The organism is Mesorhizobium sp. M5C.F.Cr.IN.023.01.1.1, assembly GCF_003997585.1.
Classification (GTDB): Bacteria; Pseudomonadota; Alphaproteobacteria; order Rhizobiales; family Rhizobiaceae; genus Mesorhizobium; species Mesorhizobium wenxiniae.
Map to the genome: position 1 here is coordinate 1 of NZ_RZSU01000036.1, position 55,192 is coordinate 55,192.

The following is a 55,192-nucleotide window of genomic DNA, read 5'->3' on the forward strand; positions in this document are numbered from 1 at the left end:
AAGGGCGCCCCCGCCAGTGGCCGAAATTGGGGAAGGAAACGATAGCGTGCTTGCCGATCCTGAGCAACTCGTCGAGCACCAGCTTCGGGTTGCGGGTCGCCTGCAAGGTCTGCGACAGGACGACGAAATCGAAACCCTTGTCAGGATAGAATTTGAGGTCCTTGTCGGCGTCGCCCTGGATGACGGACAGGCCGCGCGCCACGCATTCGTTGACGCCGCGCTGCGACAGTTCCATCCCGCGGCCGTCGACCTGCTTCGTCGCCTGCAGCAATTCGAGCAGCAGGCCATCGCCGGAACCGACGTCCAGCACCCGCGACTGCGGCGGGATGAGATCGGCGACGACTTCGAGGTCGACGCGCTGGGCGTGGTTGACACTCATGATGTCGCCTTTTGCCTGGCGCATGATCCTGATCCGAAAAGTCCGCAACTTTTCGGGGTCTTGCGCTGATGCCCGGCGCATGATGCCGGTCCGGAAAGCCTGCAATCTTCAGGGGTCATGCGCTGAGCCCCCTGGCGCGGGCCGCCGAGGCGATGAAGCCGTTGATGGCCGCGAACAGCTCCGGCTCGTCGAGCAGGAAGGCGTCGTGGCCGCGATCTGTCTCGATCTCGACGAAGGACACCGAGGCGCCGGCCGCGTTCAGCGCGTGAACGACCGAGCGGCTCTCCTCGGTCGGGAACAGCCAGTCGCTGGTGAAGGAGACCAGGCAGAAACGGGTCCTGGTGCCGGCAAAGGCGTCGGCCAGTCGACCGCCATGGTCGGCGGCGAGGTCGAAATAATCCATCGCCCGGGTCATGTAGAGATAGGAGTTGGCGTCGAAGCGGTCGACGAAGGTCATGCCCTGATGGCGCAGATAGCTCTCAATCTGGAAGTCGGCGTCGAAGCCGAAGGTGAGCGCTTCACGGTCCTGCAGGTTGCGGCCGAATTTCCGGTGCAGGGCCGCTTCCGACAGGTAGGTGATGTGAGCGGCCATACGCGCCACCGCCAGCCCCTTTTCCGGGCGCTTGCCCTGCTCGAAATATTTGCCGCCATTCCAGTCCGGATCGGCCATCACCGCTTGCCGGCCGACTTCATGGAAGGCGATGTTCTGCGAGGAATGGCGCGCGCCGGTGGCGATCGGCAGCGCCGAGAAAACGCGCTCCGGATAGCTCGACGCCCATTGCAGCACCTGCATGCCGCCCATCGAGCCGCCGAGCACTGAGAACAGTTTTTCGATGCCGAAATGGTCGACCAGCATCAACTGCGCCCGCACCATGTCGCGGATGGTGATGATCGGCAGGTCGAGCCCGTAGGGCTTCCCGGTGGCTGGATTGGTCGAGGCGGGGCCGGTCGAGCCGAGACAGCCGCCGATGACGTTTGAGCAGATTACGAAGAAGCGGCTGGTGTCGATGATCTTGCCGGGGCCGATCAGCACTTCCCACCAGCCCGGCTTGCCGGTCACCGGATTGGTGCTGGCGACATGCTGGTCGCCGGTCAGCGCATGGCAGACGAGGATGGCGTTGGAGCGGGCGTCGTTGAGCGTGCCGTAAGTCTTGTAGGCGATCTGGAACGGTGACAGCAGTGTGCCGGCGTCGAGCTTGAGCGGCTTGTCGGCACCGAAACGCAACACCGGGCTCGACGGCTCGTCGGCCTCGTTGTTGGTTCGTTTAGTGCGCAGCGCGACCATCGCATCCTCTTACATTAACCCATCGCGTTTTCCGAAAACCGATTCCGGTTTTCGGGTCGATGCGATATCCGGCCGGCTACGGATAGCAAAAAAACCGGCATTGCCCTCGCAAAGCCGGTTACAGAATGCAAACGGCCCTTTAGCGAGTTGTTTAACGTGGCTGCAAGCCGACCGGCCAAATCACCACGGGATTTCGCCTTTCTTCTAGGACCGGCGCGCCTCGGCGTCAACGGCCAGTCGCTCACCCATGATCGCCGCCTCTCGACATTCCAGGCCGCGGCTTGTATTTCCGCTGCGGCTTCCCGGGCGGAAGCGTTCTCGACGGATTTTTGCAATATGAACCAGGCATCGGATCAGGCACGTCCAACGCCCCGCGCGGGGATCATGGACATCGAAGCCTATGTGCCGGGCAAAAGCACGGCGCCGGCCGGCGTTGCCAAGGTCCACAAATTGTCGTCGAACGAGAACCCGCTCGGCCCCTCGCCGAAGGCGATAGAAGCCGCGCGTGACGTCGCCGCCAAACTCGACATATATCCCGACGGCACTGCCAGGCGCCTGCGGGAGGCAATCGCCGAGGTGCATGGCCTCAACCCGGCGAACATCGTCTGTTCGAATGGTTCCGACGAGATTCTGGGCCTGCTTGCGCAGACCTATCTCGCGCCCGGCGATGAAGCTGTCATCACCGAACACGCCTTCATGGTCTACAAGATCTACATCCAGTCGGCAGGTGCCGTCCCGGTGTCGATCAAGGAAACCAATGAGGGCGCCGACGTCGATGCGATCCTCGCTGCGGTGACGCCGCGGACCAGAATCATCTTCCTCGCCAATCCGAACAACCCGACCGGTACCTATCTGCCATTCCAAGAGGTGCGCCGCCTGCATGCCGGCCTGCCTGGGAACGTGCTTCTGGTGCTGGATGCAGCCTATGCCGAATATGTCCGCCGCAACGACTATGAAGCCGGCGTCGAACTGGTGGCTGGCGCAGAAAACGTGGTCATGACCCGCACCTTCTCCAAGCTCGGCCTCGGCGGCGCGCGGATCGGCTGGATGTACGCACCGATGCATATCATCGACGCGATCAACCGCGTGCGAGGTCCCTTCAACGTCAACGCGACGGCGATCGAGGCCGGCATTGCCGCGATCCGCGACCGCGCCCATGTCGAGCGCAGCGTGGCGCATAACGAGACCTGGCTGCGATGGGTGAGCGAGGAGTTGACCAACCTCGGACTGCGGGTGACGCCGAGCGTCGGCAATTTCGTGCTCATCCACTTTCCCGAGGACCAAAAGCATTCGGCGGCGGCTGCGGACGATTACCTCTCAGCGCGCGGCTACATATTGCGGCGCGTTTCCGGCTACGGCTTCCCGAATGCACTGCGCATGAGCATCGGCACCGAAGAGGCCAATCGCGGCGTTGTCGCCGCCCTCGCGACATTTCTGAAAAGCTGAACCCCGAAAAGCTGAAACAATGACATCACCGATGTTCGAAAAGATCGCGCTGGTCGGCATCGGCCTTATCGGCTCGTCGCTGGCCCGCGTCATCCGTCGCGAAGGCCTTGCCCGCCACATTGCCATCTCGACACGCAGCGAAACGACGCTGGCGCGGGCGAGGGAACTTGGCCTCGGCTCCTCCTACACGATGGACGCGAAAGAGGCGGTCCGCAATGCCGACTTGGTCATCGTTTCGGTGCCGGTCGGCTCTTCGGGCGAGGTCGCCGCCGAAATCGCACCGGCGCTGAAGCAGGGCGCCATCCTCACCGACGTCGGCTCGACCAAGGCGTCGGTCATTGCGCAGATGCAGCCGCATGTGCCTGCCGGCGTGCATTTCATTCCCGGCCATCCGTTGGCCGGCACTGAAAAATCGGGTCCGGACGCTGGCTTTGCCGAACTGTTCGAAAACCGCTGGTGCATCTTCACGCCGTTGCCCGGCACAGATCCGGCAGCATTGGAAAATCTCTCGGAATTCTGGCGCCGCTGCGGTTCCAACATCGATACAATGGACCCCCAGCATCATGACATGACATTGGCCATCGTCTCGCATCTGCCGCACATCATCGCCTACAACATCGTCGGCACCGCCGACGACCTGGAGTCGGTGACCAAGTCCGAGGTCATCAAATATTCGGCCTCCGGCTTTCGCGACTTCACTCGCCTTGCCGCGTCCGACCCGACGATGTGGCGGGATGTCTGCCTGCACAACAAGGATGCCATCCTCGAAATGCTGGCGCGGTTCTCGGAAGATCTGGCCTCGCTGCAGCGGGCGATCCGCTGGGGCGACGGCGAAAAGCTGTTCGACCTGTTCACCCGCACCCGCGCCGTCCGCCGCTCGATCATCGAGGCCGGCCAGGACATCGATGTGCCGGACTTTGGCCGGCAGGCGGTCGAGCACCCATCCAAGGCATAGAGCATCGGACCCAAAAGTGGGTACCGGTTTTGGGAAATCCGATGCTCAAACAAAAGGCAGAGCGGCAGTACGATTCGATTTGAAAGCCCGCCGCTGTCTCAGGCCGGCCAGTGGGCGGCCATCATCGCCAGTGTCTCGGCCCTGTCCGGCGCGCCCAGCCTGCCGCCGAACCGCAGGCATTTGAGCGCGGCGGCGGCGCTGGCAAACCGCAATGTCTGTTCGATCGGCATCGCCTCCGCCAGCCCGACGGCAAAGGCGCCGTGAAACACGTCGCCAGCGGCAAGCGTGTCCACTGCCTTGATCCTTGGCGCCGCGACATGGCGCACGGACGCGACCGAGCGGTCGAACCACCAGCTTCCCGCCGACCCGCCCGTCACCGCTACGAATGCATCGGTGCGTCCGGCCAACGCTTCACAGGCCCCTTGCGGGCCCTGCTCCTCGCCGCAGAGGATGAATGCCGCTGGCTCCGACGCGACGATGTGCGAGGCGAGCGGAAACAGGCGTTCCAGCACGTCCCGTGGCGCGGTGTCGGCGTCCAGTATGGCTGGACGGCCGATTGCGCGCGCCGCCGCCATGGCCAGAGCTGCTGCGCCCGGCCAGCGCACATCGACCAGGACGGCGTCGAATGGGGTGAGGTCCTGGGTGGGGAGGGCCTCGGGGTCGGCCTGGGCGAGCTTGTCATAAAAAGGAACGATGATGCGCTCGCCATGCGTATCGACCAAGATGGCCGACAGTGCCGAACGCGCGCCGGCGACGCGCCGGACAAAGCTGCAATCGACGCCTTCGGCCTCGATCCCGGCGACCAGCTGATCGCCGACGGGGTCGTCTCCCGCGCTCGCCCACAGCGATACGTCCACGCCGAGGCGGCGTGCGGCGCAGGCCGCGCTCGAAGCCATGCCCGAGGCGATCTGGACGCCGTCGGCCGCGATGAACTTGCCCTGACGTGTCGGAAGCGTGTCGACGCGTAGGATCGTATCGAGCGTCAGCGCGCCAACACTCAGGAGCTTCACCGGGCGGTTCATCTATCTTCCTGTTTGACCATGATCTTTTCCGAACTGGAGGTTCGCAATCTTGGTCTAATCGATCGGCTTGATCCTGCCCAGCGGGATAAAACCGAGCGAGGCCTTGCCCTTGACGACCTTGAGCGGCATCGACGGTTCGTTGCCTAGCAGCGCCAGCCCGGCAAAGCCTGTTTTGATCTGGCTCTTCTGCTCGGGAATGGCCTTGCCGAGGATTGCCGCCACCGCCTTCGGATCGCTAAGCTTGATCATCAAATCGGCGTCGATCAGCCCGTCGGCATCGACCGAAACCGGTCCGGAAACGGTGACGCGCGCGCTCCCCGACGACAGATCGAGCTTGCCGATATCGACCGCCTGGCCGCGCAGGCTCTCTGTTTGTGTCTTGATCAGCACCACGCCGTTCTTCAGCGTCACGTCGCCGCTGCCGTCGAGCGGTGGCAGCACGCGGCCATCGATTGCCCCTGGATCGATTTCTAGATCGGTGAAACTCCCGGCATAGTCGATGTCCTGGCCGTTCGGACGCAATTGTCCGGCCGCGGTCCCGGCACTGAACAGCTTGACCGGGTCTGTGCCATCCGCCGGATCGGTCTGGCCGGACAGGCCCTCTGCCTCCAGCGAAATGCTCCGGGGCAGCGGCCAGGACAATTTCAAGTTCGCTCGCAGATTATCCCAGTCGATCCATAGCGGGGTCATCCCCGGGACGGAGGTCCTGAGCGGTCCCCGCAGGTCGACGCCAGGCGACAGGATCTGGGTGATGTGCGTAGCCGCGTGGAGGCTGCCGAGCGAGGCGGCGACGTTCCTGGTGTCGTCCTGGTAAGCCAGACTGTCGCAGGAAACGGCGAAGCTCGAGGGATAGCCGCTGACCGTGAGATTGGCGCAGTCCGCCTCGATGCCATTGCGGTTGAGCTCGGCCACCGCTTTGCCGGCTTCGCTCTTGACCTTGTCTGCCAGGAAGAACCAGCCGGCGCTGTAGAGGCCGAACAGCACGACGATGAAAGCGCCGAGCCAGAGCAGCCGGCGGAGAAAATTCGGCGGGCGTTTGTCATTTGACGTCATGCTGCGGCTCTCGTTGGCGCGTGTTGCAGAGGGGACTGTCGTTTCCGGCAACATCAGGTAGACGGAGGAGGATCGAAAAAACACCGATTCCAGTGCGGTGCCGCAACAGGCTTGGCGATATGGGCGATTTTTGGGTTTTTGGCTACGGTTCGCTGATCTGGCGGCCGGGATTTGCGCATGTCGAGACGCGGCGCGCCCGCCTTCACGGCTACCGCCGGTCGCTGTGCGTCTACTCCTTCGTGCATCGCGGCACGCGCGAACGGCCCGGCCTGGTGCTCGGCCTCGACCGTGGCGGCTCCTGCATCGGGCTGGCTTTCCGCGTCCCCGGCGATCTGCGCAACGAAGTCATCACCTATCTGCGCGAGCGCGAGCTGGTCACCAATGTCTATCTCGAGCGCATGCTTAGCATTCGCCTCGACAGTGACGCTATGAACGGGGGCGAGATTGTCCCGGCTGTCGCCTATGTCGTCGACCGTACCCACGAGCAATATGCCGGTGCGCTCGATGCGGCCGATGCGGCGACCGTCGTTCGCGGCGCCGTCGGCCAGTCGGGAAAGAACGAGGACTACGTGCTCAGCACGCTGGAGCACCTCGAAGCGCTTGGGATCCGCGACCACTGGCTGGAAGAAGTGGCGAAACGGATCGGGTCGTGATCTTCTTTCGTTGTTTGACCATGATCTTTCCGAAAACCGGTTCCACTTTTTGCTTCCCTGACCTTCGGTTCGGGATCATGGTCCGGGCTACATCCTGAAAATCTGCTTCCCGAGATCGGCGCGATCCAGGCTGTTTGTCACGGCGAGCTCGAACTCCGCCAGCGGATGGATGCCGCCGACAGGGACATGGAAATCGGGTTGGCCGAAGATGTCGACAATCTCGCGCAACACCGGCCGGTCGGCTTCGACAGGCGGCGAAAAGAAGTAGCGGTAGATATTTGCCCTGATCTCGATGCCGCTCAGCAGCACGTCGAAATTGTGCAGTTCGAAACGCTCGCTGCTCATGCCGCCATTGATGACCATCTGCCCGCCCATCGCGAGGGTGCGGATCAATTCGCCACTGGCGGGTCCGCCGACATTATCGATGATCCCGTTCAACCCGGCGCCGCCGGTCATGTCCATGACCGCTTCCCTAATACCGACCTTCAAATCCGACAGATCGAGAATGGCGGTGGCACCAAACCCCTTCAGGTCCAGCCTGTCGTGAGAGCGTCGCACGAGCGCGATCACGTTGATGCCGCGCCGTTGGGCGAACTGCATCACCATCGTCGAAACCGATGAATAGCCGGCCGTGACGGCCAGCCACTGTCCAGGCTGCACACGGGAATCCGCCAGCAGGTCCCAGGCGGTGATGGGGTTCACCATCTGCCCGGCGCGTTCGACCGGATAGTTGGCGGGCAGCGGGATCAGCCATTCGGCCGGAACGGCCGCATATTCGGCCCAGCTGTTGTAGTAGCTGAATGCGACAAGCGTGCCCGGTTTCAAAGCGACGTTGGCGCCCACGGCCTCGACAATGCCGGCGCCATGGTTTCCGGCGATCTGCCGGGGCAAATGCGGCTTCTTCGGTTCGGGATAGAGGTTCTGGATGAACAGGAAGTCGCCAGGGTTGACCGAGGCGGAGATCATCCTGACCAGCACCTCGCCGTCGCCAATTCGCGGCATGGGCACGTCGTGCAGATAGAGCACGTCCCGCGGCGAGCCGATTGCGTCGAACACGATTGCTTTCATGTCGGCCATCCAATAACGGGCGATCTGGTCGTGCAATCTGGACGCGGCCAGATCGCAGGAACCGATGTTTGCATCGGCGTCGCGGAATCTAAGCTCGCTGGCAAAAATCGGAATTGGCAGATTTGACAATCTATGTGCTAAACTTGCCATAGCTGTTCAAAAGGAGGCATCTTGGACAATCGTTCCGTCCACGCCGTGATCTGGCTGCCGTCGACCTTTTATTCGGCCGTCGCCGCGACACTTGTCGAAATGTTCGAACTGGTGAACACCATTCGCGGCGCGCCGGCGATTTCCTTCGAATTCGTGGCGCGGCGGGCCGACGCCACGACGACGCCTGGGATTTCCTTCGATACCAGACGCGAACCCTCGCAGCGCATGGACCTGCTGGTCCTGCTGGCCATGCCCGGTATGAAAATCCCGGAGCTTGTTGCCGCGCTGGAGGAAGAAAGCCGCCACGCCGCGCCGCTTATCGCAAGCGCGCAGCGCGACGGTGCCATCATCGCCGCGCATTGCGGGGCCGGTTACTTCCTGGCAGACGCCGGTCTTCTCGACAGAAAGCGCGCGACGATCTCCTGGTGGCTGAAAACCGATGCCCAGCGCCGCTTTCCGAAGGTGCGTTGGGACGCATCACGTGTGCTGATCGGGGACGGACGAATCTACACCTGCGGCGGCGGTTTTTCAGGCCTGGAGCTCGGCAAGGCGCTTCTGCGGGATCTTGGCTTCGCCAGGGAGGAGCGCCTGGTTCGCAAATTGCTGGTGCTGCCGCCGTCGCGGCAGATCCAGACACCCTACGAGTTCCCGCTCACCGATCTGCTGCCTTCGCAAGAACCGTTCCGCGACCGGCTCGAAGCTTTATCCAGAAAACAGCTCGGAGCGCTCGACCTTGCCTTCCTCGGCGCGCAACTAGGTCTGTCACCGCGAACGCTGGCGCGCCGGTTTTCCGATGAATTGCACACCACTCCCGGCCGATGGATCCAGGACCGGCGCCTTGAGGCCGCGAAAACACTTCTTGAAAGCACCAAACTCGGTATTTCGGAAATATGCCACCAGGTCGGCTACCGGGATACGGCCTCATTCAGCCGGCTTTTCAACCGCGTGGTCGGGCTGCCGCCTGGTGAATACCGGCGCCAGAGCCAGTAGCTCACCGGCCGGAACGTGGATCGCGCCCCCGGATCGCGCCCTTGTGAAGCACTGGTCCGTCGGAAAGGATGGCGAGGCCTTTGACCTCGGCGCGGTAAGACCTAGGTTAAGCCAGGGCCTTTCGCCCGCTCCTTTCCATTCCCCCACGGAGATCAATCGTGCAGAAACGTCGTCTCGGTCAAACCGACCTGTCCATCGCGCCGCTGGTCCTGGGCGGCAACGTCTTCGGCTGGACCGCCGACGAGAAAACCTCCTTCGACCTGCTCGACCGCTTCGTCGATGCCGGTCTCAACGCCATCGACACCGCCGATTCCTATTCGCGCTGGGTTCCCGGCAACAAAGGCGGCGAATCCGAAACCATCATCGGCAAATGGATGAAGAGCCGCGGCAACCGCGACAAGGTTGTGGTGATCACCAAGGTCGGGTCGGATATGGGACAGGGCAGGAAAGACCTCTCCGCCGCCTATGTTGAAAAGGCCATCGATGCGTCGCTGAAGCGGCTGCAGACCGATGTCGTCGATCTCTATCTGTCGCACTGGCCGGATCCGACGACGCCCTACGAGGAAACGCTCGGCGCCTATGAAAAGCTGCTCGCCAAGGGCAAGATCCGCTATGTCGGCGCCTCCAATCTCGATGCCGGCCAGTTGCGCGCCGCGCTCGATGTGGCAAGCCTGCGGGGCCTGCCGCGCTACGCGGTGCTGCAGCCGGAGTACAATCTCTACGACCGTGCCTCCTTCGATGGGCCGCTCCGCGATCTGTGCACGGCCGACAATATCGGCGTCATCACCTATTTCAGCCTCGCCAAAGGGTTTTTGAGCGGCAAGTACCGCAGCGAAGCCGATCTCGGCAAAAGCGCGCGTGGCGACGGCGTGAAGGGCTACCTCAACCCGCGCGGCATACGCATCCTGGCGGCACTCGACGCCGTGTCGGCGCGTCATTCAGCCAAGCAGGCGGAAGTAGCGCTCGCCTGGATCATCGCACGGCCCGGCGTCACCGCGCCGATCGCCAGCGCCACGACACCGGACCAGGTCGACAGCCTAATCCGCGCCGCATCATTGAAGCTCAGTCCAGACGATATCGCCGAGCTCGACAGCGCGAGTGCATAGAGGCCAGCGCGAAGCGGCGGCTTGCTCAAACAGCAGCCAACGATCGTGCGCGGCCTGCCCGGAAGGCTCCCGCACGATCGTTCAAGACGCCTTGGTCTGCCTTGCCATACCATTGCCCCGCATCGCGTCGGGATACTGGTATACAGATGGCCGAGCAGGTCTTTTCCCATCCGGAACTATGGCGGCAATTGCTGGCGCTTATCCTGGCATCGGCGGTCGTGATGGGCAGTCCGGGGCCGGCGACGATAAGCGTCACCGCCATTGGCGCCGCCTTCGGCCTGCGCGGTTCGCTTCGCTACGCCTCGGGCATCATTCTTGGTACGGTTGCCGTGCTTTTGGTCGTGACGACCGGCATCACGGCCATGCTTTCCTCTGTGCCCAAGCTCACACCGCTCCTGGCGGTCGCGTCGGCGACCTACATCCTCTACCTCGCCTTCAAAATAGCAACGGCTCCGCCTTTGGCTGCGCGTACCGGCGGGGCGGCACTTCCCACATTCCTGGGTGGGTTTGTTCTGGCCGTCGCCAACCCCAAAGCCTATGTGGCGATCGCCGCCGTCTTCGCCGGCACGTCGTCCACCGATGAGCTCGATGCAGGACTCAAGCTTGCGGTCCTCGCCTCGATGATCGTCGCCATCCATGCCCTTTGGCTTCTCTCCGGGGCCGCGTTTGCGCGCTTTCTGCGCAAACCGCTGGCTTCGCGGATCATCAATCTGACGTTCGCGGCGATACTGGTTTTGACCACGGCGCTGGCTGTGATTCCCTAGGCCTACCGGTCAGACGGGCGGCTCAGGCCCGGGTATCGGAGGCCAATTCCCTCAGCCGCTTCACCGCCGTCGGCGGCAAGGGCGGCGGGTTCGGCGCACGGGACGCCTCGACAAGCAGCTGGTCGCAGGCGGCTTCCGTCTCGCCGATCAGCCGTTCCATGAATTCCTGCTTGTCCAACCCGGGTGGGATCGGCGGCAGGAAGCGGGCCTTGATCGTGCCGGGATAACGCAGGAATTTCCGGCGCGGCCAGTAGAGGCCGGCGACATGAGCGACCGGCACCACCGGAATGCCAAGCTGCGCATAGATCTCGACGATGCCGTATTTATAGGCCGGCTCGTCGCCCGGCGCTCGGCGCGTACCCTCGGGATAGATGATCAGCTGGCGGGGATTGCGCGCCAGCTCCTGTTTGGTCGCGGCGACGACTGCCTTCAATGCTTTCGATCGGCTGCCGCGGTCGACCGGGATCATCCGCATTTTCAAGATGTACCAGCCGAAGAACGGGATCCAGGTCAGTTCCCGCTTCAGGATGTAGATCGGATCCTGCAGGAGGGGGAAAAAGGCAATCGCATCCCAGAAGGATTGATGCTTGGGCGCCAGGATGAAGGAGCCTTCGGGCAGGTTTTCCTGGCCGGTGATCTCGCTTTTGGTGCCGGCGATCTTGTCATAGAGCCACATGCTTGTGCGCGACCAGAATTTCGGCACGAACCAGGCGCGGTGGCGCGGTGACAGGAAATAGTACGGGGTCCAGAGGATCATCTGGACGATCAGATTGACATAGAAGACGAAGTTGAACGCCAGCGAGCGGATAAGGAGCATGGGAGAAGTGCCCGGTGAGGAGGTGTGCGTTGGTTACACCAAGCGCGGGCAAAAAGGAAACGATGCGAAATCGATCCGACTTTGACCCGGTATCCGTTCGTCAGGCCTGCCACGTCGCTTGCATCAGCCGCTTCTTCAGGCGAGGGGCGGCGAAATCGACGAACGCACGCAGTTTCACTGGCAGCAGACCCTGGCCGGCATGCACGAGACTGACCGGCCATGGCTGCGGCTCGAATGCCTCCAGCACGGTGCAGAGTGTGCCCGCCCGCACCGCAGCTGTGATCTGGTAGGAAAGCACCCTCGTCATCCCGGCGCCGGCAACCGCGGCATCGACCGCCGCTTCCGCGGTGTTGACCCGAAGCCGTGAGCGGATCGGAACAGCGAGCTCGGTCTTGCCGGTGGCAAAAGTCCATGCGGCGGGAGCGGTGAGCCCTTCGAACGTGATGCAGCTGTGTGCCGCGAGGTCTCTCGGGGTCTCTGGCATGCCGTGCTCGGCCAGATAGGCCGGGCTCGCGCAAACAACGCGCCGGATCGAGCCGATACGGGTGGCCACCAGGCTCGAGTCGGGAAGCTCGCCTATGCGGACGGCGAGATCGATGTGCTCCTCGCTCAACTGGGTTATCCGGTCCGCGAGCATCAGGCGGATAGCCACGTCGGGGTAGGCGGCGAGGAAGCCGGTGACGACCGGCAGCACATGCAGGCGGCCAAAGACGATCGGTGCGGTGATGATCAGTTCGCCCGTAGGGGCGATGTATTCGCCGGCGGCGGTCCGCTCGGCCTCGCCGACCTCGTCGAGAATGCGACGGCAGGCAGCGAGGTAGGCGTGACCCGCGTCGGTCAGCGTCAGCTGCCGCGTCGAGCGGTTCAGGAGACGCGTCTTCAGATGCCGCTCCAGGTCGGAGACCTTGCGGCTGACCGTTGCAAGTGGGATGCCGAAACGGCGACCGGCGGCCGAAAGGCTGCCGGCCTCCACCGCGGCGACGAAAAGCGACATGGCCTCGAGGCGATCCATGGTTCTCCCGAAAAATGGAAGGATGAAGTGCAAATATGACAGCTACATCCGAAACATGGAAGGGGTATATGTTTGGTGGCGAAGCTGATCGACGAGAAGGAAGTGCCCATGCCCCGTATCTCTACACCTGCGTCCATAGAGGCCGCGCCAGCTGCGTCGCAGCCGATGTTGCATGCCGTCGAGAAGCAACTCGGCGTCGTCCCAAATCTCTTCAGGCTCGTTTCCAATAGCCCGGCTGCGCTGGAAGGCTATCTCAGTCTGTCCGGAGCGCTTGCCAAGGGCCGCCTTCCCGCGCCGACGCGCGAGCGCATCGCTCTGGCGGTCGCCGAGATCAATGGCTGCAGCTACTGCCTTTCCGCCCACACCTATCTCGGCAAGAACCTCGCCAAGCTTGACTATGCCGAGATGGTCGCCAATCGCGGCGGCGGGTCCAACGACCCCAAGGCCGCCGCAGCGGTGCGTTTCGCCGCTAAGATTGCTCGCGACCGTGGACATATCGGTGACGAGGATCTCAGCGCCGTCAGGCTCGCAGGCTACGACGATGCGCAGATTATCGAGATCGTCCAGCATGTCGCTCTCAATGTCTGGACCAATTATATCAATGAGGTTGCCAGGACGGAGATCGACTTTCCGGTCGTTTCTGCCCGCAGGGCAGCTGAATTCAGCAACCGTGAGCCCATCGCAAGGAGTTCCCATGGCTGAAAGCCGCCCGCCGCTCCCGCCATTCACCGCCGAGACCGCCGCACAGAAGGCACGCATGGCGGAGGATGCCTGGAACTCCCGTGATCCGGCACGGGTCGCGCTTGCGTACACAATCGACAGTCGCTGGCGCAACCGGGCCGAGTTCCTGCAAGGGCGCGACGCCATCCAGACCTTCCTCACACGCAAATGGGGTCGCGAACGCGACTACCGGCTCATCAAGGAGGTATGGGCCTTCCGCGACAATCGTATCGCCGTGCGTTTCGCTTATGAATGGCACGACGACAGCGGCTCGTGGTTTCGCAGCTACGGCAACGAGAACTGGGAGTTCGATGAACATGGATTGATGCGCTTGCGCATCGCCAGCATCAACGACCTGCCGATCCGCGAGGCCGAGCGCAAATATCATTGGCCGCTCGGCCGCCGGCCGGACGACCATCCCTCTCTGACGGAACTCGGCCTTTGAAGGAGGCTTTCGATGAACGCTCACGTCTTCACCAGCGATGTCGCCTTTACGCCAACCGTCAAGGCGATCCAGGCCCGCAAAGGCTCACGCATGGCCTATGCCCGCGTCGAGGAGCGCGGCGGCTGGCAAGCTGATATAACACCCGATCTCGCCGCCTTCATCGAGGCGCAGACCAGCGTCTTCCTGTCGACCGCCAATGGTGACGGCCAGCCCTACATCCAGCATCGCGGCGGGCCGGCCGGCTTTCTCAAGGTGCTCGACGAGCGGACGATCGGCTTCGCCGATTTCTCCGGCAACAGGCAATTCATCACCCAGGGCAATCTGGACGACAACCCCCGCGCTTTCCTGTTCCTGATCGACTATGCGCACCGGCAGCGCATCAAGATCTGGGGCAGTGCGCGTGTCGTCGAGGACGACGCCGAACTGATGGCGAAGCTGATGCCGGAAGGCTACAAGGCGCGCCCCGAGCAAATCATCCTGTTCACGGTTTCGGCCTGGGATTCCAATTGCCCGCAGCATATTCCGCAACGGTTCGAAGCTGCCGACGTGGCGGCGGCGCTGGCCGAGCGGGACAAGCGCATCGAACGTCTCGAACAGGAGATCGCGCGCCTGCGCAGCGCCTCATGCGTCACGGTCAAGGAATGATACAGGTTCCAGATCGGCTCAGTTCGGCGCAGCAGCGTCTGCCAGCGCGATGCCGGTCGGCGTTGGCTTCACCGGCACGATGCCGCGCGCCAGCGCCAGCAGATATTTGTTATATTCGGTGAACAGCACGCGCAGCGCCCTGGGCTTGGTCAGCCAGCCGCCATTGCCGAGGTTGCTGTTGACAACCGGATAGGGCTCGAGCTTGGCCTTGTGCAGCAGTCGGCCCATTTCCAGCAGGCTGCGCGGCATGTGATAGTTGTTGGTGACAAGGATCACGGTGCCATAGGCGTGGTCTTCCACCCACTTGGCACTTTCCTCGGCATTGCCGATCGTGTCGAGCGCGGCGCGGTCGATGTCGACGCAGCAGGAAAACAATTTCTTGTCGCCGCGGGTCGCGACCTGAAGCTGGCGGCGGCTGGCGGAAGGATGCACGCCGCTGATCAGCAGCCGCTCGCCCTTGCCGGACGCAAGCAGACCCATAGCGGCATCGAGACGTGAATGGCCGCCGGTCAGCACGATGATGGCATCGGCTTTTGCCGGATTGATAGGAGTCGCGAGACGGCTGACAGTGTTGGCGAACCAACCGAAGCCGCCGGCAAACAGCGTCGCCAGCACGAGCAGAAAGAAAGCGGAGATGCGCAATGCGCCCGCCAATCGGCCGGGCTTGACGCGCTCGCTGGATGGCGCAATCACCAAGGGTAACTGTCCAGCCGTTCCGGTCGACTCGCGCGCGTCCATCGTCTCTATCGTTAACCCCGAAATGCGGCGTTTAGTAGGTCAAAAGGCACACATTACGTTACGCTAATTCTCTATTCGTGATCACCCCGCGTCCGGCTGGCGGACATCGATGTCGCTGAGATAGGTGACGACGGTGACATGGGAGGTTGCCGCCGTCAGCGCACCGATGACCAGCACCATGAGGACGACGCCGAGATAGCCCGCCGAACCGATAGCGAAATTGCCGAACAAGGCGGTCGCCTGATCGGCCTCCGGCGTTGCCATGTTGCGCGACGACCACCATGAGAAGACGATGAAGACGAGCACCGCCGCCGCACCCCCGGCGGCTGCGCCTTTCATGCCGGTGACCAGGAAGTGGTGGCGGAATTCGCGCGCGATGAAGCGCGCTTCGGCGCCGACGAAATGCAGCACCTCGATGATGTGGCCGTTGCCGGCCATGGCGCCGCGCGTTGCAAACACCACGGTCAGCACGGTTGCCGACAGCATCAGCGCCAGCACGGCAATGCCGATTGTCACCGTGGTGCGGGCCATGGCCACCAGCCGGTCGACCCAGGTGCGATGGTCGTCAAGTGCTGCACTGGGCAGCTTCGGCGCGATCGCGGCACGCATTGCGGCGAAATCGGGCGGGTTGTTCTCGTCTATGGTGACGATGATCAGACGCGGGACCGGCAGCTCGTCGATGTTGAGACCCGAACCCAGCCACGGCTCCAGTAGCCGCGCCGTGGCATCGCGGTCGACGATCCTGGCGCTCTTCACGCCAGGAAATTCGCCGGCGATCTGCGAGGCCTGGGCAAGTGCTGCCTCCATGTCGAGGCCGTCTATCGGCTTGATCTGGATGGTTGCCTCGCGTGAGATCTGGTTCTCCCAGACCGAGGCGGTGTCGCGCACCAGCGTCACCGCGCCGAAGGTCAGGCAGGAGAGGAACGTCATGATGGCGATGACCAGGACCAGCGCCCGGCCGGCGATGTTCTGCGCCGGCACGATCGGCGCCATCTTGCGTTGAACGCGCTGCGTCGTCGCAGCCTTACCGGCGTGCTGGTCTTCGACATGGTGAACGGAAAGGTCAGTCATAGATATCCAGCCTTCCGCCGGCCAGGATCATGCGCCGTGCGTCGACCTGTTCCATCAGGCCGAGGTCGTGCGTTGCAATCACCACCGCAGTGCCCAGCCGGTTGAGTTCGATGAACAGCCGCAACAGGCGTCGCGCCAGCGGCGGATCGACATTGCCGGTCGGCTCGTCGGCAAGCAGGATCTCGGGCTGCTCGATCAGCGCCCTGGCAATTGCGGCGCGCTGCTTCTCGCCACCCGACAGCACCGGCGGCAGCACATGCATGCGCTCGCCAAGGCCGACCCATTTCAGTAACTCGGTGACGTCGGTGCGGTAGCTCGCCTCCTCGCGCCCGCGCACGCGCAGCGGCAAGGCCACATTCTCATAGGTCGTCATGTGGTCGAGCAGGCGAAAGTCCTGGAACACCACGCCGATGCGCCGCCGCAGATGCGGCAGCTCGGTGCGCGAGATGCGCGAGCGGTCCTTGCCGAAGATGGTGATCAGCCCGCGCGTCGGCTTGAGCGACATGAACAAAAGCCGCAGCAGCGTCGTCTTGCCGGCGCCCGAAGGGCCGCTCAGGAACTGGAAGGAGCGCTCCGGGATGTGCAAGGAAATGTCGCGGAGGATTTCCGGACCCATGCCATAGCGGAGGCCGACATTTTCGAAGCGGATCACGTTCGACGACCTGAAACTTGCGGCGGCGACGAGCCAGCCTTCTCTGAGAAGAGACCATCGGCCGGCATGGTTAACCGGCGGTTAATTCGGAGGTTTTTTAGGCGCGTCACAAGGGTTCCGGTGGGGAAGCGTTAACCATTTCCGTTTACGCAAAAGAAACGAAGACGAACAAGTGCCGTAGTGCTGGGGCCGTGATGGCTGACGATCGAACCGCGCGCCCGGTTTCCGGCGAATTCATGACCGATTCGGCCGCAAATCCTGCGCCGGAACGCATCTTGCGTGATCCAGCCGACGACGTCGTCGATGCCGAGTACGAGGTGCTGCCGCGCCTCACCGGCGGCATGGACCCTTCACTACCGCTTTCGCGGGTGATCGCCACGCCCTCAATCGAAGGCATGGACATGCTGCGCAAGCCCAAAGCCGCGATGGAACGGCTGCGGGCGTCGCGCGGCGGGCCGATCTTCTGGATCGCCGGCCTCAGCGCGGCGTTTGCAGCCTTCTGGATCTCGGGCGGGCACGCGCTGCTGCGTCAGGCGCCGCTTCTTCTTGCGGCACAGGAAACGGGCGCCGCCCTCACCATTTCAGGCGTCACGTCGCGTATCGATGCGTCCGGGCCGGAACCTGTCCTGTTCGTCGGTGGCGAGGCCGCGAACGACGGCGCCAGCCCGTCGCCATTGCCGCCGCTGGAAATCCGGATCACCGGCAATGACAGGCGCACAACCCGCTATAGGCTGGGGACATTCAATCGTTCGCTGGCGCCCGGCGAAAGATTTGGCTTTTCCAGCCGGCTCGACGTGCCTAGAAACGGAGTCAAGACCGTCTCGGTCACGTTCGCCAATTAGGGGCGATCATTTCTGGAAAGGCAGCCAATGCCAATCGTGCGCGGCAAGGATATCGAGGTCCTGTTTTCGGCGTCGGCGATTGCCCGCCGCAATCTGGAGCTCGCCAAGGAGATCGCCGGGCACGATTATCAGGACCTTCTGGTGATTTCGGTGCTGAAAGGATCGTTCATCTTCGCCGCCGATCTTATCCGCGCCATGCACGATGTCGGCCTGTCGCCCGAGGTCGAGTTCATCTTCATTTCCAGCTACGGCGCCGGTACCACCAGCGGCGAGGTTAGGGTGCTGCGTGACATCGACAATGAAGTCGCCGGCCGCGACGTGCTGTTGATCGACGACATTCTCGAATCCGGCAAGACGCTGTCCTTCACCCGCGACCTGATGCTGTCGCGCGGCGCCAAAAGCTGCGCCATCGCCGTGCTGCTCGACAAGCGCATGCGCCGCCAGACTGCGCTCAACGCCGACTATGTCGGCTTCGACTGCCCCGACTATTTCGTCGTCGGCTACGGCATGGATGTCGCCCACGCTTTTCGCGAACTGCCGTTTGTCGGCATCGTCAAGGGCGACGCATAGATTTATCTTCGATGCCGTTTGCGGTTCAGGAAAAGTCAACTTTTCCCCGCCAACATTCCGCTATGGCAAAGCTCCTGATCGTCGAGGACGATGAGTCCGTCCGCACCCTCGCCGCCCGCGCGCTCGAACGCGCCGGGCATATGATCGACATCGCCGCCGACGGCGCGCAAGGGCTTGCCCTGATCCGCGCAGCACGTGGCGGCTATGATCTTGTCGTCTCCGATATCCGGATGCCGGAAATGGACGGCATCCAAATGGCCAAAGCGGCGGCGTCGCTTTTTCCGGCGATGAAGATCTTGCTGATGACCGGCTATGCCGACCAGCGCGAGCGCGCCGAGGAATTGAACGGTGTCATTGTGGACGTCGTGCAAAAGCCGTTCACGCTGGCCGAAATCCGCGCCCGTGTCGAACAGGCGCTCGCCTGTTTTGTCTAGAGCGGCTCATCGTTTCACGGAAACGCCGAACCGCTCTATCTCTTTATTTTTGCGCAATTCCGGACGGAAAACCGTTCACACTTTTCCTGGAATTGCTCTAGAGGCCAAAGCCTGATTGCAGTCAGGCCGGATCGCAGGTTGCCGCGATTGCCGGCGTGCTGCCCCGGCGCCGACTGGAATGGAGCGCGAACAGACCGGCGCCGATGATCAGGGCGGCGCCGATGACGGTGGTCGATCGCGGCACTTCGGCAAAGAACAGGAAACCCCACAGCGGCGACCAGATGATGCCGGTGTATTCGAAAGTGGCGACGCTGTTGGCGGGCGCCAGCCGATAGGCCTGCGACAACAGGATCATCCCGGCCGAAGCGACGAAGCCGCAGGCGGCCATCGTCAGAAAATCGATCCGCGTCGGCCAGAGCCATGGCCTGACCAGGAATTCAAGGCTCGGATGCGTGGCGTGAGCTATTCCTGCCAGCCAGAACAGCACGGCGACCGCTGCAGCGCCCAGGAGGTAGACGCCGTTTTGATAGAACGCCATGACCGTGGATGATTCGGTGTCGCCGATCTTGCGGGCCATCAACTGCGAAAACCCGTACAGCACCGCCGACGCCAGCGACAGCAGTGCCGCCCAGTCGAACAGCCCGGCACCGGGCCGCAGCATTACCAGCACGCCCAGCATCCCGACCATCACGGTGACCAGCGTCTGCCACGCCACCCGTTCGCCGAGATAAGGGCCGGCAAGCGCCATGATGAACAGCGGTGCCATGAAATAGAGCGCCACCGCGTCGGCAAGCGGAAGGGCGGCGATCGCCAGATAGTAGACCGTGTAGGAGGTGAACAGGATGAAGGCGCGCGTCGTCAGCATGCGAAATCGCTTTGAAAAGATCGCCCTGAGCCCGACATCGGCATGAACCAGCACGAGAAGAATGGGCAGGGCGACGATCGAGCGGATCGCCATCACCTCGGTCACCGGATAGGTGTCCGATACGGCCTTGATCAGCGGATCCTGGAGCGAGAACACCAGAACGCCGAGGCAAAGACTTGCCATCCCGAAAACGATCCGGTTCTGCATGTCGTTCGACGGCTCCTTGCGTGCGGCCCGAGAGCCGGGCCTGATAATTTTTGGTTTATGCACGTCGTTGTCCCAAAACCGCTGCGCACTTCTGGGCGACATGCATTAAAAAGAACCCGCCACCGTTTCGGGCAGCGGGTACGAGTGAGGACTTTTGATTGGTCCGCAGCCGATTTCGCAGCCGCATATCCAATGGGTGAAGCGACTATCATCCGCCGTTTGACATGTTGCAAACGAATTGGAATGATACCAGCAATCAGAATTTCTTATGGCGGACAAATGAAGCCCACGCTCGACAGCGATCTGCTGCGCACCTTCGTAGCGGTTGCCGATACCGGCAATTTCACCAAGGCAGCGGAGCAGGCCGGCCGTACCCAATCGGCGGTTTCGATGCAGATGAAGAAGCTCGAAGATGTGGTCGGCGACAGCCTGTTCGAGCGCGGCTCGCGCGGTGTGGCGCTGACGCGCCGCGGCGGCGAACTCATCGTCAACGCCCGCCGGATCGTGTCGCTGCTGGACGAGACGGCGGCATCGATGGTCGCGGCGCCGCTTGGCGGGCCGGTTCGCATCGGCATTCCGGAGGAATATGGCCACGCGATCCTGTCGCGCGCGCTCGGCGCCTTTGCCAAGCGCCATCCTCAGGTCGACATCACCGTCCGCTACGCGCATTCCGGTGCGCAGATCGCGGCGCTCGCCGCCGGCGAGCTCGACCTGGCGGTGGTGTTCGAATGGCAGGATCTCTCCGGCGGCGAGGTGCTGATGCATGACCCAACCGTATGGGTGACGTCGGAGCTGCATCACATGCATGAGGAGCGGCCGGTGCCGATCGCGCTCTACAATCGTGCCGGCTGGTGCAAGGATTTCGCCATCAAGTCGCTGGAGCAGCGCGGTCTCGCCTATCGTGTCGCTTATACTAGCGACACCAATGGCGGCCTGCGGCTCGCCGTCACCTCCGGGCTGGCGATCGCGCCGATCTCGCGCAGCAACATCCCGGCCGGCTGCCGCGAACTTACGGCCGCCGATGGGTTCGGCGACATCGATTCCTCGAACGTGGTGCTGCGCCGCAATCCGAACGCTTCCGGCGAGGCCATCGACGGCATGGAAGAGGCGATCCGCGAGGCGTTCACCAACCGCTAGAGCGGAGCGGCTTTACTTCAGCTCCAGCAGCCGCTCCAGATAGCTGCGCTCGATATCGGGGCTGAGCGCGTTGCCGAGCCGCTTGCGGATCGCTTCTAGGATCTGGCGGGCGCGCTGCACGTCAATTTCGTCCGGCACCTTCACCGAATCGCCGAAGTCAGGGCCCTCGGTGGCGCGTGGCCGGCCAAGCGGATCGCGGTCGGCATTCTGCTGGCGGCCGCCCCGCTCGCCGTCGCCCTCGTCGCCCTGCATGGCCTGCAATTGCTTCATCATGTCCTTGGCGCCCCTGCGCAACGCTTCCAGCGCGCGGCCCTGGTGACCGACGGCCTGATCGCCATCGCTGTCGCCAAGCGCCTGTTTGGCATTGCCCATGGATTTGCCGGCCTCGCCAAATCCTTCATTGGGCTCGAGACCCATGCCTTCGAGGCCTTTCCTCAGCTGGTCGAGGTCGCCTTGCAGCTTGCCTTGGCCTTCCTGCAACCGCTTCAGCGCGTCGGCGAATTCCTGCGGCGTCATCGGCCGGCCGAGCGGATCGCGGTCTTCACCTGGGCCGGGCTGCTCGCCCTGTTGGCCCATTTGGCCCTGCTCACCGTTCTCGCCGAGCTGCTGGTCGCGATTCTGCCCGCGCTGTTGCTGGCCGCGCTGCATCTGGTCCATGCGGAACGTCTCGTTCATCATCTCCTGCTGGCGCCGCATGATCTCGCCGAGCTTGTCCATCTGCTGGCGCATTTCGCTGTTCTGCTGGCCGCCCTGTTGCTGACGTCCGGCCTGGAGATTGTTCATCATATCCTGCAGTTGCGAAAGCAATTGCTGCGCGCTGTCGCGATCGCCTGATTTCGCCAGGTTCTCGATCTGGTCCATCATGCGTTCGATGTCGCTCTGGCGCAGTTCCTGGCCGTTCTGCTGCATCTGCGGCGCGTTCGGATTCTGCTGCGCACGCTGGGCGAATTCCTGCAGGAACTGGTTCATCGCCTCGCGCAGTTCCTTCATCGCCTTGTCGATTTCCTCGTCGCTGGCGCCGTTCTTGATCGCGTCCTGCAGCGCCTGCTGCGCCTGGCGCAGCCGCCGCTCGGCCTCCGAAAGATTGCCTTCCTCGATGCCGAGCGCGATCTCCCACAGATAGGCGACCTCGTCGCGCAGCTTGTCGTCGCTGTCAGCCATCTTCAACCGGGTGCGGGCGCTCATGATGGCGAGGTAGTGCGCCATGTTGTCGAACGTATCTTCGGGCCTGAGCGTGATCGCGTCCATCAGGTCGAGCACGCGGCTCTTGGAGTTGGCGTCGAGCGCCAGCACGCGGCGCTGCTCGATCACGGCCCTCGCCAGCGGGTTGGAGAAAGGCCGCTCCGGCATCACCAGCGTCTTAGTCTCGCTGGTTGCCGTATGTCCGGCGTCGTCGGTGGCGACAAGCGTGAGCTTGATGTTGCCGCCGGCCCAGACATGCTCGGTCAGGTCCTTCGTGGTCTTGGCGGCGTTCCCCTTGGCGCCGCGGCGCGGCAGCGTCAGCGGCATTTCGGGCGGGCCATAGAGCGGATGCGCATTCGGCGCCGGTGGATCGGCCAATGCGAAATCCGCCTTGGCGGAGGCCGCGCCATAGTCGTCGTCGATCTGGTAGTTGAGTTCGAAGGAGCCGTTGACGGCGCGTTTCGGCTCGCCGACGAAGCGGATCTGTGGCGGCTTGTCCGGGATCACCGCGAAGGCCCAGTTGCCGAGTTCGTCATTGCCCGATTGCAGTGTCAGCGTGCCGTTGGTCGTCAGCTTTCCTGTGAACTGGCGCACCGTGGAGGGCGTTGCCGTCGAGGGCGTTGCCGCCGCCGGTTTGGCCGCGTCGGCCTTCTGCCCGGTCGGTTCGATGGTGCGGGCGTTGCCGTCGGCGTCGGCGTAGCTCAGCGTTTCCTCGCCCGAACCGCCGGTGACGCGCAGGGACACATCGCTGCCTTCCGGAACGGTGAAGGTGGACGCAGCCTGATTGCCATTGTCGGCGAGGGCTGGGTTGGCGAGGGCGGGGGAAGTGAGGAAGACCGGCGGCCTGCCGGTGTAGGCCGGCGGCGTCACCCAGGCGTCGATGCGCGGCGGCACAGCGTCGCGCGCCGCGTGGGCACTGAACCCGTCTGCGATGCGGCCGCCCGACGGTCCAAAGGAGAAGGCAAAGGCGGTGACCAACAAAAGCGCCGCCACGGCGCGCAGCCCCCACGGGTCGCGCTCCGGCACCCGGGTGCGGGGCAGGTCGCCGCCGAGGTTGCCGAGTTTTTCGGCCATGCGTTTCTGGTGCTCACGCCACAGCGCTTGCGAAAAAATGCTCTCCCTGCCGCTCGGCCGGTCGGTCTGCACCAGCACCGGGCTGTGCAGCAATTGGTTGGCAGCCTCGATGCGCCGGTCGATCTCGGCGCTGGTCGGCACCCGGAAGAAACGCAGGGGATAGAGCGCGGAAAGGGCTGCGATGCCGAACACTGCCATGAGGCTCATGCGCGCCGTGTCGGGCAGCAGAAGGAAGAGGCCGAGCCACGAGACGCTGAGGAACAGGCTGGCGACAATGACCAGCGGAAGCAGCAACGGCCAGCCACGCTCGACCGTCATCGAGACCCGTGTCGCCAGCCGGCTCAGAGCAAGGCGCCCGGCCAGGCTGCGATCGCTGGTGAAGGTGGGTCGTTGCGTCATCGGCCCTTCCTGATTCAGGCGGGATAACCCGAACCTCACAAATCTATCGCACCGGCCCGAAAACCGGATTCGATTTTCGGAAAGTACGATGCGAAGACTCAAAGTCGTAAATGCACGTCACTCGAAGCATAACAACAAACACGGCGAAGGCGAGGCGGTTCCCGAAAACGTGAACAGGACTGCCCCCGTTATCGTCCGAATTTAGCCGGATTGGCGTTTGCACCGCAGACCAGTACCGCGACACGCTCGCCCGCAGCCGGCGCGTAGCGGCCGGACAGGATCGCCGCGAAGGCCGCAGCGCCGCCCGGCTCGGAGATGATTCGCACCCGGTCCCAAAGCGCCGCCTGCGCGGCGATAATCTCGTCGTCGCTGACCAGTATGGAACGCTCGACGAAGGCCTCGGCGATTGGAAACATCATTTCGCCGACGCGCTTCGGCGCCAGCGAATCGGCGGCGATGCCCTCAGTCGGCGCATCGACGGGTCGGCCGGCCTCGAAGGCGCGATGAAGCGTCGGCGCTCCCTCGGGCTCGACGGCGATGATCCTGATGCGGCCGGCGAACCAAGCGGCGATGCCGCCGATCAGGCCGCCGCCACCGACGGCGACCAGCAGCGTGTCGAGCTCAGGCAGGTCGGCCTCGATCTCGAGGCCAAGCGTGCCTTGCCCGACAAGCGTTTCCTCCTGGTTGAAGGCGTGGATCTGCAGGGCACCGGACTTTTCGGCAAAGTCTTCGCTGGCGACCAGCGCCTCGGCATAGCGCGCGCCACCGACGACCAGCTCGGCGCCGTAGCCGCGGATGCGTTCCAGCTTGGCCGGCGGGCTCACTTCGGGAACGAAGATGGTCGCCTTATGACCGAGCCGCATGGCGGCATACGCGACCGCAGCCCCGTGATTGCCGCCCGATGCCGCGACGACGCCAGCCTTGGGAACCGGCCGCTCGAGAAGATTGGTGAAGGCGCCGCGCGCCTTGAACGAGCCGGAATGCTGCAGGCATTCGAGCTTCAGGTCGACGGCAAGAGGCGGACAGCCGAAATCGGCCATGTCGACGCGCAGCACCGGCGTGTGGCGCACGAATGGCCTGATACGCGGTTCCGTTGCGGCGATGCGTTCGCGTGTGATGCTATTGCCGTTAAGCATGGCTTGCTCCCAAGGATTGACATCACTTAGTAACTTAGCAAAATGGCTAAATGCAAGAGGTCGATGTCTTCAAGGCGATTGCCAACGAGCGCAGGCTGCAAATCCTCGACTGGCTGAAGGACCCGCGCGCGCATTTTCCACGCCAAGCGGATGGCGACCTGGTCGAGGACGGCGTCTGCGCGCTGCTGATCGCCGAAAAGCTGGGGATCACCCAGGCGACGCTCAGCGAGCATATGCGGGTGCTCACCCAGGCCGGCCTTCTCAGCAGCAAGCGTATCAAGCAGTGGACGTTCTATCGCCGCGACGAAGGCAGGATCGCCGAGACAAGGGCGCTCATTCAGCACCGGCTGTAGCGGTGCAGGCGATCTTTGTTATTGACCATGATCGTTTCCGAAAACCGGTTGCCACTTTTCGCTGACGCGGACGTTCGGTTCGGGATCATGGTCTATCTCAGCCAATCGGGCAGCGAATCCAGTCCGATCAGCTCGTCATAGGTCTGGCGCGGGCGCACTACATGGAAACGGTCGCCGTCGACCAGCACTTCGGGCACCAGCGGCCTGGTGTTGTAGGTGCCGGCCTGCACCGCGCCATAGGCGCCGGCGGTGGCGATTGCGATCAGGTCGCCGGCCTTCAGCCGGGGCAGGTCACGGTCGAGGCCGAGATAATCGCCGGTCTCGCAGACTGGGCCGACCACGTCGACCGTCATGCGCGGCGCTGCTGCCAGCTGCTGCACCACCGGCTTGATGTCATGGAAGGCGTCGTAAAGTGTCGGCCGGATCAGATCGTTCATCGCGGCGTCGACGACCAGGAAATTCTTGGCGTCGCCCTCCTTCACGAAGATCACTTGCGAGACGAGGATGCCGGCATTGCCGACGATCAGCCGGCCCGGCTCGAACATCACCTTCAATCCAAGCTTGGTGACGTGCTTCCTGACGATCTGGGCATAAGCGTCGGGCAAGGGAGGCGGGCTGTTGTCGACGCGGTAGGGAATGCCGAGGCCGCCGCCGAGATCGATGTGCTCGATGGCGTGCCCGTCGGCACGCAGCACGCCGACCAGCTCCACCAGCAGCGCGAAGGCGTCGTCGAAGGGCTGCAATTCGGTGATCTGGCTGCCGATATGGGTGTCGATGCCGGTGACCTTGATGCCAGGCAGTTCAACTGCGCGGGCATAGACCTTTCGCGCCTTCTGCCAGGGAATGCCGAATTTGTTCTCGGCCTTGCCGGTGGAGATCTTCTTGTGGGTCTTGGCATCGACATCCGGATTGATGCGCAGCGAGATCGGCGCCACCTTGCCAAGTGCCGTGGCGCGGGCCGACAGCAATTCAAGTTCCGGTTCGGATTCGACGTTGAAGCACAGGATGCCGACCGAGAGCGCAAAATCCATTTCGCGGGCGGTCTTGCCGACGCCTGAAAATAGGATCTTGTTGGCCGGAATGCCGGCGGCCAGCGCGCGACGCAATTCGCCTTCCGAGACCACGTCGGCGCCGGCGCCGAGATTGGCCAGGATTGTTAGCACAGCCTGGTTGGAATTCGCCTTCATGGCGTAGCAGACCAGCGCGTCGAGCCCGGCAAAGGCCTGCTCAAACACGCGGAAATGTCGGGTCAGCGTCGCCGTCGAATAGCAATAGAACGGCGTGCCGACGCTTGCGGCGATGCCTGATATCGCCACGTCCTCGGCATATAGCATGCCGTCGCGGTAGTCGAAATGGTTCACAACAGTGGTTCCGGAAGTTGGAGCACGATGAGATCGACCGATCTCATCGGCTCTAGATCAGCGGGTCGAGAATGAACTTCTTGTCCTTGACCGGTTTTTCCGGCTCCGGCGGCACGGGCTGCTCGGCCTTTTGTGCGTCCTTGCGCGCCTGCACGGCCGCCTCATAGGGCGTCTCGAGGCCGGCTTTCCTGCCGCAGGCCGTTACGGTTGCCAGCGCCGCCAGCAGCGTCAGCGTCACCAAAATCCTGCTTGCGGTCATCGATCCATCCGTCTGAAACTTTTGCCCGCCGCTTTTAGCCGAGTTTTGCTGGCATTGCACCTAGTGTGGTGGATTTGAAGTTCCTGTCATTGATGGCATTCGCGGCAAGGAACTTCAAATCCAAAACCACACTAGAATTCGTCAATTAACTCGTGCGGCTTTTGAATCCGAAATTCGCTCGCCGCGCTGCTCCAACGTGATGCGAATTTCGGATTCGCCGCACGAGCATCACGCCTTGGCGATGTGCTTTTTCCAGTACCGGATCTGCTTCCTCACCTCCGACGGCGCGGTGCCGCCGAAGCTCGTGCGGCTCTTCACCGAACTCTGTACGGCAAGCACCGAAAACACGTCCGCCGTGATGCCGGGGTGAATGGACTGCAAGTTTTCCAGCGGCAGCCTGTCGAGCCTGATTTTCTTCTCCTCGGCCAGCGCCACCGCGCGGCCGGTGACGTGGTGCGCCTCGCGGAACGGCAGGCCGAGCGTGCGCACCAGCCAGTCGGCAAGGTCGGTCGCGGTCGAATAGCCTGACCCGGCGGCCTTCTTCATGGCGGCGGCGTTCACCGTCATGTCGCGCACCATGCCGGTCATCGCCGCCAGCATCAGATCGAGCGTCTCGGCGGCGTCGAACACGGATTCCTTGTCCTCCTGCATGTCCTTGCCGTAGGTCAGCGGCATGCCCTTCATCACCGTCAGCAGGCCGACCAGATGGCCGGTGACGCGACCGGTCTTGCCGCGCACCAGTTCGGCGGCGTCGGGGTTCTTCTTCTGCGGCATGATCGAGGAGCCGGTGGAGAATGAGTCCGACAGCCTGACGAAGCCGAATTGCGGCGTCGACCAGATGATGATCTCTTCGGCCAGGCGCGACAGATGCGTCGCGCAGATCGCCGCCAGCCCCAAGAATTCCAGTGCGAAATCGCGGTCCGAAACGCTGTCCAGCGAGTTGCGCATCGGTTCGCGGAAACCGAGCGCCTTGGCCGTCTGGTGCCGGTCGATCGGAAAGCTGGTGCCGGCAAGGGCGGCCGCACCGAGCGGGTTTTCGTCCATCCGCTCGATGGCGTCGCGAACACGCGACAGATCGCGCGAAAACATCTCGACATAAGCCATGCAGTGGTGGCCGAAGGTTACCGGCTGCGCCGCCTGCATGTGGGTAAAGCCCGGCATCACCGTCGCCGCATGCTCCTCGGCCCGTTCCAGGAACGCCGCGATCAGGCCCTTCAGCGCCTCGGCGATGCGAAAGCACTCGTCCTTGACCCACAGCCTGAGATCGACCGCCACCTGATCGTTGCGCGAACGAGCGGTGTGCAGGCGGCCGGCGGCCGCGCCGATCAGCTCGGCAAGGCGAGCTTCGACGTTCATGTGGATGTCTTCCAGCCTGGTCGAGAACTCGAACTTTCCGGCTTCGATCTCTGCCAGGATCGTGTTCAGCCCGTGAGCGATTTTTTCTTGATCGGCCGCCGAAATAATGCCCGTTTGCGCCAGCATCTCGCTATGGGCGATCGAGCCTCTTATATCCTGCGCATAGAGTTTGCGGTCGAACGAGATCGACGCGTTGATCGCTTCCATGATCGCGGCCGGACCCGAGGCAAACGTCCGCCCCACATCTGGTTGCTGGCCTTCTTGTCGCTCATCGCTATAACCCGTGCTCCGGAGCAGTTTTTAGAAAATGGCAGACGGCAATCGATTTTTCCCGGCCCCGCGCCTCATCCTCGCCGCTTTGGTGGCGGGCGTGCTTGCGGGCGCGGTCGCGGTATATGTCAGCGAGAGCGGTTCTGGCAACAACGCGCCCGCGCCAGTCGACGTTGGCGACAGCAAAAACGATGTCGCCTGCGCCGCCAAGGCCGACCGCGCCAAGACGGTCGCGGCGGCTGCCACCGGCCAGGTCGCAGCACTTTTGCCGGCCGATCCGCCGCAATCGCTGAAGGGCCTTGCCTTCAACGACCCTGGCGGCAAGCCGATGACGCTCGCCGACCATGCCGGCAAGACGTTGCTGCTCAATCTGTGGGCGACATGGTGCGCCCCCTGCCGCGCCGAAATGCCGGCGCTCGACGCGCTGCAAAAAGAAATGGGCAGCGACGCCTTCGAGGTCGTCGCGGTCAATCTCGATGTCGGCGACGACGCCAAGCCGAAGAAGTTCCTCGAGGAAACCGGCGTCGAGGCGCTCGGCTATTACCGTGATTCGACCATGGCGCTGTTCAACGATCTCAAGACGCGCGGCCTGGCGCTCGGCCTGCCGGTCACCATGCTGATCGACGGTGAAGGCTGCCTGATCGCTCACATGAACGGCCCGGCCGAGTGGTCGAGCCCCGATGCCAAGCGGCTGGTCGAGACGGCGCTCGGCAAGTCGGACTAATGCATGTCGCGCAAAAGTGCGCAGCGGTTTTGCGATGGCGACATGCATCAAAACAGAACCTAAAGCGCGTCGCATGAATCCATTCGAACGCGACGCGCTTTAGGCCCCGGCGATTGCCGGTCCTCGTCGCTTTTGTTCGGGTGGTAAGCCGGCTTGGTAATTGCTTTCCATCTACTCTCATATCGAAGCGTGCACCACTTTACGGGGAGATCAAGTTCATCGATCCGCAACAAAACCGTTGTCCAATTGTCATGGGGGGCACATATTGCCCTTTGCGAGAGTGCCCTTTCGCCAATGACAAAACGGGAGATGAAACATGAAGTTCTTCGGCTTCGCGGCCGGTGTCGCCGCCACCTTGACCCTGCTTTCCACCACGTCCGCTTTCGCCGTCACGCAGATCAGCTGGTGGCACGCCATGACCGGCGCCAACGCCGAAGTCGTCGACAAGATCTCCAAGGATTTCAACGCCAGCCAGAGCGACTATGAGCTGGTTCCGGTGTTCAAGGGCACCTATCCGGAAACGCTGAATGCCGGCATCGCTGCCTTCCGCGCTGGACAGGCGCCCGATATTCTCCAGGTGTTCGATGTCGGCACCGGCGTGATGATGGCGGCCGAGGGTGCGATCAAGCCGGTGGCCGAGGTGATGACCGGTGCCGGGATGACCTTCGACAAGAGCCAGTATCTGCCCGGCATCGTCGGCTATTATTCGAAGCCGGACGGCACCATGCTGTCCTTCCCCTACAACTCCTCCTCGCCGATCCTCTATTACAACAGGGACATCTTCCAGAAGGCTGGCCTCGATGCGAACAACCCGCCCAAGACCTGGAATGAGGTGTGGGAAGCTGCCAAGAAGATCAAGGCAAGCGGCGCCGCCTCATGCGGCTACACCTCGACCTGGCTGACCTGGATCCATCTCGAGAATTTTGCGGCGTGGAATGATGTATCGTGGGCCACCCAGCAGAACGGCCTGGCCGGCGGTGATGTCGAGCTCAAAATCAACGCGCCGATTTTCGTCAACCACTTCCAGGCGCTCGCGGACCTCGCCAAGAACGGCACCTTCAAATATGGCGGGCGCACCTCCGAAGCCAAGCAGATCTTCCTTGCCGGCGAATGCGGCATCTTCACCGAATCGTCGGGCGGTCTCGGCGATATCGTCAAGTCCGGCATGAACTATGGCATCGGCCAGCTTCCCTACGACACCGACGCCAAGGGCGCACCGCAGAACACCACGCCGGGCGGCGCCAGCCTGTGGGTCTTCGGCAACAAGTCGGACGAGCAATACAAGGGCGTCGCGACCTTCTTCGCCTATCTGTCCAAGACCGATGTGCAAGAATATCTGCACCAGAAGTCGGGATACTTGCCGGTGACGCTCGCCGCCTACGAAGCGACCAAGAAATCAGGCTTCTATGACAAGAACCCCGGCCGCGAGACGCCCATCCTGCAGATGACGGGCAAGGCGCCGACCGACAACTCGAAGGGCGTGCGCCTGCCGAATCTGCCGCAGGTGCGCGATATCCAGAACGAGGAGTTCGAGAAGATGCTGGCCGGCCAGCAAACCGCTCAACAGGCGCTCGACAATGCGGTCACGCGCGGCAACGCCGCGATCGAGGAAGCGCTAGAGAACTGACGAGATTATCTCGGTTGGTCGATTGGAATATCGCCCACGCGAGCTCGCGTGGGCGATTCCTGGATAGCGAGGGAAATCAGCCTGTCTCCACGCATCGTCTTTCCCAACAAGATCCTGCCCTACCTGCTGGTGGCGCCACAACTCGCCATAACACTGGTTTTCTTCTACTGGCCGGCCGGCCAGGCGCTTTATCAGTCGATGCTTAGGCAAGACCCGTTCGGGCTGAGGACCAAGTTCGTCTGGTTCGCCAATTTCGGCAAGGTGCTGGCCGATCCGGCCTACCTCAACTCGATCAAGGTCACCGTGGTGTTTTCGCTTGCGACCGCGATCGTTGCGATGGGTGTGGCTCTGCTGCTTGCGGTCATGGCCGAGAAGGCCGTGCGCGGCAAAGGCCTCTACCGCACATTGTTGATATGGCCCTATGCCGTGGCGCCGGCGATCGCCGGCATGCTGTGGCTGTTTCTGTTCAATCCTTCGATCGGCTCGTTGGCGTATTTGCTGAGAAGCCTCGGCATCGCATGGGACCCGCTGCTCAACGGCACCCACGCCATGATCCTGCTGGTGTCGGCGGCTGCCTGGAAGCAGATCAGCTACAATTTCCTGTTCTTCGTCGCCGGCCTGCAGGCGGTGCCGAAAACCCTGATCGAGGCGGCGGCCATGGATGGCGCCGGCGAGACCAAGCGCTTCTGGACCATCGTTTTCCCGCTGCTTGCGCCGACCACGTTTTTCCTGCTGGTCGTCAATACTGTCTATGCGCTGTTCGACACGTTCGGCATCGTTCATGCCGTCACCGGCGGCGGGCCGGGCAAGGCGACCGAGACGCTGGTCTACAAGGTCTACAATGACGGCTTCGTTAATCTGATCCTGGGTGACTCGGCGGCGCAGTCGGTCATCCTGATGGCCATCGTCATTGCGCTCACCGCCATCCAGTTCCGCTACGTGGAACGCAAAGTCCATTACGGTTGAGGGCAGCGATGATCGGCCAATCCCCGCTCCGCACCTTCATCGCCCATGCCGTGCTCATCCTTGGCATATTGATCGTAGCTTTTCCGATCTACTACACTTTCGTTGCCTCGACACACACGCTGCAAACGATCCTCAGGCCGCCGCTGCCGCTCTTGCCCGGCGGCCAGCTCTGGAACAATTACAGCGAGGCGCTGTTCGGCGGTATTGGCCGCATCGGCGGTGTCAGCGTCGGCCAACTGCTCCTCAACACCACGGTCATGGCGCTCGGCGTTGCGGTCGGAAAGATATTCATCTCGATCCTGTCGGCCTACGCGATCGTGTTCTTCCGCTTTCCCCTGCGCATGATCTTCTTCTGGCTGATCTTCATCACCTTGATGCTTCCCGTGGAGGTGCGCATCCTGCCGACCTACAAGGTGATGGTCGATCTCGGCATGATCGACACCTATGCCGGCCTGATCATCCCGCTGATTGCCTCGGCCACCGCGACGCTGCTGTTCCGCCAGTTTTTCATGACCATACCGGGCGAATTGGTCGAGGCGGCACGTGTCGATGGTGCCGGGCCATGGCGCTTCTTCTTCGATATCCTCTTGCCACTGTCGCGCACCAACATCGCGGCGCTTTTCGTGATCCTCTTCATCTACGGCTGGACGCAGTATCTTTGGCCGCTGCTCGTCACCAACAGCAACGATATGAACACCATCGTCATCGCGCTGAGAAAGATCGTTTCCTTCGCCGATGCCGACACCCAATGGCACCTGGTCATGGTCACGGCGATGCTGGCCATCGTGCCGCCGATCCTGGTGGTCGTGCTGATGCAACGCTGGTTCGTGCGCGGCCTGGTCGAATCCGAAAAGTGAGAAGCCGATGGCGACCGTCGATCTGAAGGACGTGAAGAAGGTCTATCCCGGCGGCGTCGAAGCCGTGAAGGGCGTCTCCATCGCCATTCCCGACAGGGAGCTTTGCGTGCTGGTCGGTCCATCCGGCTGCGGCAAATCCACCCTCCTCAGAATGATCGCCGGGTTGGAGACGATTTCTGCCGGTACGGTCGCCATCGACGGCAAGGTGGTCAACGCCATCGGCCCGACCGAGCGCGACATCGCCATGGTGTTCCAGAACTACGCGCTCTACCCGCATATGAAGGTCTACGACAACATGGCCTATGGCCTGCGCAATCGCGGCACGCCGAAGGACGAGATCGACAGCAGGGTGCGCTCGACCGCCAAGGTGCTGGAACTCTCGGCGCTGCTCGACCGGCGACCGCGCGAGCTTTCCGGCGGCCAGCGCCAGCGTGTTGCCATGGGCCGCGCCATCGTTCGCAACCCGAAAGTCTTCCTGTTCGACGAGCCGCTCAGTAATCTCGATGCCAAATTGCGCGGCCAGATGCGGGTCGAGATCAAGAATTTGCAGCGCAAGCTCGGCGTCACCTCGGTCTATGTCACCCACGACCAGCTCGAGGCGATGACGCTGGCCGACATCCTTGTTGTCATGAACGCCGGACTGGTCGAGCAAACGGGCGCGCCGCTCGACGTCTACGAGAAGCCAGCCTCGATCTTCGTCGCGTCCTTCATCGGCGCGCCGCCGATGAATCTTCTGGCGCTGACCGGAAGTTCCTCAGGCCCGATATTGGCTGACGGCACGGCGATCGACTTCGCGGTTCGCGAAACACCAGCCGTGACACTGGGTTTTCGCCCTGAAGATGCCGACGTCACCTTCGATGCGGAGGCGCTGCCCGGTGCGCTTGTCCTGCCGGCAACAGTCGAGGCAGTCGAACCGGTCGGTGCCGAAAGCTTTCTTCACTGCGCCGCAGCCGGCAGCCGTATCATCGTGCGCGTCTCAGGGCGCGCCGCCGCCAAGCCTGGTGACCAGTTGCGTGTCGTGGCCAAAGCCGAAAAGCTGCATTGGTTCGATCAGGCTGGAAAGCGGGTCGATTGAAGCCAGCCTGTCGTCCTGGCCAGCGCACTGCGAGAGGCGCAAGACCGTTCAGGCAAACACATGCGCCTTTCCCGACACCGTCAGCCGGACGATCTCGCCAACCACCGGTGTGTCCATGCCCGGCTTGCGCAGAATCAACGGCGTGTTGCCGATCGCGGCTGCGTCCGGCGGATCGGGACTGTTCAAGAGCCGCACCGCGATGGTGCACATCGAACCGGCGAATTCGGACTCCGTCACTTCGCCGAACAGCATGTCCGGCGTGCCCGACATGCCTTCGCGCGATGTCCGTTTCAGCAGCACCTGTTCCGGCCGCAGCATGATGCGGACGATATCGCGCCGCTCGGTGCTGTCGACGGGGATGCGGCCGAGCGGCGAGCTGGCAAAACCGTCCGCGATCTTTGCCGGCAGGATGATGGCGTCGCCGAGGAATTCGGCGACCATCCTGTCCTTCGGTTTGAGATAGAGTTCGTGCGGCGTGCCGACCTGCGCGAATTTGCCGTCGCGCATCACCGCGACTTGGCTGGCAAAGGACAGCGCCTCGGCCTGATCGTGCGTGACCAGGATCGTGGTTATGCCGGCGGTCTCCAGAAGCTCGGCCACCGCCTTGCGCATCGAGGCGCGCAGACCGGTGTCGAGCGCCGAGAACGGCTCGTCGAGCAGCATCAGCCGCGGCTTCATGGCCATGGCGCGGGCCAGCGCCACACGCTGCTGCTGGCCGCCGGAGAGCTCGTGCGGCCGCCGTTTCAGGATCGCCTTGTCGAGCCCGACGATATAGGCGAGCTCGACGATGCGTTCGCTGCGCTTGTCCTCGTGATGTCGCAAGCCGAAGCCGATATTGGCGGCGATGGTCAGATGCGGGAACAGGGCGCCGTCCTGCGCCACCACGCCGATGCCGCGCCGATATGCGGGCACGGCGGCGCCGCCATTGGCCAATACCTCGCCGTCGAGCACGATGCGACCCCGATCCGGCGGCTCGAAGCCGGCGATCAGCCGCAGCAAGGTCGTCTTGCCGCAGCCGGACGGCCCGACGATCGCGGTGCGGCTGCCGCTGGCCACGCTGAGGTCGACACCGGCCAGTGCGGCCACCGGGCCGTAGTGCTTGTGCACATCGGTGAGTTCGAGGAAGCTCATCGTCCGGCCATCCGCTTCGACTGGAGATAGAGCAGCCAGGTCAGCGGCAGCGAGATCGCCACCATGATAAGGGCGTATGGTGCGGCGGACGCATAGTCGATCTCGCCGCTGTGGGCCCAGAACGCCATCGCCAGCGTGCGGGTGCCGTTGGGCGCCAGCATCTGCGTTGCGGTTAATTCGTTCATGATGCCGAGCGCCACCAGCGCCATGCCCGCCGCTGCCCCCGGCGCCGACAGGCGGATCGTCGTCGACCATAGCGCCTTGAGCGGTGATCGGCCGAGACTGGCGGCGGCGCGTTCGAGCTCGACCGGCGCCTGCGCGATCGACGCCCTCAGGCTAATCAGGGCGCGCGGCAGGAACATCAGTGCATAAGCGACGAGGATCGTGAACAGGGTCTGGTAAAGTGGCAGAGCGATGCGCACGGTGATGGTGACCAGCGCCAGCGCTACGACGACGCCGGGCAGCGATCCGACGATGTAGTTGCAACCCTCCAGAAGACGCTGCAGCGGTCCCGGCGCGCGGATTGAGATCCAGGCCATCGGCATGGCGGCGATGGTGGCTAGCAGGGCGCCGGCGAGCGCCAGGAACAGGGTCTGGCCGAGCGCCAGGCCGATCTCATCGAGGCGCCAGACATCGGCACCGCCGGCCACAAGCCAGCGGCTGATGGTGACGAACGGCACGCCCAGCGCCAGCAGGGTGGTGACGACCGGCAGCAGCAGGCACGGAATCGTGGCGCGGCCGAGCCTTGTGCGTTGCTGCTGCCGCGCGGCGCCCGAGCCGACGCGGGCATAACGCTCCTCGCCGCGCACGATCACTTCGATCCCGAGCAGCACGAAACAACATGTCACCAGCACCGCCGCCAGCATGTTGGCGGCGGGGCCGTTGAAGGTCGACTGGAACTGGTCGACGATCGCCGTGGTGAAGGTGTCGAAGCGGATGAACACGTAGAGGCCATACTCGGCCAGGAGATGCAGGCCAACCAGCAGCGAGCCACCGCAGATGGCGAGCCTGAGCTGCGGCAGCACGACCCGCCGGAACACGCGCCACGGCCCGAGGCCGACGGCTGCCGCGGCATCTTCGAGAGCAGGATCAAGCCGGCGCAAAGCTGCCGCCACCGGCAGATAGAGGAACGGGAAATAGGCGACGACGGAGACCAGGACGCCGGCCCACAGGCCATGTAGTTCCGGCACCAGGGTGATCCAGGCGTAGCTGTGCACGAAGGCGGGGATGGCAAGCGGCGCCACCGACAGCCAGGCCCACAGGCGGGCACCGGGAAGATCGCTGCGTTCGGTCAGCCAGGCCAGCGCCACCGAGAGCACGATGCAGATCGGTACGGCCAGCATCACCAAAAGCAGGGTGTTGACCAGGAGCCCGCCGACGCGCGGCCGGAACACCAGTGCCGATACGGTTTCCCAGCCGATCTGCACGGCAATCCAGATGATGAAGGCGAGCGGCAGCAGGGAGAAAAGTGAGACCAGGATGGCGGCGAGCGAAATCCAGGATATGGGCCGCCGGCGCGTCCATTGCCCAGCCGCCACGCCGGTCGGCGAGCCTGAACGTGCAAGGTCGGCCGCAGATTGCATCAGCTCAGACGCCGCGCCGTTGCCGCCCGGTGGCGGAAACGATCGAAGGGCCGCAAACACGGCCAAAAACGCAGTCTGTCGTCATGGACAAATGCCATCTCGAAAAACAGAGCGCTCCTGCGGAAAGCGAATTCCCGCAGAAGCGCAGTCGGTTGCCCTTTTAGGACGAACGCCGACTAAAGCAAGCCGGCTGCCGTCATCAGGTCGGTCACTTTCTTGGAGTTCAGCGTCGTCGCATCGACCTTCGGCGCCTGCAGATCGGCCAGCGGCACCAGCGCCGGATTGGAATCCGCCCCCTTGCCGACCGCGTATTCGAAGGAATTGCCGGTCTTCAGCACGTCCTGACCACCTTTGCCGGTCACCCATTTCAGGAATTCCTGGGCTTCCTTCGGATGCTTGCTGGAGGCCAGAACGCCACCGCCGGAAACCGAGACGAATGCGCCCGGATCCTGGTTCTTGAAATAGTGGAGCCCGATGTTCTTGCTGTTCTCGCCGGTCTTGGCCTGGTCGCCGTAGTAGTAATAGTGATAGATCACGCCGCCTTCGACCTCGCCGGCATTGACCGCCTTCATCACCGTGCTGTTGCCCTTGTAGGCGGTGAAGTTCTCTTTCATCGCTTTCAGCCAGTCGGCCGCCGCGGCCTCACCCTTGAGCTGCACAAGCGCGCTGACGATCGCCTGGAAATCGGCGCCGGAGGGCGAAGCGGCCCAGCGTCCCTTCCAGCTCGGATCGGCGAGATCAAGCAGCGACTTGGGCAATTGCTCGGCGGTCAGCTTGGTCTTGTCGTAAACAAAGACGGTGCTGCGCGCGGCGATGCCCACCCATTTTCCGCTGGCCGGCTGGTACTCCTGCGGGACCTGCGCTTGCGTATCGGCGTCGACCGGCGCGAACAGGCCTGATGACTCGACCAGCGCCATGGCGGGTGAGTTTTCCGTCAGGAACACGTCGGCCGGCGAGGCGGCGCCTTCGGCGACGATCTGGTTGGAGAGATCGCTGTCACCGCCGTGGCGAACGGTGACCTTGATGCCGGTTTCCTTGGTGAAACCTTCAACCCAGGCCTCGGTCAGGCTCTCGTGCTGGGCATTGTAGACGACGATGCCGCCGTCCTGGGCCATCGCCGGGCCGGCGATCAGGCTGATTGCAAGTGCCGTGGCACCGGCAAGGGCGGAAAGAGCATATTTCATGGATGTCATCCCTCTCGATCTCGATGGTCTTTGATTTAGCAAGGCTGCACCTATCAAATCCTGATCCATGTAGTCAACATTGATGAGCTGCGCAAACGGGCGCTGGAGGTGAAACCTTCGCGATTTCCCATATTTTGGCTTGGACATTATTTCGCCGGCCACGTAACAAATCAGCGCCCAAGCGCGAATATCGGGGAGTGAACTCTTGTGACCGGCAACGACGAGGCCGAGCTTTCCCGGCTGATGCGGTCCGCAATCGCGGGAGATGAAAGGGCTTACGCCGACTTCCTGCACCGGACGGCTGCTCTCGTTCGGGGCTTTATCAGGCGCAGGATCGTTCAGGGCGGTGTCGATCCCGAGGATGTCGTGCAGGAAACCTTGCTGGCCATTCATGTGAAACGGCATACCTGGCGCCAGGACTTGGCCGTGCTGCCCTGGGTCTACGCCATAGCGCGTTTCAAGCTGATCGACGCGTTCCGGCGGCGCGGGCGGCGCATCGAGATCGAGATCGACGAGATCGCCGAGACCTTTGCCGAACCGGAGGCCGAGACGGTCAGCGAGCGCGACATCAATCGGGCATTGGACGGCCTGCCGCCGGCGCAGCGTTCTGTGGTCTCGTCGGTGTCGGTCGAAGGCCGTTCCATCGGCGAGACGGCAGCGAAGTTCGGCATCAGCGAGACGGCGGTGCGCGTGTCGCTGCATCGTGGGCTCGCAACCATCGCCAAACGGTTCGGGGCCAAACAATTCGGGCGGGCCAAACAGTTCAAGCGGGAATGACATGAGGACCGACGATCTCATCAAGGCGCTCGACGCCGATGCCCGCAGCGGGGCGATGCCGCTTGGCTCGGCCTGGTGGATGGCCGCCGGTGCGGCTACGGTGATCGCGGCGGTGGTTTTCTGGCTGGCGATCGGCCCACGCACCGACATCGCGGCCGCCATGCAGACGATGCGTTTCCTCGCCAAGTTCGTCTTCACGACTGCTCTGGCCGTCAGCGCCTTCGCCTTGATCCGCGCCCTGTCGACGCCCGGTGCACCGACGGGCAGGGCGGCGGCCTGGATGATTGCTGCACCGCTGCTGGTGATCGTTGCCGTGGTGCTGGAACTCCTTTCCGTGCCTGCAGCCGACTGGGGCACGCGCCTGATCGGCAGCAATCTGGTCATCTGCCTCACATTCATCCCGCTGATCGGCATCGGTCCGCTTGCCGTCTTCCTAGCGGTGCTGCGCTATGGCGCGCCGACGCGGCCGGTGCTTGCCGGAACGGTGGCGGGCCTGCTCGCCGGTGGGCTGGCGGCAACTTTCTATGCCGCACACTGCTTCGACGACTCGCCGCTTTTCGTCGCCACCTGGTACACGATCGCGATTGCCATCCTCGCCGCGCTCGGTGCGATCGGCGGGCGGCTTTTCGTGCGCTGGTAGCGACGGCCCGCAAGCGGACAATGGACGCATGGCAGTGCATCGGCCCGAAATCGAATTCGTTCTGACCGGCGGGTGATCTCGGGGATCATGCACATCCGGCGGGCGCTGTAAGGACTGCCCGGTCGTCTACGGCCCGGTCGATTCGTTTCTTGAGCCGAGACGGAAGGGCGAGAAAGCCGCGATCCAGGAGGAACATTTGTTAGCTGATTGAGGCTTGACCAACTCCGAGGCAGCATACTGCTTTGGATCCATGGATCCAAAGTCGATTTTTAGCGAGCTGCAGGACGAGATCGAGTCAGGTGAATTGGCACCAGGCTCCGTTCTCAAGCAGGAATCGATCGCCGAGCGTTTCGGGGTCAGCCGCCAGCCCGTCCGGCAGGCCTTAGACCAGTTACTCGGGAGTGGCTTGGTCGTGCGGCGTCGCGATCGAAGCTTGGCGGTAGCGCTCCTCTCAGAACGGGAGGCGACCGAACCGCGCGATTCCTTGCCATCCGAAAACCTCCGGACGCCAAGGAAAATCATCGCCTCTTAAACAACCACAATTGGGTTTCGAGTCTAACGCGTCGGAACGGGATGCTCGCCGCGATAATCATAGAAGCCGCGTCCGGTCTTGCGGCCGAGCCAACCGGCCTCGACATATTTCACCAGCAGCGGGCAGGGGCGGTATTTCGAATCGGACAGGCCGTCATGCAGCACCTGCATGATCGACAGGCAGGTATCGAGGCCGATGAAATCGGCAAGCTGCAGCGGTCCCATCGGATGGTTGGCGCCGAGCCGCATGGCGGTGTCGATCGCGTCGACCGAGCCGACCCCCTCATAGAGCGTATAGATCGCCTCGTTGATCATCGGCAGCAGGATGCGGTTGACGATGAAGGCCGGAAAATCCTCCGAGACGGTGATCGTCTTGTCGAGATGGTTCACATAGGCCTTTGCCGCTTCGAAGGTCTGGTCCTCGGTGGCGATGCCGCGTACCAGTTCGACCAGCTTCATCAGTGGAACCGGATTCATGAAATGGATGCCGATGAAACGCTCCGGCCTGTCGGTCTGCGCGGCGAGACGGGTGATCGAGATGGACGAGGTGTTCGTCGCCAGGATGGCTTCCGGATTGAGCTGTGGGCAGAGCTGGGCGTAGATCTTGCGCTTGACCGTCTCGTCCTCGGTCGCCGCTTCGATCACCAGATCGGCACCCGCAAGGTCGGCCATGGTGGGCGCTGCCGAAATGCGCGCCATCGCCTCGTTGCGCAGCTTTTCCTCAAGTTTGCCGGAGCCGACCTGGCGGGCCATGTTGCCGCTGATCGTGGCGATGCCCTTTTCGATGCGGTCGGGTGAGATGTCGTAGACCAGCACCTTGTAGCCCGCAAGCGCGGACACATGGGCGATGCCGCCGCCCATCTGGCCCGCGCCGATGATGCCGATCGTCTCGATCTTGTTCATTACACCGATCCCGTAAAAAGGCCTTTGCGGCCTGCTTTTTGTGCGGTGCAAACTAAAAGGGCGGGGCGACTTCGTCTACCCCGCCCTTCACAATTTAATACGCTTTGGCAGAAGGCGTCAAAGCGCCTTTTGCAGTTCCGGCAGAATGACGAAAAGGTCGCCGACGAGGCCGTAATCGGCGACCTGGAAGATCGGCGCCTCCTCGTCCTTGTTGATGGCGACGATGACCTTGGAATCCTTCATGCCGGCAAGATGCTGGATGGCCCCGGAGATGCCGACGGCGATGTAAAGATCGGGTGCCACCACCTTGCCGGTCTGGCCGACCTGCCAGTCGTTCGGCGCGTAGCCGGCGTCGACGGCGGCACGCGAGGCGCCGACGGCGGCACCGAGCTTGTCGGCGATCGGCAGGATGACCTCCTGGAATTTCTCCGAAGAGCCGAGCGCGCGGCCGCCCGAGATGATGATCTTGGCCGAAGTCAGCTCAGGACGATCGGTCTCGGAAAGCTTGTTCTCGACGAAGCTCGACAGGCCGGGATTGGCTGCCGCCTGAACCGCCTCGACCGGGGCGGAACCGCCCTCGGGGGCAGCCTGGAAGGATGCGGTGCGCACGGTGATGACCTTCTTGGCGTCGCTCGACTGCACCGTCTGGATGGCGTTGCCGGCATAGATCGGCCGCTTGAAGGTGTCGGGCGATACCACTTCGATGATCTCCGATACCTGCGCGACATCGAGCAGGGCTGCCACGCGCGGCGCGACATTCTTGCCCGACGAGGTCGCCGGCGCGATGATCGTGTCATAGGCATCGGCTATGCCGACGACGAGTGCGGCCAGCGGCTCGGCGAGGCGCTCGGTGAGTTCGTCGGCTTCGGCGAGCAGCACCTTGCTCACGCCCTTGAGCTTGGCGGCAGCACCGGCAGCGCCGTTTGCGCCCTTGCCGGCGACCAGCACATGCACGTCCGAGCCGATCTGCAGTGCCGCCGAAAGCGCCTTGGCGGTCTGGTCGGAAAGGGTCGCATTGTCGTGTTCTGCGATGAGGAGAATAGCCATTGTTCTTGTTCCTTTCCCGATCGCTTACAGCACGCCGGCTTCGTTCTTGAGCTTGTCAACCAATTCGGCGACGCTCTTGACCTTGACGCCCGCCTTGCGGCCGCCCGGCTCCTCGGTCTTGATCACCTTCAGCCGCGGCTTGACGTCGGCGCCGTATTCGGCCGGGCTCTTCTCGTCGAGCGGCTTCTTCTTGGCTTTCATGATGTTGGGCAGCGAAGCGTAGCGCGGCTGGTTGAGGCGAAGATCCGCGGTGACAATCGCCGGCATCTTCAGCTCCACCGTCTGCAGGCCGCCGTCGACCTCGCGCGTCACCTTGGCCTTGTCGCCATCGATAAGGACCTTGGAAGCAAAAGTGCCTTGCGCCCAGCCGAGAAGTGCGGCCAGCATCTGGCCGGTCTGGTTCGAATCGTCGTCGATCGCCTGCTTGCCGAGAATGACGAGACCGGGCTTTTCCGCCTCGACCACGCCCTTCAGCACCTTGGCGACACCCAGCGGCTCCGTCTGCTCGTCGGTCTTGACCAGGACGGCGCGGTCGGCGCCCATGGCGAGGGCGGTGCGCAAGGTCTCCTGCGCCTGCTGCGGCCCGATCGAGACAACGATGATTTCTTCCGCCTTGCCGGCCTCTTTCAGCCGGATCGCCTCTTCGACCGCGATCTCGTCGAACGGGTTCATAGCCATCTTGACGTTGGCGAGTTCCACCGCCGAACCGTCAGCTTTCACACGAACCTTCACATTCGCATCCACAACCCGCTTCACGGGCACAAGGATCTTCATTTGCCTGTCACCTCTTTCACGATAGCCACCTCTTTCAAGGTAATTGGGCGCGCTATAGCAGCGCACGCCTCTTCAGAGTTGTCGAAAGCCGACATTCCGGACGGAATTCTAGTCTCCGACCGCCTGGTGTGGGAAAGCTTCCGTAGTTGCGGCGACCCCGCACGTCAATATCCGAGGCGCGCCCAAATTATCCGTGACGCACTCAAATCGGTTCAGTCCGGACTGGAGGCACTCCCCCGTCCCCAGCGTGGTGCCGGCTGCACCGGCGGTTCGCCTGGCGCCGGCTCGGCGGCAACCGGCACCTGGCCGGCGACCACCACTGCCTCTTCGTCCGCACCGGCAAGCAGTGGCACGGCGCGGTTGCGCAAGATGAGCACCAGCACGGCCCCGGCGATAATGCCGCCGACATGGCAGGCCCAGGAAATCTGATCCTCGCCACCGGCGGCGAACATCACGATCTGGAACAGGATCCACAGGATGAGCGGGATGAAGGCCGGGATGCGCAGCGGAATGCGGGCGAAGGCCAGCACCCATACTTTCACCCTGGGGTATAGGATCAGATAGGCGGCGACCACGCCGGCGATAGCGCCCGAGGCGCCGATCAGCGGAACCTGCGAGTCCCACGCGATCAGGCCCTGGAAGAAGGCGCCGGCTATGGCGCAAAGCAGGTAGAACACGAGAAAGCGTATATGACCGAGCGCGTCCTCGACATTGTCGCCGAACACCCAGAGGAACAGCATGTTGCCGCCGAGATGGAAAATATCGGCATGCAGGAAGGAATAGGTGACGTAGCTCAGGCTCTCCGGGATCACGACAAACTGCGGAGCCAGCTCGACACTGTCGTGGACGACCGACGGGATGAAGCCGAGGCCCAGCACAGCAGCGTTGGTGAACTGCTCGCCGCCAAGCGCGGTGGCGAAGTAGATCAGCGTGTTGAACGCGATCAGGCCGATCGTCACATATTGCTGCTTGATGTGTCGCAGCCGGTTGGTGTCATAAAGCGGGATGAACATCGGACCCCCTCCCGCCTCGGCAGATTCAGCGGTTCTTGCCGGGAACCCATAGCACGTCGGCGTTTCCATTGTCATTGACCGCACGTGCGGCAACGAACAGAAAGTCCGATACGCGGTTGATGTATCTTATCGCCTCGCGGTTGACATGCTCGCTTGGGTCCTGCGTCAAAGCCACCATGATGCGCTCGGCCCGCCGCGCCACCGTGCGGGCAAGGTGAAGGGCCGCCGCCGCCGCCGTGCCGCCGTTGAGCACGAAGGATTTGAGCGGCTGCAGGTCCTTGTTGAGCAGGTCGATGTCCTTTTCGACACGGTCGGTCTGCGAGCTAATGATGCGCAGCGGTTCGTAGCCGAGCGGCTTGCCGTCGTCCGGCATCGCCAGATCGGCGCCGAGGTCGAAAAGGTCGTTCTGGATGCGGCCGAGCATCGCGTCGATCGCCGGATGTGTTGCCGCGGTGTGGATGCGGGCCATGCCGATGCAGGCATTGGCTTCGTCGATCGTGCCATAGGCGCCAATGCGCAGATCGGATTTCAGCCGCCGTTCACCGGTGCCAAGGCCGGTGGTGCCGTCGTCGCCGGTGCGGGTGTAGATCTTGTTGAGCTTGACCACGCTTTGCCTCCCGATATCGTCCGTCCCATCACTTGCGGGTGAAATACACCGCCAGCAGGATCAGCACCAATGCCACGAACTGCAGCAGCACGCGCATCTGCATCAGCTTGTTGGAAGTCACGCCGTCGCCGCCGCGCATCATGTTGATGAGGCCGCGGACCAGCACGATCACCACGGCGACCATGACGAGGATAGCGAGGATGTTGAAGACGGTTGCCATGGTGTGATTCCAGTCGATTGCGTTCAGGCGCGTCTGGCAAGCAGGCGGTAGAACATTGATGCCGGCAGGATGCGTTTGAGGATAACGCCGATCCTGGCCGGCACCGTTACCACATAATGCGGACGCGGGCGCCGCGACAGAAGCGCATGGCGCAAGGCCGCATGAACCACCTCCGGCCCAGGCTTCAGCCGAGACGTGCTGCCGCCGGCTTGCAGCCGTTGCAGCTGCGCCTCGTAGGCAAGGCGGTGGACGGAATTCTCACGGTCGATATTCCTGAGAAACCACACAAGGCCGTTGCTGGCGATCTTCGATATCACTGGCCCCGGCTCGATCAGCGAGACATGGATGCCGCTGCCCTGGAGTTCCTGATGCATGCACAGCATCAGCCCTTCGATCGCGTGCTTCGACGCCGAATAGGCGCCGCGAAAGGGCAGCGGCGCCAGGCCGAGGATCGAGGAGCAGTGGACAAGACGGCCATGGCCATGGCGGCGCATCACCGGCACGACACGGCGGGTGAGGTCATGCCAGCCGAAGACATTCGCCTCGAATTGCTCCCTGAGTGCTGCGACCGGCAGGTCCTCGACGGCGCCGGGCTGGGCGTAGGCGCCGTTGTTGAACAGCGCATCGAGCCGTCCGTCGGTCCGCTCCAGCACCGACGCCACCAGCGTCTCGATGGATCCAGGTTCGCGGTAGTCCAGATAGAAAGCCTCGAGGCCATCGGCCTCGAGGGCAGCGATGTCTTCTGGCTTGCGCGCCGTCGCGAACACCTGCCAGCCTTCCGCCTTCAGCGCCCGGGCGCAATAGGCGCCTATCCCGGAAGAGGCACCGGTGACGATGATGGTGCGCAATTCTTCTCCGGGAGAAAGCGTGGTTTGACCTAGGCTTGCCATTTGCCGCAATCCCTTCCCATATTCGCGGCGTCGAGACAATCGAAGGGAACGCGGTTCTTGTTGCGGAAGATCGTAGCCCTCAAACGCGTGCTCTATGACGCGTTCGGCCATTTCGATGCAGACGATGGCTGGGCGATGGCCAGTCATCTGGCGATCACGGCGCTGATGGCGCTTTTCCCCTTTCTGATTTTTGCCACGACACTGGCCAGCTTCCTCGGCGCACAGGCCTTTGCCGACACCGCCGTGCATCTCGTCTTCGACACCTGGCCCGAGCAGATCGCCAAGCCGATCGCGCGCGAAGTGCTCAATGTGCTCACCGTGCAGCGCACCGACCTGCTGACCTATGGCGTGCTGCTTGCCGCCTTCTTCGCCTCGAACGGCATCGAGGCGCTGCGCACCTCGCTCAACCGCGCCTACCGCGTTTCCGAAACGCGCGGCATCATCTATCGCCGGGTGCAGAGCATCGCCTTCGTTCTGATCGCCACGGCAGGTTTTCTGGTGATCAGCGTCCTCGTGGTTTTCGCGCCCTTGCTGGGGCGGCTGGCCGAGGCCAATTTCGAATGGATAAAGCCCTATATGGGCACGATCACGCTGTGGCGTTACATCATCGCCTCCGCCGTCATCGTCGGCGGGCTGTTCGCGGTGCATTACTGGCTGCCTGCCGGCAAGCGCCGCTTCGTCTCGATCATACCGGGCATCATCTTCACGCTGATTGCCTGGCTCATCGGGTCGACCATTTTCGCCGCCTATATCGACCGTTTCTCGTCCTATGTGACGACCTATGCCGGCCTTGCCTCGATCATGGTCGCGGTCGTCTTCCTCTACATCGTCTCGGCGATCTTCATCCTCGGCGGTGAGCTCAATGCCGCGATCAGCCGCTATCTGGAGGCACGCGCCCGCGTCGGCTGATTCTTGGTCGGCTGAGCGGTCGCCAGCCCGACGCCGAGCGTCGCGATCGCCATGCCGACGATCTGGACCAGGTTCAACTGTTCGCCGAACAATATCCAGGCGATGACCGCGGTGACCGCCGGGACCAGATAGAACAGCGAAGCGACTTTCGACATCTCGCCGTCGCGGATCATCACCATCAACAGGAAGATGGCGCCGATCGACAGCACCAGCACCAGCCATGCCATGGCGAAGATCAACTCGCCGTTGACGACGACCGTTTGCGTCTCGAAGGCGAGCGAGGCCAGGACCATCACCGACGCCCCGCCGACATATTGCCATTTGGTGGCCGTCACGAGATCGCCGCCGGAGGCGAAGCGCTTCTGCCAGATCGTGCCGGCGCTCATGCCGAGCACCGAGACAAGCGAGGCGGCCAGCGTCTCGGCCGTCACGCCGCCGCCGAGCGCACCGAGCTTCGGCCAGAGCACGATGACCACACCGACCAGGCCGATGCCGAGGCCGGCCCAATGGCGCGGCAGGATGGCCTCGCCGAGAAATCGGCCGGCCATCACCGCCGTGATCAGCGGCTGCAGCCCGACGATCAGGGCCGAAAGCCCGGCCGGCATGCCCCTGTGGATGGCCCAGAACACGCCGCCGAGATAGACGCCATGCATCAGGATGCCGGCGCCGGTGGCGTGGAGCGCTTCCGCGCGGGTCGCCCGCCTGGAACCGAGTGCTGCCATCAAGGCGGCCAAGAGGACGGCGGCCAGAACGAAGCGAGCGGCCAGGAAGGTGAATGGCTCGGCCCATGGCATGGCGTAACGCGCGCCAATGAACCCGGTCGCCCACAGGACGACAAAGGAGGCGGGGATGAACCGCTTGATGCTGTGCATTTTCGGGAGGCTGCCGCGTGATCGGTGAGCGTTGAGTGTCGCGACTGCTGTAATGCGGTTCAACCTGGCAAGCAAAACCAAACGGTTGATCCATAGGCTCATCCGAATTGAAGGGCTGCGCTTTGCGGTCGTAGGCGCCGATCTAGAACCCGATCAGCCGCCTGACGTCGGCCGGCGATGCGCCGGCCTCGCGCAAGGCGGCAAGGCCGGTATCCCCAAGACTCTTCGACAGCTTTCTTCCGTCCGGGCCGAGGACGAGACGATGGTGGAAATAGCTTGGTTGCGGCAGGCCGAGGATCTCCTGGAGCAGGCGCTGCACGCCGGTGGCGGAATAGAGGTCCTGGCCGCGTACGACATGGCTGACGCCCTGCAGCGCGTCGTCGACGACGACGGCGAGATGATAGCTGGTCGGGATTTCACGGCGCGCCACGATCACGTCGCCCCAGTCCTGCGGCCGGGTGTGTACCGTGCGTGTTGCGGAAAGCCTCTCATCCGAAAATTCCAGCCATGACAGGTCTGTGCCGACGCGCACCATCGCAGCGCCGACGTCCAGCCGCCAGGCGAAAGGCGCATTCTCGGCGATCCGTCGCATGCGTTCCCTGGTCGGCAACGCCCTGTCGACGGCGGGATAGAGCGGCACGCCATCCGGGTCCCGCGGCCAGTCGCGCCCGCGCTTTTCGCTGGCGGCAATGAAGGCGCGGATTTCGCCACGGCTCATGAAGGCCGGGTAGACGAGTTCTTCCCCGATCAGCCGGTCGAGCACTGCCTGATAGTCCGCGAAATGATCCGACTGACGGCGCACCGGTTCTTCCCAGCCAAGCCCGAGCCATTTCAGATCGCGAACAATGCCGGCCTCGAATTCCGGCGTGCAGCGCGTCGTGTCGATGTCCTCGATGCGCAGCAACAGGCGCCCGCCTGTTGCCCACGCCAATTTTTGATTGAGCAGCGCCGAATAGGCATGGCCGAGATGCAGTTCGCCATTCGGGCTCGGTGCGAAGCGGAATGTCACGAGTTTCATCGTTCGGCGGCAATCGGGTTGTGCGGCGCTTTCGCCAGTTGCTACTTTGCGCCTGATTACATCTGCCATTTTGCGCCGGGAACAAGCAGACATGCAACGCATCGCCACGCTCGACGACATCTCGCGAGGGCTCGATGCGCTTTGCCTGCTCGACCCGCGCCTCACAAAGGTGCGCGGCATGGCCGGCGAGGTGCCGCTTCGCCTTTCCGAGCCGGGGTTCAGAAGCCTTGCCTCGATCATCGTTTCGCAGCAGGTTTCCCGTGCCAGCGCCGACGCCATCTTCGGGCGGCTGACGAAACTGGTGGATCCGCTGACGCCGCAAGCGATCCTTGCCGCCGACGAAACCATCTTTCGCGAGGCCGGACTGTCTCGGCCGAAGCAGCGCGGCCTGATCGCCGTGGCCCAGGCGGTGGTCGATGGCCTCGACCTCGATCATCTCTGCTTGCTCGATGCCGCGGAGGCGATCATGGCGATGACCAAGGTGTCGGGCATCGGCCCGTGGACGGCGGAAGTCTATCTTTTGTTCGCCGCCGGCCACTCCGACGTCTTCCCGGCACGCGACGTTGCCCTGCAGAGCGCGGTCGGCCACGCGCTCGGCATCGACCCGCGTCCACCCGAGAAAACACTGATCCAGCTCGCCGAATCATGGAGCCCATGGCGAGGTGTCGCATCGCGGCTTTTCTGGGCCTATTATCGCGAATTGAAGGGCAGGGACGCCGCGCCTCCGGCCTGAATTCGCAAAAAAGCATTGAAATCAGGCGCTTTTGGCGTGGCGTTTGATCGACAAGCCGCTTCACATCCCTGTCATGTCGGGCTTACAGTATCCACGCCGACTGCGCATCCAACTGGATGCGCAATGGACGCAGTAGGACTTTTGAAGCTGCGCATGATCCTTTCCGAAAATCGATCCGATTTTCGGGGTCATGCGCTGAACCAAGGAGGTCAATGACGTGACGGTTGCCGTATCTCCGGATGGGCTTCCAGCACTGGTGCTGAACGCGGATTACCGTCCGCTCAGCTATTATCCTCTGTCGCTCTGGTCGTGGCAGGACGCCATCAAGGCGGTGTTCCTCGAGCGGGTGAACATCGTCGCCGAATACGAGCACGCCGTGTCGTCGCCGACTTTCTCGATGAAGCTGCCGAGCGTCGTCAGCCTGAAGGCCTATGTGAAGCCATCGCGGCATCCGGCCTTCACCCGCTTCAATGTCTTCCTGCGCGACCGTTTCCAGTGCCAGTATTGTGGCACGCCGGAGGATCTGACCTTCGACCATGTCGTACCCCGCCATCGCGGCGGCGCGACGACGTGGGAGAATGTCGTCGCCGCCTGCTCGCCGTGCAATCTGAGAAAGGGTGGCATGATGCCGGCGCACGCCAAGATGTGGCCGTTGCAGAAGCCCTATCAGCCGACGGTGCATGATCTGCACAACAATGGCCGCCTGTTCCCGCCCAACCATTTGCATGAAAGCTGGATGGATTATCTGTACTGGGATGTCGAACTGGAACCATAGAGTTCGGCAGAAATCCGCCAGCCCGGTCGGCTGACGCAGCTTTCTGCGCTTCCGGTGCTCACGTACTTTCGTTGCCGCATGTCCTTGTCGGAAAACCGGAACCACTTTTCCGGGACATGCGGGAAGTACGCTCCGCTCCGGTTCTAGAAAGCCACGTCATGCGCTCCGGCCTGACGAATTTCTGGACGAACTCTGCGCTGTGCGGTTCAGCCGCGCGCAAACGCACCACGGAAGGCGACCACGGCCAGGACAAAGCTGGCGATGGCGTTCCAGCCGGCCAGCGACAGGCCGAGGATGCGCACAGCCGCCTTGTCGCAGGAGGGCGGGACGAATTGGTCGAGCGCGTCGAGCACGCCCTTGCCGCCGGTGTCCACCGGTCCTGCCGCCGCCGCACAATCGGTCGGCCCCGGCCACCACGCCCATTCGACGCCGGAATGATAGACGCCGAGATAGACGCCGTAGGCCATCAGCAGGCCGCCGACGGCCAGCAGGCCGCGTGTCAGCCAACTAGGCCAGCGCAGCGCCGACGACAGCGCCGCAACCAGCATCAGCGGCACGCCGATGTAGTAGGGGGTGCGTTGCTCCAGGCAGAGCTTGCACGGGATGTAGCCGCCCAGGTGCTGGAAGGCCAGCGCCGAGCCGACGGTGGCGGCCATGGCGACGGCGAGAAACACCGCCGTCCGCATGCGCTGGCGTCCACTGTCGGCACTGACGGTCGCTGTCATCGATCTACGTCCATTCCCGTCAGAGCAAAGGATGGGTCATTTTGAACATCCTTGCTCTAGCCCGGACTTCTCATACTAGCCCGGACTCTCATACTAGAAGGCGTATTTGACGACGATATAGAGCGAAATCAGGGCAGCGGCGGCGGCGCCCGCGATCATGCCAAGGCGCTTTTCGATGAACTCGCGGATCGGTTCGCCATAGCGGCGCAGCAGCCAGGCCAGGAACAGGAAACGGGCGCCGCGCGCCACGATGGCCAGCACGATGAACAGCAGCAAAGGCGTTCCGATGACGCCGGACAGGATCGTCACCACCTTGATCGGCGGCAGATGGGCAAGGCCGGAGGTGATCAGCATCAGGATGATGAAGCCGGTGCCCGTCGAGACGCGCAGCGACTCGAAGTCGTCATACTTGCCGTAGAATTCGAGGATCGGCCGCGCCACCGTGTCGTAGGCATAGTGGCCGATATACCAGCCGGCGATGCCGCCCAGAACGGAGGCCAGCGTGGCGACCAGCGCGTAGCGATAGGCGCGATCCGGCCGCGACAGCGCCATCGGCAGGTAGAGGACATCGGCCGGCACCAGGAACACCGAGCTTTCGACGAAAGCGATGAAGGCCAGCCACCATTCGGCGGATTTCTTTGCCGCCAGCGACAAGGTCCAGTCGTAAAGTCCGCGAAGCATCGGCACTCCCTTAGAGCGCCGCGCGTCCTTTTGGACGCGCAAAGGACGCTCTAACGCTTTTGGATTCTCCGCACCGGCCCGAAAAGCGATTCCGCTTTTCGGGCCGATGCGGGAGACATGCGCTGCCTGTCTAGAAAGATTTTCTGCGCTGCACAATGGCCGTAGCTTCACGAAATCGAAAGGCTGGGGTTGAGCGAAGGCCGCATGCCGGGAATTGGCCAGTTGACGAACAGGCCTCCAACCGTATAGTCCGCGCCCATCCAGGCCGCCCGGCCTGAGCCCCTATGGCGGAATTGGTAGACGCGCTCGACTCAAAAAGTGGTTTGTCTACCAATCCACAGAAAATCACGACGAAGTGAAATCGTCGTATTTTCAAGGCACTGGCGGTGTGGGAGTGGTGAGTGAGAAGTACGCCGAAATGGCGCTAGGAGCCGGCTAGGAGCCGAGAGACTAGGCTACCATCGGCGGCAATGTGCGGGCGTGGCGGAATTGGTAGACGCAGTGGATTCAAAATCCACCGTCCTTACGGATATGTCGGTTCGAGTCCGACCGCCCGCACCATCACTCTTTTACGGCCCAGCCGCGCCAGTCAGACATCGGGAAAAGGTTTCGCGTTGCCCGGCCTTGTTGAGATCGCACCGCCCGGCTGCGGCCTCGCCCCGGAGCGCTTTGCCCTGTTGCGGGAGACCGCGAGCGCCGTGTTGCCTGGTTGCTTCGAACAGCTGGAAACGGAGCTTCGCTGGTGCTGCGAGCGGCCTATGACGCCATCCTCCCGTCCCTCATCGCGCGGGCGCGAAAAATCCGTGACGTCTATGTTAGTGCGGGGCACGGCATTCTCGGATGGACGCTTGCGCTTGGCTCGCGCGAAGACTCGCGGATATGCTGGCTTGACCTGTTTCCCATCGTTTTGCGTCAAGTGCGGATCGGGCAAGCCGCCGGTCGATTTCAATCGCAAATCCTGATTTGGACTTCCGAGCCTAAATCCCTATCGCCCCGCTTGACTGGTCACAGCGTAGCTTGGACACTTTAGTGCAGAAACCTGAAGTAGAGCGTGTCGCCTATCTTTGAGGGTACAGCGATGTTGCGAGCGGCATTCCTTTTGCTGGCTGGTCTTTGCGTCTCGACCGGCTGCCTGCAGGCTGACGAGGCTCGCCCACCGGTGCGGGTGGCAGTGATCCAGTTGGACTCCTCTAAGGCCGGAGACTTCGCGTTGATGTTGAGTTATGCGAAAGCAGCAAGAGACCGAGGGGCGGAGATAGTCGTCTATCCCGAAGAGGTGGTGTTCGGCTGGCTCAACCCGAAGGTGTTTTATAGAGCAGATCCCATTCCCGGTCGGGCGCAAGCGGCGTTCGCTTCCATCGCGAAGGAAGCAGGCATTTGGGTCGCCGCGGGGTTAGCGGAAAGAGGGCCGCAGATAGCATCCGACCCAGTCACCTACGAAGTTTTCGATTCAGGCATACTGATAGATTCACGGGGACAGACAGTCCTGCATTACCGCCAGCACAATGTGATCAAGAACGCGTTCAGTGAATGTCCTATCAAGTATGGATCCCAGGGCTGCAGCTACACACAGGGTCCGCTCAGCGATGTCGAGGTGGCCGAGACGCCTTTTGGGCGTATCGGAATGCTGGTCTGTGCCGACGCGTATACACACGACACCTCGACATTGGACGCACTGAAATCGCTCAAGCCCGAACTCGTCATCATTCCATGGGGCGTTACCGCTGGATCGACCGAAGAATGCGGCGAAACCGGCTTCAATGCGACAGGCTTCGCTGTGCAGGCAGCGACACATCTGGGGTCGGCCTACGTGGTCGGTGCCAACTCAGTCGGAGAACGCCCCTTCGGCCGGTTTCTTCCTTCATGGTATTGCGGCACCAGCGGTTATGCGACGCCCGACGGCAAGGTCGGCGGTTTCGCAGATGAAAAGCAAGAAATAGCGGTTTTTGACATTCCGCTTCAGTGACCTGCGGCGCGACGACAGCGTCTCCACATCCGCAGTCCTTACAGACAAGTCGGCTCGGGTCCGACCGCCCGCACCAGTCACCTTCTAGTCTAACTACGAATCTGGGGGTCAGGAGTTCGAATCTCTTCGGGCGCAGGTCACAGTTGCTCGTCGCTGTCGGCCGTGGTCGTTCGGTCGTTCACTTGTGGGAAAACGATGATTCTGACACTCTGACGCTTCGCACCTTCGCAGGCCCGCAGGCAGTGTTGCTGTTGGCAGTCATGGATTTCCGACGTTGCTGGCGTGCACAAGCTCATGCTCGCCGGGCCAACTTCTCAGCTCACGACAGAAACCGCTTCAAGCTAAAACCGGCGAACAAAATGTAGGGCGGAATGGCGAGCGAATAGTGGCCACAGTTCAATTCCAGAATATCTGGCCTGGGCCCGGCGTCCCTCAGGCTCCGGATGAATCTCTGCGACAGCTCTGGCAACACCACCTTGTCCCTCCTGGCCAGGACAACCTGAAGATCGAGACCATGCCGCGCCAGACCATGCAGGTGGTTCTCCAGGTCAAGTGGCCCCCAGGCCCTTCTCAGATCGGCAAGCTCAATCTTGGTCTCAAGGCTTTCACGTATCGATCGTGTCGCGCGACCCGTCCAAACCATATCCGCAAGACTTCCCGCCGCCAGAAACAGGGACGCTTTCGTCACGGCGGGGTCATGCGCCGCGACCAACCCCGCAACCCAGGAGCCCAGGCTCATACCAAGAACCGAAATCTCCCGGTAGCCTTGGCTCTTTAGCCAAGCTATGAGCTTTCGCCCGTCCCATACGCCCTGCCTTACAGACTGGATCGTCCGGCCGAGATTCGGGCTGAGCATGTAATCGGCATGGGCGGAGCCAGGACGGCTGCGCTCGAAATGATAAGGCATGGCGAGCTCGACAACCGTGACGCCAAACAGTGAGAAGAAAATGGCAAGCTGGCGATTCCACGCGCTTGCATTCCAGTGGTGAAAAACCACCATGGCCCGATCGAGCGACCCGCTTTCCGTGATTTTCGCCCAGACTACATTGTTCGCTTCGATGTCAGTGGAAATGCCCGACGGAAATCTGAGCCACCCCTCTTCCCTTTCAAATCCATGGCCGGTCCCGCTCGGCAGATCGAAGAAGGCTTGATCAGCCAGGGCACTATCCGCAAGAATGCAAAACTCCTTGATGCTTGCTGCCTTCTTCGCGCCCGGAAAGGCGCGTTCCGCATCAAGGACAAAATCCGTTGTCTTCTTCCCTTCCTCGCCGCGTCGCGCCCGCTGCTCATCCCAACGATCAAGCCAGCTATGCAACACTCTGCGACTCACTCGCTCGCCATCGCCCAAACCATGGATCAAATAGGCCGTATATCGCGAATAGCACTCCGGCGCCCAGAAGGATCGAGAAACCGGCAAATGCACCGATCAGCAAATAGCCGGCAACGAGCAACGCTACGACCGCCGACATCTTCCACAAAGGCACCTGAACCCAGCTTCCGATGCCTAAACGGATTGCGCCATACAGAAAAACAAAACAGGTCGAAATAACGATAACAAGGCTGCTGAATTGCGTCGGCAGTCTATAGCTGAATCCATTGCTCGCATCGTCGTGCTCATACCACAACGACGACAGATCGCCGACCAGCCAGGCCACGATATTCATTCCATTCGATGCCAGGTAGGAGCTTTGAAGTTTCATGACAGTGGCGATCAGAATGCCCAGAACAGTACACCTGAAAATCCATCGCATCACCCTGAAGCCAGCGTCATTCAGCTCGCTTTTGTAATCCGGCAGGTCTTTCGATGCCTCTCCCATTCTCCAAAGATCATCGACGATCATATAGAGCAAAATGAGACCTGCGAAGAAAAGATAAAAGCACAGGCACATATAAAGATACGCAATCCCTGTGAACACGATCGCTACGGGCGCCGATATGATCTCAGGCCGCACAATCGCAATCTTGCCCCAGTCCGTCGCATACGCGCCATCGCCATTCAGCAGCGGGATCAAGCACACGCCGATCCACTGGAAAATACCGGCGAACATCACGCAAATCAAAAAGACCGCCCAATATGAGTAGGATGACGCTTCGACATTGCGCGCCCAGGCATCGTCGCTATCCTTCCGGTCGCCGTGTCCTGCCAGCTTTGGGCGCCCTTCATCTTTCCAAAAGGTCACCAACTCAGACACGAAGGCAAGAAACAGCGGCAGGAACACCATGAACACGAACATCCAGTTCGCCGCCCAAAGAAACCCGACCTGCTTAACGACGCCATCCGCCCGGGTATATGTCACGTTGTGTATGCCCGTAATGTACGACAAAAACCCGAGAGCGGTGATACCCGCAAACACCGAGGCCGGCAAATTCAAGGGAGATCCGCAACTGAAAAGCGCCTCCGATCGCCTCGCCAGACTGAAACGCCCGCCCGGCCCCCTGGCGTCAGTGTCCCGCGCCAGCTCAGCCGGAGACCTTGTCCCTTCATTGAAGGCCGAAGTCAGCGCCGCATCAGGAGACGCCAGCGCAATGGTGCCTGCCTCTTTTTTTG

At 62.7% G+C, this 55,192-nt stretch carries 57 protein-coding genes, 1 tRNA gene, 1 pseudogene and 1 riboswitch (1 of these 60 cut by a window edge); of the genes and pseudogenes, 27 read left to right on the forward strand and 32 right to left on the reverse strand.

Annotation, left to right across the window (positions count from 1 at the left end; all coding sequences use genetic code 11):
• Positions 1-379 (reverse strand): methionine biosynthesis protein MetW (locus tag EOA78_RS16280; protein ID WP_127316055.1); only part of this gene is annotated, 379 nt, incomplete at its 3' end.
• 115 nt (positions 380-494) lie between these two features.
• Positions 495-1,664 (reverse strand): homoserine O-acetyltransferase, encoded by a 1,170-nt coding sequence (locus tag EOA78_RS16285; protein ID WP_127316003.1) that lies wholly within the window; start codon positions 1,662-1,664, stop codon positions 495-497.
• Positions 1,665-1,783: 119 nt separating this feature from the next.
• Positions 1,784-1,861, reverse strand: a riboswitch (SAM riboswitch).
• A 139-nt stretch (positions 1,862-2,000) separates the two neighbouring features.
• Here EOA78_RS16285 and hisC point away from each other — a divergent pair.
• Positions 2,001-3,110 carry a histidinol-phosphate transaminase gene (hisC, locus tag EOA78_RS16290; protein WP_127316004.1) on the forward strand — a complete coding sequence of 370 codons (1,110 nt, stop codon included), beginning with the start codon at positions 2,001-2,003 and terminating at the stop codon, positions 3,108-3,110.
• A gap of 19 nt (positions 3,111-3,129) precedes the next feature.
• Positions 3,130-4,065, forward strand: coding sequence for a prephenate/arogenate dehydrogenase family protein (locus tag EOA78_RS16295; protein WP_189522370.1), 936 nt, complete (start codon positions 3,130-3,132; stop codon positions 4,063-4,065).
• Between the two features lie 98 nt (positions 4,066-4,163).
• Here the strand turns inward: EOA78_RS16295 and EOA78_RS16300 are convergent, their stop codons facing one another.
• The gene (locus tag EOA78_RS16300; protein WP_127316006.1) at positions 4,164-5,087 is read right to left on the reverse strand and encodes a sugar kinase; all 924 of its coding nucleotides are present in this window, start codon (positions 5,085-5,087) and stop codon (positions 4,164-4,166) included.
• 54 nt (positions 5,088-5,141) lie between these two features.
• On the reverse strand, positions 5,142-6,140 hold the full coding sequence (locus EOA78_RS16305) for a DUF2125 domain-containing protein (protein WP_127316007.1): 999 nt from the start codon (positions 6,138-6,140) through the stop codon (positions 5,142-5,144).
• A gap of 119 nt (positions 6,141-6,259) precedes the next feature.
• Between EOA78_RS16305 and EOA78_RS16310 the strand changes: the two genes are divergently transcribed.
• Complete coding sequence (locus EOA78_RS16310; RefSeq protein ID WP_127316008.1) at positions 6,260-6,793, forward strand: gamma-glutamylcyclotransferase; 534 nt, start codon at positions 6,260-6,262, stop codon at positions 6,791-6,793.
• 87 nt (positions 6,794-6,880) lie between these two features.
• On the opposite strand, the gene EOA78_RS16315 is transcribed toward EOA78_RS16310, so the two are convergent.
• The gene (locus tag EOA78_RS16315; protein WP_164783787.1) at positions 6,881-7,861 is read right to left on the reverse strand and encodes a zinc-binding dehydrogenase; all 981 of its coding nucleotides are present in this window, start codon (positions 7,859-7,861) and stop codon (positions 6,881-6,883) included.
• Between the two features lie 171 nt (positions 7,862-8,032).
• Here EOA78_RS16315 and EOA78_RS16320 point away from each other — a divergent pair, with 171 nt between their 5' ends.
• The 3 genes from EOA78_RS16320 to EOA78_RS16330 all read left to right on the forward strand — a co-directional run bounded on the left by EOA78_RS16320 (position 8,033) and on the right by EOA78_RS16330 (position 10,871).
• A complete protein-coding gene (locus tag EOA78_RS16320; protein WP_127316010.1) occupies positions 8,033-9,001 on the forward strand; it encodes a helix-turn-helix domain-containing protein in 969 nt (322 codons plus the stop codon).
• 158 nt (positions 9,002-9,159) lie between these two features.
• On the forward strand, positions 9,160-10,107 hold the full coding sequence (locus EOA78_RS16325; protein ID WP_127316011.1) for an aldo/keto reductase: 948 nt from the start codon (positions 9,160-9,162) through the stop codon (positions 10,105-10,107).
• 146 nt (positions 10,108-10,253) lie between these two features.
• A complete protein-coding gene (locus EOA78_RS16330; RefSeq protein ID WP_127316012.1) occupies positions 10,254-10,871 on the forward strand; it encodes a LysE family translocator in 618 nt (205 codons plus the stop codon).
• 22 nt (positions 10,872-10,893) lie between these two features.
• Here EOA78_RS16330 and EOA78_RS16335 read toward each other — a convergent pair whose 3' ends face one another.
• Both EOA78_RS16335 and EOA78_RS16340 read right to left on the reverse strand, forming a co-directional pair.
• Positions 10,894-11,688: a 1-acyl-sn-glycerol-3-phosphate acyltransferase gene (locus EOA78_RS16335; RefSeq protein ID WP_127316013.1), complete on the reverse strand. Its 795-nt coding sequence runs from the start codon at positions 11,686-11,688 to the stop codon at positions 10,894-10,896.
• A 100-nt stretch (positions 11,689-11,788) separates the two neighbouring features.
• Positions 11,789-12,700, reverse strand: a complete 912-nt coding sequence (locus EOA78_RS16340; RefSeq protein ID WP_127316014.1) for a LysR family transcriptional regulator — start codon at positions 12,698-12,700, stop codon at positions 11,789-11,791.
• Positions 12,701-12,808: 108 nt separating this feature from the next.
• Here EOA78_RS16340 and EOA78_RS16345 point away from each other — a divergent pair, with 108 nt between their 5' ends.
• Genes EOA78_RS16345 through EOA78_RS16355 form a run of 3 tightly spaced genes read left to right on the forward strand, consistent with a single transcriptional unit; the run spans position 12,809 to position 14,510 of the window.
• Positions 12,809-13,402 (forward strand): carboxymuconolactone decarboxylase family protein, encoded by a 594-nt coding sequence (locus EOA78_RS16345; RefSeq protein ID WP_127316015.1) that lies wholly within the window; start codon positions 12,809-12,811, stop codon positions 13,400-13,402.
• Positions 13,395-13,865 (forward strand): DUF1348 family protein, encoded by a 471-nt coding sequence (locus EOA78_RS16350; protein WP_127316016.1) that lies wholly within the window; start codon positions 13,395-13,397, stop codon positions 13,863-13,865. Before EOA78_RS16345 ends, EOA78_RS16350 begins: the two co-directional genes overlap by 8 nt.
• A 12-nt stretch (positions 13,866-13,877) precedes the next feature.
• Entirely contained in the window at positions 13,878-14,510 is a 633-nt protein-coding gene (locus EOA78_RS16355) for a pyridoxamine 5'-phosphate oxidase family protein (protein ID WP_127316017.1), read from the forward strand.
• An 18-nt stretch (positions 14,511-14,528) separates the two neighbouring features.
• On the opposite strand, the gene EOA78_RS16360 is transcribed toward EOA78_RS16355, so the two are convergent.
• The 3 genes from EOA78_RS16360 to ftsE all read right to left on the reverse strand — a co-directional run bounded on the left by EOA78_RS16360 (position 14,529) and on the right by ftsE (position 16,971).
• A complete protein-coding gene (locus EOA78_RS16360) occupies positions 14,529-15,248 on the reverse strand; it encodes a YdcF family protein (protein ID WP_127316018.1) in 720 nt (239 codons plus the stop codon).
• An 81-nt stretch (positions 15,249-15,329) separates the two neighbouring features.
• Complete coding sequence (locus EOA78_RS16365) at positions 15,330-16,319, reverse strand: ABC transporter permease (protein ID WP_127316019.1); 990 nt, start codon at positions 16,317-16,319, stop codon at positions 15,330-15,332.
• Positions 16,312-16,971, reverse strand: coding sequence for a cell division ATP-binding protein FtsE (gene ftsE, locus EOA78_RS16370; RefSeq protein WP_010911739.1), 660 nt, complete (start codon positions 16,969-16,971; stop codon positions 16,312-16,314). The genes EOA78_RS16365 and ftsE overlap by 8 nt, the downstream gene beginning before the upstream one ends.
• Positions 16,972-17,162: 191 nt before the next feature.
• On the opposite strand from ftsE, the gene EOA78_RS16375 reads away from it, so the two are divergent.
• The 3 genes from EOA78_RS16375 (at position 17,163) to EOA78_RS16385 (ending at position 18,817) form a co-directional block, all read left to right on the forward strand.
• A complete protein-coding gene (locus EOA78_RS16375) occupies positions 17,163-17,813 on the forward strand; it encodes a hypothetical protein (RefSeq protein WP_127316020.1) in 651 nt (216 codons plus the stop codon).
• Between the two features lie 27 nt (positions 17,814-17,840).
• Positions 17,841-18,383: a hypoxanthine phosphoribosyltransferase gene (hpt, locus tag EOA78_RS16380; RefSeq protein ID WP_127316021.1), complete on the forward strand. Its 543-nt coding sequence runs from the start codon at positions 17,841-17,843 to the stop codon at positions 18,381-18,383.
• Positions 18,384-18,445: 62 nt separating this feature from the next.
• Complete coding sequence (locus EOA78_RS16385; protein ID WP_127316022.1) at positions 18,446-18,817, forward strand: response regulator; 372 nt, start codon at positions 18,446-18,448, stop codon at positions 18,815-18,817.
• A gap of 121 nt (positions 18,818-18,938) precedes the next feature.
• Here EOA78_RS16385 and EOA78_RS16390 read toward each other — a convergent pair whose 3' ends face one another.
• Positions 18,939-19,889, reverse strand: a complete 951-nt coding sequence (locus EOA78_RS16390; RefSeq protein WP_127316056.1) for a DMT family transporter — start codon at positions 19,887-19,889, stop codon at positions 18,939-18,941.
• A gap of 279 nt (positions 19,890-20,168) precedes the next feature.
• On the opposite strand from EOA78_RS16390, the gene EOA78_RS16395 reads away from it, so the two are divergent.
• Entirely contained in the window at positions 20,169-21,026 is an 858-nt protein-coding gene (locus EOA78_RS16395) for a LysR substrate-binding domain-containing protein (RefSeq protein WP_123148637.1), read from the forward strand.
• Between the two features lie 12 nt (positions 21,027-21,038).
• On the opposite strand, the gene EOA78_RS16400 is transcribed toward EOA78_RS16395, so the two are convergent.
• The gene (locus tag EOA78_RS16400; RefSeq protein ID WP_127316023.1) at positions 21,039-23,681 is read right to left on the reverse strand and encodes a TIGR02302 family protein; all 2,643 of its coding nucleotides are present in this window, start codon (positions 23,679-23,681) and stop codon (positions 21,039-21,041) included.
• Between the two features lie 188 nt (positions 23,682-23,869).
• Positions 23,870-24,817, reverse strand: coding sequence for a threonine/serine dehydratase (locus EOA78_RS16405; protein WP_127316024.1), 948 nt, complete (start codon positions 24,815-24,817; stop codon positions 23,870-23,872).
• Positions 24,818-24,867: 50 nt separating this feature from the next.
• On the opposite strand from EOA78_RS16405, the gene EOA78_RS16410 reads away from it, so the two are divergent.
• Complete coding sequence (locus EOA78_RS16410; RefSeq protein ID WP_126104748.1) at positions 24,868-25,170, forward strand: metalloregulator ArsR/SmtB family transcription factor; 303 nt, start codon at positions 24,868-24,870, stop codon at positions 25,168-25,170.
• A gap of 92 nt (positions 25,171-25,262) precedes the next feature.
• Here EOA78_RS16410 and lysA read toward each other — a convergent pair whose 3' ends face one another.
• The 3 genes and pseudogenes from lysA to argH all read right to left on the reverse strand — a co-directional run bounded on the left by lysA (position 25,263) and on the right by argH (position 28,418).
• Positions 25,263-26,531 carry a diaminopimelate decarboxylase gene (gene lysA, locus EOA78_RS16415; protein WP_127316025.1) on the reverse strand — a complete coding sequence of 423 codons (1,269 nt, stop codon included), beginning with the start codon at positions 26,529-26,531 and terminating at the stop codon, positions 25,263-25,265.
• Positions 26,532-26,583: 52 nt separating this feature from the next.
• Positions 26,584-26,790, reverse strand: coding sequence for a hypothetical protein (locus tag EOA78_RS16420; RefSeq protein WP_127316026.1), 207 nt, complete (start codon positions 26,788-26,790; stop codon positions 26,584-26,586).
• 228 nt (positions 26,791-27,018) lie between these two features.
• Positions 27,019-28,418, reverse strand: a pseudogene (gene argH, locus EOA78_RS16425) (argininosuccinate lyase).
• A gap of 35 nt (positions 28,419-28,453) precedes the next feature.
• On the opposite strand from argH, the gene EOA78_RS16430 reads away from it, so the two are divergent.
• The 5 genes from EOA78_RS16430 (at position 28,454) to EOA78_RS16450 (ending at position 33,665) form a co-directional block, all read left to right on the forward strand.
• Positions 28,454-29,140 carry a TlpA disulfide reductase family protein gene (locus tag EOA78_RS16430; RefSeq protein ID WP_127316027.1) on the forward strand — a complete coding sequence of 229 codons (687 nt, stop codon included), beginning with the start codon at positions 28,454-28,456 and terminating at the stop codon, positions 29,138-29,140.
• Between the two features lie 316 nt (positions 29,141-29,456).
• Positions 29,457-30,767 (forward strand): sn-glycerol-3-phosphate ABC transporter substrate-binding protein UgpB, encoded by a 1,311-nt coding sequence (gene ugpB, locus EOA78_RS16435; protein WP_127316028.1) that lies wholly within the window; start codon positions 29,457-29,459, stop codon positions 30,765-30,767.
• 81 nt (positions 30,768-30,848) lie between these two features.
• On the forward strand, positions 30,849-31,733 hold the full coding sequence (gene ugpA / locus EOA78_RS16440) for a sn-glycerol-3-phosphate ABC transporter permease UgpA (RefSeq protein ID WP_127316057.1): 885 nt from the start codon (positions 30,849-30,851) through the stop codon (positions 31,731-31,733).
• 8 nt (positions 31,734-31,741) lie between these two features.
• Positions 31,742-32,590: a sn-glycerol-3-phosphate ABC transporter permease UgpE gene (gene ugpE / locus EOA78_RS16445; protein ID WP_127316029.1), complete on the forward strand. Its 849-nt coding sequence runs from the start codon at positions 31,742-31,744 to the stop codon at positions 32,588-32,590.
• 7 nt (positions 32,591-32,597) lie between these two features.
• Positions 32,598-33,665 (forward strand): sn-glycerol-3-phosphate import ATP-binding protein UgpC, encoded by a 1,068-nt coding sequence (locus EOA78_RS16450; protein WP_127316030.1) that lies wholly within the window; start codon positions 32,598-32,600, stop codon positions 33,663-33,665.
• 48 nt (positions 33,666-33,713) lie between these two features.
• Here EOA78_RS16450 and EOA78_RS16455 read toward each other — a convergent pair whose 3' ends face one another.
• From EOA78_RS16455 to EOA78_RS16465, 3 genes are all read right to left on the reverse strand, one after another.
• Entirely contained in the window at positions 33,714-34,796 is a 1,083-nt protein-coding gene (locus EOA78_RS16455) for an ABC transporter ATP-binding protein (RefSeq protein WP_127316031.1), read from the reverse strand.
• Complete coding sequence (locus EOA78_RS16460) at positions 34,793-36,379, reverse strand: iron ABC transporter permease (protein ID WP_164783788.1); 1,587 nt, start codon at positions 36,377-36,379, stop codon at positions 34,793-34,795. Before EOA78_RS16460 ends, EOA78_RS16455 begins: the two co-directional genes overlap by 4 nt.
• A gap of 176 nt (positions 36,380-36,555) precedes the next feature.
• Positions 36,556-37,563, reverse strand: a complete 1,008-nt coding sequence (locus EOA78_RS16465) for an iron ABC transporter substrate-binding protein (RefSeq protein ID WP_127316033.1) — start codon at positions 37,561-37,563, stop codon at positions 36,556-36,558.
• A gap of 207 nt (positions 37,564-37,770) precedes the next feature.
• Here EOA78_RS16465 and EOA78_RS16470 point away from each other — a divergent pair, with 207 nt between their 5' ends.
• From EOA78_RS16470 to EOA78_RS16480, 3 genes are all read left to right on the forward strand, one after another.
• A complete protein-coding gene (locus EOA78_RS16470) occupies positions 37,771-38,340 on the forward strand; it encodes a sigma-70 family RNA polymerase sigma factor (protein ID WP_127316034.1) in 570 nt (189 codons plus the stop codon).
• Position 38,341: 1 nt separating this feature from the next.
• The gene (locus EOA78_RS16475) at positions 38,342-38,980 is read left to right on the forward strand and encodes an NrsF family protein (protein ID WP_127316035.1); all 639 of its coding nucleotides are present in this window, start codon (positions 38,342-38,344) and stop codon (positions 38,978-38,980) included.
• 250 nt (positions 38,981-39,230) lie between these two features.
• Entirely contained in the window at positions 39,231-39,512 is a 282-nt protein-coding gene (locus tag EOA78_RS16480; RefSeq protein WP_127316058.1) for a GntR family transcriptional regulator, read from the forward strand.
• A gap of 23 nt (positions 39,513-39,535) precedes the next feature.
• On the opposite strand, the gene EOA78_RS16485 is transcribed toward EOA78_RS16480, so the two are convergent.
• The 7 genes from EOA78_RS16485 to EOA78_RS16515 all read right to left on the reverse strand — a co-directional run bounded on the left by EOA78_RS16485 (position 39,536) and on the right by EOA78_RS16515 (position 44,965).
• Positions 39,536-40,414: a 3-hydroxybutyryl-CoA dehydrogenase gene (locus tag EOA78_RS16485; RefSeq protein WP_029348585.1), complete on the reverse strand. Its 879-nt coding sequence runs from the start codon at positions 40,412-40,414 to the stop codon at positions 39,536-39,538.
• Positions 40,415-40,531: 117 nt separating this feature from the next.
• Positions 40,532-41,461 (reverse strand): electron transfer flavoprotein subunit alpha/FixB family protein, encoded by a 930-nt coding sequence (locus EOA78_RS16490; RefSeq protein WP_127316036.1) that lies wholly within the window; start codon positions 41,459-41,461, stop codon positions 40,532-40,534.
• Between the two features lie 24 nt (positions 41,462-41,485).
• Positions 41,486-42,235, reverse strand: coding sequence for an electron transfer flavoprotein subunit beta/FixA family protein (locus EOA78_RS16495; RefSeq protein ID WP_127316037.1), 750 nt, complete (start codon positions 42,233-42,235; stop codon positions 41,486-41,488).
• A gap of 212 nt (positions 42,236-42,447) precedes the next feature.
• Positions 42,448-43,248 (reverse strand): rhomboid family intramembrane serine protease, encoded by an 801-nt coding sequence (locus tag EOA78_RS16500; RefSeq protein ID WP_127316038.1) that lies wholly within the window; start codon positions 43,246-43,248, stop codon positions 42,448-42,450.
• 25 nt (positions 43,249-43,273) lie between these two features.
• Positions 43,274-43,855 (reverse strand): cob(I)yrinic acid a,c-diamide adenosyltransferase, encoded by a 582-nt coding sequence (locus tag EOA78_RS16505; protein WP_127316039.1) that lies wholly within the window; start codon positions 43,853-43,855, stop codon positions 43,274-43,276.
• A 28-nt stretch (positions 43,856-43,883) separates the two neighbouring features.
• Positions 43,884-44,075: a twin transmembrane helix small protein gene (locus tag EOA78_RS16510; protein ID WP_127316040.1), complete on the reverse strand. Its 192-nt coding sequence runs from the start codon at positions 44,073-44,075 to the stop codon at positions 43,884-43,886.
• 23 nt (positions 44,076-44,098) lie between these two features.
• Complete coding sequence (locus tag EOA78_RS16515) at positions 44,099-44,965, reverse strand: SDR family oxidoreductase (RefSeq protein WP_127316041.1); 867 nt, start codon at positions 44,963-44,965, stop codon at positions 44,099-44,101.
• 57 nt (positions 44,966-45,022) lie between these two features.
• On the opposite strand from EOA78_RS16515, the gene EOA78_RS16520 reads away from it, so the two are divergent.
• Positions 45,023-45,874: a YihY/virulence factor BrkB family protein gene (locus EOA78_RS16520; protein ID WP_127316042.1), complete on the forward strand. Its 852-nt coding sequence runs from the start codon at positions 45,023-45,025 to the stop codon at positions 45,872-45,874.
• Here the strand turns inward: EOA78_RS16520 and EOA78_RS16525 are convergent.
• Both EOA78_RS16525 and gluQRS read right to left on the reverse strand, forming a co-directional pair.
• Positions 45,844-46,746: a DMT family transporter gene (locus EOA78_RS16525; RefSeq protein WP_127316043.1), complete on the reverse strand. Its 903-nt coding sequence runs from the start codon at positions 46,744-46,746 to the stop codon at positions 45,844-45,846. The two genes, EOA78_RS16520 and EOA78_RS16525, sit on opposite strands and share 31 nt — an antisense overlap.
• Before the next feature lie 142 nt (positions 46,747-46,888).
• Positions 46,889-47,764 carry a tRNA glutamyl-Q(34) synthetase GluQRS gene (gene gluQRS, locus EOA78_RS16530; RefSeq protein WP_127316044.1) on the reverse strand — a complete coding sequence of 292 codons (876 nt, stop codon included), beginning with the start codon at positions 47,762-47,764 and terminating at the stop codon, positions 46,889-46,891.
• 91 nt (positions 47,765-47,855) lie between these two features.
• Here gluQRS and EOA78_RS16535 point away from each other — a divergent pair, with 91 nt between their 5' ends.
• Positions 47,856-48,497, forward strand: coding sequence for a DNA-3-methyladenine glycosylase (locus tag EOA78_RS16535; protein WP_127316045.1), 642 nt, complete (start codon positions 47,856-47,858; stop codon positions 48,495-48,497).
• Positions 48,498-48,714: 217 nt separating this feature from the next.
• Entirely contained in the window at positions 48,715-49,272 is a 558-nt protein-coding gene (locus tag EOA78_RS16540) for an HNH endonuclease (protein WP_029348574.1), read from the forward strand.
• Positions 49,273-49,478: 206 nt separating this feature from the next.
• On the opposite strand, the gene EOA78_RS16545 is transcribed toward EOA78_RS16540, so the two are convergent.
• Positions 49,479-49,997 (reverse strand): disulfide bond formation protein B, encoded by a 519-nt coding sequence (locus EOA78_RS16545; protein ID WP_127316046.1) that lies wholly within the window; start codon positions 49,995-49,997, stop codon positions 49,479-49,481.
• 93 nt (positions 49,998-50,090) lie between these two features.
• Positions 50,091-50,678, reverse strand: a complete 588-nt coding sequence (locus EOA78_RS16550) for a YqaA family protein (RefSeq protein ID WP_065008472.1) — start codon at positions 50,676-50,678, stop codon at positions 50,091-50,093.
• A gap of 474 nt (positions 50,679-51,152) precedes the next feature.
• Here EOA78_RS16550 and EOA78_RS16555 point away from each other — a divergent pair.
• A tRNA-Leu gene (locus EOA78_RS16555) sits at positions 51,153-51,239 on the forward strand.
• 517 nt (positions 51,240-51,756) lie between these two features.
• Entirely contained in the window at positions 51,757-52,644 is an 888-nt protein-coding gene (locus tag EOA78_RS16560) for a carbon-nitrogen hydrolase family protein (protein ID WP_127316047.1), read from the forward strand.
• A 319-nt stretch (positions 52,645-52,963) separates the two neighbouring features.
• On the opposite strand, the gene EOA78_RS16565 is transcribed toward EOA78_RS16560, so the two are convergent.
• Entirely contained in the window at positions 52,964-53,962 is a 999-nt protein-coding gene (locus EOA78_RS16565; protein ID WP_127316048.1) for a dienelactone hydrolase-related enzyme, read from the reverse strand.
• On the reverse strand, positions 53,952-55,192 hold the 3' portion of the coding sequence (locus tag EOA78_RS16570; RefSeq protein WP_127316049.1) for a hypothetical protein. Its footprint extends 358 nt past the window's final position; 1,241 of the gene's 1,599 nt are visible here — the last part of the coding sequence; the start codon falls outside the window, past its right edge; its stop codon occupies positions 53,952-53,954. Before EOA78_RS16570 ends, EOA78_RS16565 begins: the two co-directional genes overlap by 11 nt.

Bases quoted from the DNA above. Each gene is read 5' to 3' on its own strand.
- EOA78_RS16405 (WP_127316024.1), bottom strand. From the start codon at position 24,817: ATGCTTAACGGCAATAGCATCACACGCGAACGCATCGCCGCAACGGAA.
- EOA78_RS16410 (WP_126104748.1), top strand. From the start codon at position 24,868: ATGCAAGAGGTCGATGTCTTCAAGGCGATTGCCAACGAGCGCAGGCTG.
- EOA78_RS16390 (WP_127316056.1), bottom strand. From the start codon at position 19,889: ATGCAGAACCGGATCGTTTTCGGGATGGCAAGTCTTTGCCTCGGCGTT.
- EOA78_RS16430 (WP_127316027.1), top strand. From the start codon at position 28,454: ATGGCAGACGGCAATCGATTTTTCCCGGCCCCGCGCCTCATCCTCGCC.
- EOA78_RS16510 (WP_127316040.1), bottom strand. From the start codon at position 44,075: ATGGCAACCGTCTTCAACATCCTCGCTATCCTCGTCATGGTCGCCGTG.
- EOA78_RS16340 (WP_127316014.1), bottom strand. From the start codon at position 12,700: ATGGATCGCCTCGAGGCCATGTCGCTTTTCGTCGCCGCGGTGGAGGCC.
- EOA78_RS16465 (WP_127316033.1), bottom strand. From the start codon at position 37,563: ATGAAATATGCTCTTTCCGCCCTTGCCGGTGCCACGGCACTTGCAATC.
- EOA78_RS16515 (WP_127316041.1), bottom strand. From the start codon at position 44,965: ATGGCAAGCCTAGGTCAAACCACGCTTTCTCCCGGAGAAGAATTGCGC.
- EOA78_RS16455 (WP_127316031.1), bottom strand. From the start codon at position 34,796: ATGAGCTTCCTCGAACTCACCGATGTGCACAAGCACTACGGCCCGGTG.
- EOA78_RS16295 (WP_189522370.1), top strand. From the start codon at position 3,130: ATGACATCACCGATGTTCGAAAAGATCGCGCTGGTCGGCATCGGCCTT.
- EOA78_RS16360 (WP_127316018.1), bottom strand. From the start codon at position 15,248: ATGGACGCGCGCGAGTCGACCGGAACGGCTGGACAGTTACCCTTGGTG.
- EOA78_RS16355 (WP_127316017.1), top strand. From the start codon at position 13,878: ATGAACGCTCACGTCTTCACCAGCGATGTCGCCTTTACGCCAACCGTC.
- EOA78_RS16480 (WP_127316058.1), top strand. From the start codon at position 39,231: ATGGATCCAAAGTCGATTTTTAGCGAGCTGCAGGACGAGATCGAGTCA.
- EOA78_RS16420 (WP_127316026.1), bottom strand. From the start codon at position 26,790: ATGACCGCAAGCAGGATTTTGGTGACGCTGACGCTGCTGGCGGCGCTG.
- EOA78_RS16395 (WP_123148637.1), top strand. From the start codon at position 20,169: ATGAAGCCCACGCTCGACAGCGATCTGCTGCGCACCTTCGTAGCGGTT.
- hpt (WP_127316021.1), top strand. From the start codon at position 17,841: ATGCCAATCGTGCGCGGCAAGGATATCGAGGTCCTGTTTTCGGCGTCG.
- EOA78_RS16365 (WP_127316019.1), bottom strand. From the start codon at position 16,319: ATGACTGACCTTTCCGTTCACCATGTCGAAGACCAGCACGCCGGTAAG.
- EOA78_RS16335 (WP_127316013.1), bottom strand. From the start codon at position 11,688: ATGCTCCTTATCCGCTCGCTGGCGTTCAACTTCGTCTTCTATGTCAAT.
- ugpB (WP_127316028.1), top strand. From the start codon at position 29,457: ATGAAGTTCTTCGGCTTCGCGGCCGGTGTCGCCGCCACCTTGACCCTG.
- EOA78_RS16500 (WP_127316038.1), bottom strand. From the start codon at position 43,248: ATGTTCATCCCGCTTTATGACACCAACCGGCTGCGACACATCAAGCAG.
- ugpE (WP_127316029.1), top strand. From the start codon at position 31,742: ATGATCGGCCAATCCCCGCTCCGCACCTTCATCGCCCATGCCGTGCTC.
- EOA78_RS16535 (WP_127316045.1), top strand. From the start codon at position 47,856: ATGCAACGCATCGCCACGCTCGACGACATCTCGCGAGGGCTCGATGCG.
- EOA78_RS16485 (WP_029348585.1), bottom strand. From the start codon at position 40,414: ATGAACAAGATCGAGACGATCGGCATCATCGGCGCGGGCCAGATGGGC.
- EOA78_RS16330 (WP_127316012.1), top strand. From the start codon at position 10,254: ATGGCCGAGCAGGTCTTTTCCCATCCGGAACTATGGCGGCAATTGCTG.
- EOA78_RS16345 (WP_127316015.1), top strand. From the start codon at position 12,809: ATGCCCCGTATCTCTACACCTGCGTCCATAGAGGCCGCGCCAGCTGCG.
- hisC (WP_127316004.1), top strand. From the start codon at position 2,001: ATGAACCAGGCATCGGATCAGGCACGTCCAACGCCCCGCGCGGGGATC.
- EOA78_RS16400 (WP_127316023.1), bottom strand. From the start codon at position 23,681: ATGACGCAACGACCCACCTTCACCAGCGATCGCAGCCTGGCCGGGCGC.
- EOA78_RS16385 (WP_127316022.1), top strand. From the start codon at position 18,446: ATGGCAAAGCTCCTGATCGTCGAGGACGATGAGTCCGTCCGCACCCTC.
- EOA78_RS16350 (WP_127316016.1), top strand. From the start codon at position 13,395: ATGGCTGAAAGCCGCCCGCCGCTCCCGCCATTCACCGCCGAGACCGCC.
- EOA78_RS16450 (WP_127316030.1), top strand. From the start codon at position 32,598: ATGGCGACCGTCGATCTGAAGGACGTGAAGAAGGTCTATCCCGGCGGC.
- EOA78_RS16300 (WP_127316006.1), bottom strand. From the start codon at position 5,087: ATGAACCGCCCGGTGAAGCTCCTGAGTGTTGGCGCGCTGACGCTCGAT.
- gluQRS (WP_127316044.1), bottom strand. From the start codon at position 47,764: ATGAAACTCGTGACATTCCGCTTCGCACCGAGCCCGAATGGCGAACTG.
- EOA78_RS16285 (WP_127316003.1), bottom strand. From the start codon at position 1,664: ATGGTCGCGCTGCGCACTAAACGAACCAACAACGAGGCCGACGAGCCG.
- EOA78_RS16550 (WP_065008472.1), bottom strand. From the start codon at position 50,678: ATGCTTCGCGGACTTTACGACTGGACCTTGTCGCTGGCGGCAAAGAAA.
- EOA78_RS16545 (WP_127316046.1), bottom strand. From the start codon at position 49,997: ATGACAGCGACCGTCAGTGCCGACAGTGGACGCCAGCGCATGCGGACG.
- EOA78_RS16315 (WP_164783787.1), bottom strand. From the start codon at position 7,861: ATGAAAGCAATCGTGTTCGACGCAATCGGCTCGCCGCGGGACGTGCTC.
- EOA78_RS16310 (WP_127316008.1), top strand. From the start codon at position 6,260: ATGGGCGATTTTTGGGTTTTTGGCTACGGTTCGCTGATCTGGCGGCCG.
- EOA78_RS16475 (WP_127316035.1), top strand. From the start codon at position 38,342: ATGAGGACCGACGATCTCATCAAGGCGCTCGACGCCGATGCCCGCAGC.
- EOA78_RS16490 (WP_127316036.1), bottom strand. From the start codon at position 41,461: ATGGCTATTCTCCTCATCGCAGAACACGACAATGCGACCCTTTCCGAC.
- EOA78_RS16525 (WP_127316043.1), bottom strand. From the start codon at position 46,746: ATGCACAGCATCAAGCGGTTCATCCCCGCCTCCTTTGTCGTCCTGTGG.
- EOA78_RS16460 (WP_164783788.1), bottom strand. From the start codon at position 36,379: ATGCAATCTGCGGCCGACCTTGCACGTTCAGGCTCGCCGACCGGCGTG.
- EOA78_RS16560 (WP_127316047.1), top strand. From the start codon at position 51,757: ATGTTGCGAGCGGCATTCCTTTTGCTGGCTGGTCTTTGCGTCTCGACC.
- EOA78_RS16305 (WP_127316007.1), bottom strand. From the start codon at position 6,140: ATGACGTCAAATGACAAACGCCCGCCGAATTTTCTCCGCCGGCTGCTC.
- EOA78_RS16495 (WP_127316037.1), bottom strand. From the start codon at position 42,235: ATGAAGATCCTTGTGCCCGTGAAGCGGGTTGTGGATGCGAATGTGAAG.